We start from the raw sequence: 55129 nt of genomic DNA, 5'->3' as shown, positions 1-55129 counted from the left end.
GTTACGCCGTCTCGAGATCGAAATCGGCCCACACCGGCACGTGATCCGACGGCTTCTCCCAGGCCCTGACATAGCTGTCGATGCCGACCTCGACCAGCCGGTCGCTGGCCTGCGGCGACAACAGCAGGTGATCGATCCGGATCCCCGCGTTCTTCTGCCAGGCGCCGGCCTGATAGTCCCAGAACGTGTACTGCCCCGGCGCATCGGTGACGGCGCGCAGCGCGTCGGTGAGCCCGAGGCCGAGCAGCGACTGGAAGCTCTCGCGCGTCTCCGGGCGGAACAGCGCGTCCTCGACCCAGGCCTCGGGGTTGGAGACGTCGGCGGCCGCGGGGATCACGTTGAAGTCACCTGCGAGGATCAGCGGCTCCTCGGTCTTCAGCCGCTCACGCGCGTAGTCACGAAGCCGCGACATCCATTTGAGCTTGTAGGGATATTTTTCCGTGTTCGGCGGGTTGCCGTTGGGCAGGTAGAGGCAGGCGATGCGCACCACGCCGTGCTTGAGACTGACCACGCCCTCCAGGAAGCGCGCATGCACGTCCTCGGCATCGCCGTCGAGCCCGGACTTGGTTTCGTCGAACGGCAGCTTCGACAACAGCGCGACGCCGTTGAAGGTCTTCTGGCCGTGCGTCACCACGTTGTAGCCGAGCGCCTCGATCTCCAGCCTTGGGAATGCGTCGTCCGTGCACTTGATCTCCTGCAGGCAGACGATGTCCGGGGAGCATTCCTTGAGCCAGGTCAGGAGGTGATCGATCCGCTGCCGGACCGAATTGACGTTCCAAGTGGCGATACGCATTGGCTTGAGGTTCCCGGGGGGAAGGAGAAACGGCCCCGGTTAGATCAAGCCGCGACCACTCCGGTCAAGGCGGATGGCGTGGGAATCACAGGCGGGCGCAACATTCCACGGGTGGCGCTGAACTGGCTGCTGCAGCGCCCGACGGTCGCGACCATCATCGTCGGCGCCCGCGACGAGAGCCAGCTGATCGAGAATATCCGCGCGGTCGGCTGGAGCCTGACGGCGGAGCAGGTGGCCACGCTCGACGCCGCGAGCGACACGCCGGCGGCCTATCCGGTCCGGCATCAGCGCGGCTTCCCGATGCTGAACGAGCGTCGCGAGTCCAGCACGAGCGGAACTGCTGTGGATCATCAGCCTCAGGCCTCGTGCCTGCAGTGCCGATCCATTTGACGACGACGCCGGACGGGACGTAAAATCAGGTTCGATCGTCACGTGGCCGCGCTTCGGTCATTCTGGAGCCGCCACAACGGGGGGCATCGACCCCGGACTGATCGGCGGTTGAGCCTCACGACTGTGCCGGACCCGCAGTCTTCAATGTGACGATGTTTGGCTCACTAAGTCGTCCCGGCGGACCGCATCAGATTTTCCATGAAGAGAGAACCTCTCGCTCCTCACCCTGAGGAGCCCGCCGCGGGCGGGCGTCTCGAAGGGCGAGGCCAACGCTGCGGCCTCATGGTTCGAGACGGCGCTGCGCGCCTCCTCACCATGAGGGTAAGCAGCGGCGGCTTGAAGGACACTGGCCACCCGCGCGATCAGATCGTCCACCCCTCCGCCGGATACGCCAGCCCATCGCTTGGCAATATCTCTGCGCCCAGCCCATTGCGAAACCGGCTGGCGTAGAATGCCAGCGGCAGGCCGTCCTGGTGGCGGCACCAGCGGACCTCGCCGATGAACAGCGTGTGGTCGGCGATCTCGACCGTGTTCACGACCTCGCAGCCGAATTGCGCGATGGCCGCCGGCAGCAGGAAGAAGCCGTCACGCGCGTCCAAGGCAGGCGCGCCCTGTGCGAGGGCCGCGCCGGCGAAATGCCGGCCGATCGCGACATCATCGGCCGCGAGCACGTTCACCGTATAGCGGCCGGACGCGCTCACCGCCTGCCAGGTGCGGCCGCGCTTGAGCGAGACCAGCACCGTCGGCGGCTGCGTCGAGACCGTGGTGAAACTGTTGGCGGTCATGCCGACCGGCGCGCCGTCGCCATCGCTGCTGGTGACGACGGTCACGCCGGTGGAGAACCGCGACGCGGCTGCGCGAAAACCCGCGGCATCCGGATGATGGCTCATCGGCCGCTCTCCGTCATCACGCCTCACGCCGCGAGCCGCGTCCGCTCGTCGATCCAGGCATGAATGCGCCGCTCGCTCGCCAGCCGGTCCCACTGCCGCTCCGGATAGTTGAAATTGTCGGTGAACTCGTCGCAGAGCCCGCGATCCTGCGCCATGGTGAAGATCAGCCGGCCCATCGCCTCCGACGGCGGCTGCAGCATCAGGTTGGTCCAGCGCGCTGCGGCGAGCACGCGGTTCTCGCGCGCGCGATCGACCGTCTCGACGAAGCGGTCGTCGAACGCCACCGCCTCGGTGATCGCCTTGCCGAGTTCGAACGCGGCATAGGAGGCCATGTTGGCACCCTGGCCCATCATCGGATCGACCACGGAGTGCACGTCGCCGAGCGCAATCGCGATCTTGCCGTCGTCGAAGCTGACCGAGGAGCGCCGCACGGTCGGCACCACGGCGCCCTGCAAGAGGTCCAGCGGCTGCAGATCGAAGCGGTGCGTGTCGATCCGGTTGTAGGTGTGCGGATGGTGCTTCTCCAGCTTGTCGAGCAGCGTCTGCCGGAAGGCCGAGGGATCGGCGTCGTAGTTGAGCGATACCAGCTCGGCCATGTCACCGCCGGGAATGTTCTCCATCAGCAGCGCCGTCTTCATGCCGCCGAAGGTGAGCGTCGGAATCACGATCATCTCTCCATGGCCCGGAGAGACCGACAGCGTCACGCCGCGCGGATCGTCGCCCTCGGGGCTGCCGTGGTCGACGCCGTCATAGAGGCCGACGCAGAGCAGGCGCTGCGGCTGGTTGTAGGGCGACAGCTCCGGCCGGTGGCTGAACATCCGCCCCAGCGCGCCCTTGCCGGTCGATACCACCAGCAGGTCGAAGCGCGCCACCAGCGCCGGAATGTCGTCGTCCTGGATGCTGGCATATTCGATCGCGCCGCCGCGGTCCTCGAAATCCTTCATCAGCGCCGGCAGGTAGATCCGGTAGTCGACCGCGCGGCTCGGCTGCTTGAAGGCCCCGCGAAAGACCAGGGGGCTGCCGGGGAAATTGAAGAAGTGATCGTGGTGGTGATAGACGAATTCGGGACTGTCCCAGTGGTTCACGCCGAGCTCGTTCTCGCGCGCCACGGTGATGCCGTGATGGGCCACCGTGTTCATCAACCGCGTTGCAGCATACTGTTCCGGCTCGCGGTCGGTCAGAACCGTGGCCTGGATGCCTTGCTTCTGCAGATACAGCGCCAGGTGCAGCCCGCCGATGCCGGCCCCGACGATGCCAATCGACTTCTCCATGGTCTCCCTCCGTTTGATTTTTTGAGAGGCTAGACCGGCCTGCCTCCTGACGTATACGGAATGACGAGAATAAAACTCATTCCGGGGAGGAATGGATGGACCGGATCGACGCGCTGCAGACCTTCATCCGCGTCATGGAGGCCGGCAGCTTCACCCAGGCCGCGGCCGATCTGGGCCTGGGACAGCCGGCGATCACCAAGCGCATCGCGCTCTTGGAGGAGCAGTTCGGCTGTCGCCTGTTCGTCCGCACCACGCGCAAGCTGCGGCCGACCGCCGAGGCCGATCGCGTCCTCAAGCTCGCCAAGGACATCGTCACCTTGTTCGAGAGCGCGGGCATGCCGTCGCCGAAGCGCGTCGGCGCGCCCTCGGGCACCTTGCGGATGACGGTGCCGACCTCGTTCGGCCGCCATTTCTTCAGCGACGTCTTCGCCGAATATGGCCGCCGTTATCCCGAGGTGCGGCTCGACATCCGCTTCACCGAGCAGTTCGTCGACCTCGTGGAGACCGGGACGGAGCTCGCCATCCGCATCGGCGTGCTCAGCTCCAGCTCGCTGGTCGCGCGCCGCGTCGGCACGGTCAAGCGGCTGCTGGTTGCGGCGCCATCGCTGCTCGCAAGACACCGCCCGCCGCGGTTGCCCAATGATCTGCGCCAGCTCCCCTGCGTGACCTATTCGCGGCTGTCGCCGAAGAACGAATGGAGCCTCGAATCCGAAACCGGCCGCCACGTCGTCGGCATCACACCCTCGCTCACTTGCGACGACGCCGACATCATGACCCTGGCGGCGCTGGAAGGCCTCGGCGCCGCCGTGCTGCCGGACTGGTGCGCGGTTCAACACATTGCGTCAGGCAGGCTCATCCATTTGCTCCCCGACTACGACGTTCCGTCGCTGCCGCTTCACGTCGTCTATCCCGACCCGCAATGGATGTCGCACCGCGCCCGCCTGTTCCGCGACCTGATCATCGAGCGCGCGGATGTGTTCGCGATCGGGGCGCTGCAGTGAGGGAATTTTCGCAACCACCAAGGGAGCAGTGCTTCGCGACAAACGCGACTGTCATCGCCCGGCCTCGACCGGGCGATCCAGTACGCCGAGGCGGTTGTGGCGATACCGATGGACCGCGGCGTACTGGATGCCCGCCTGCGGGGGCATGACGGTGAGGATGTGGCTGCATGGGAGCTGAAGACGCGCAGCGAGGCCTCAGCGTCGTGAGCGCCGAGCCCGCGGCTTCCGCTGCAGTATAGACGAGCGAGGAGGCGCCGCACTTTAGTCCATCCGGCGTCTCCACCGTCGTTGCGAGCGAAGCGAAGCAATCCAGGGCCGCCAAGGACTCTGGGTTGCTTCGCTTCGCTCGCAATGACGAGGATGCTAGAGTTCTACCTCAAGCGACTGAAGAGAGACGGGACTGCGAGGGGGCGACAATGCGGCTGGCTGTGATTTCCGACGTGCATGGCAATCTGCCGGCGCTGGAGGCGGTGCTCGCGGACATCAAGATGCGCGGCGTCGACGCCACGGTCAATCTTGGCGACTGCGTGACCAGCCCGCTGTGGCCGCGGGAGACGTTCGATCTGCTGCAATCCCTGACGCTGCCCACCGTGCGCGGCAACCACGATCGTTGGATCGAGGAGTTGCCGGAAGAGAAGCTCTCTCCGGCCGGCCGCTTCGCGCAGGCCGCGCTGACCGCTGAACAGCGCCGTGTGTTGCATGACCTGCCGGCGCGGATCGCGCTGGAGCATGGCATCCTCGCTGTGCATGGCACGCCAGACGATGACTGCGCCCTCCTGCTCGAAGAGATGCTGGACGATGGCCGCTACGTCCCGGCGCGCCGCGACGTGCTCATCTCACGTCTCACCAACATCGGCGGCGCCACGCTGGTGCTGTGCGGCCACAGTCATCGGCAGGCGGTGGTGCAGGTGCCCCGTGGGCCGCTGGTGATCAACCCCGGCAGCGTCGGCTGCCCGGTGTTCGGCGACATCCCGATCGCAGCCCAGCTCGAACATCGCTCGCCGCACGCGCGCTACGCGGTTCTGACCGAGCGACGCGGACATTGGCAGGCCGAGCTGCTGGCGCTGACCTATGACTGGGATCACGCGGCGGCGCGTGCCGCCGAAAACGGTTTTCCGCATTGGGCCAGTGCCTACGCCTCCGGCGCGGTGCTGTGAGGGATCAGCGAACAACGACGTGGTGATTGTGATCCGGCGTGCACGTCGGGCAAATCGATCCACCGCATGACCCATGTTGGCGATGCCAATGGGCGCAGCCGGCGTCGAATAGGCGTGCGCCGAGAGATTAATTTCATGAGCGCCTTCAAGCTGATTTGCCCTGTCCAGTCCCGGTGCGAAAAATATCGTTGTTTCGCTTTTACAGAATTCATGCTCCTATGTCGCCGTCCCACCCCGGCACGAGGGGCGTATCGCGATCGTCACGACACGCGGGGTGGGATGCGATGGGCGTCGTGGGCCGCAGCATGGCGTGATGCCGTGCGGACGAACGGCACATGGCGCACGCCGAAATCGCATGGTCCTGGTCTCCCGACGCTGAGGCCACGCCGGTGGTGACGATGATCCGCCGGTCACGGGGGCAAGACAGCCCGGTCCCCGGGGAGAATGCGTATAAGGCGTAGAGCCGTCGTGCAGGGAATGCCGGTTGACCGGCTGGACCTGTGGTGACTGCCGCCTGCTTTCTTTCTGCAGGCGGGCCATGGGTTGCGGCCAGCACCCGGCATTCCCTGCGCCCTCGACCTGAACGAGGGGAAAACGGACGATCATGACTCGGGCACATCGTGCCGCGGGAACGATGAGTTGCATCCGGCGCTGCCAGCGCGCGCATTCGGAGGTTCCGTAATTCTACGGGCGGAACAATTAACGCGGCTGAAGCAGCCGATCAGGCATGGCAAGGGATCACAACGAAGGTTCTGCGCGCTCATGAATTGGCCTGGGGATCCCACGCGCTCGAAGCGAACGGCCGGCGGCAGCCCGCTGGGGGCCTTCTTCATTTGGATCGGCGGCTTCGGCGCCATCGAAGGTCTCGACGACGAAGCGCTGACCGAGCGCGATCGCCGGCGCATCCGGGCGCGGCAGGTCGATGCCGTCGCGCGCCTCGTCCCCGTGACCATCGGCATCAACTTCGCCAACGCGGCGATCATTCTTGGCGTGTTCTGGAACACCGTCTCCAATCTCTTTCTCTTCGCGTGGGGCGCCGCGATCGCGGTGGCCGGCGGCATGGCGCTGCGCGGCTGGTGGCGCGCGCGCAAGTCGCGGCCGCAGGAGGCGTCCGAGCGCGCCATCTCCCGGATGACGTTGCAGGCGTTCTTCTTGGCGACCATCTGGGGATCGCTGCCGCTGATCGTGATGCCGCAGGTCGATCCGCATCTGCAGATCATCGTGGGTTCGCTGATGACCGGGATGATCTCGGGTGGCGCCTTCGCGATGTCGAGCGTGCCGCGGGCTGGTCTCGCCTACACCTGGACCCTGATGCTCGCCTCGGTGGGCTCGCTGTTTCTTTGCGGCGGCACGACCTATCTCGTGCTCGTCGTGTTCCTGCTGCTCTACACCTCGTTCATGGTGCGGCACCTGGTGTCGCACGGCAACGTGTTCCTGGAGAACCTGAAGGCGCAGATCCGGCACGAGCGCCAGAACGAGACGATCTCGCTGCTCCTGAAGGAATTCCAGGAGAACGCCGCGAGCTGGCTGTGGCAGACCGATGCCGAGGGCCGTCTGATCGACGCGCCGCAGCGCTTCGCCGACGTGGCCCAGCTTCCGCTCGATCAGCTCAAGGGCGAGCGGCTGATCGATACGCTGAAATATCTCTGCCCGACCGATACGGCGACGCTCAAGACGTTGGCCGATCGCATGGCGCAGCGGCTGTCGATCCCGGAGATTCTGATCCATGTCGTGGTGGCTGGCGGCGAGCGCCGCCGTTGGGCGCTGACGGCGCGGCCGGCGCGGGATCACGAGGGCAAGTTCGCAGGCTATCGCGGCTTCGGCCGCGACGTCACCGAGCGCTGGCGGGCCGAACAGGCGGAAGCCGAAAGCCGTGCCAAATCCGACTTCCTGGCGATGATGAGCCACGAGATCCGCACCCCGATGAACGGCGTGCTCGGGCTCGCCTCGACCTTGCTGGAGACGAAGCTCGACGACGAGCAGCGTCACGCGGTCATGACGATCCGCGAGTCCGGCGACAACCTGCAGCGCATCCTCAACGACATCCTCGATCTGTCCAAGCTCAACGCCGGCAAGCTCGAATTCGAGACGGTGGATTTCTCGCCGGCGGCGCTGGTCGAGGCGGTCACCGCCATCATGGGCGTCAACGCGAAATCGAAGAGCCTGCTGGTCAATGCGGACATCGATCCGAAGCTGCCGCCGGCGCTCAAGGGCGACGTGGCGCGCATTCGTCAGGTGCTGATCAATCTCGCCTCCAACGCGGTGAAGTTCACCGAGCAGGGGGGCATCACCATCGCCGTGGCCTGCCGCACGCGCGACGACCACAGGGCGACGATCGAGTGGCGCGTCTCCGACACCGGCATCGGCATTCCCGCCGATCGGGTCGGCAAGCTGTTCACGGATTTCGCCCAGGCCGATGCCTCGATCAACCGCCGCTTCGGCGGCACCGGGCTCGGGCTGGCGATCTCCCGGCGGATCATCGAGCAGATGGGCGGGGTCATCGCGGTGTCGTCGGTGCAGGGCGAAGGCTCGACCTTCCGCTTCAGCCTGACCTTGCCGTGGAGCGACAAGCAGGTGTCCGATCAGCGCGGCGACCGGGTCGGCGCCGGCGACCTCAAGGCACGGATCGAGGCACTCGGCCGTCCCTTGCGCGTGCTGATCGCCGAGGACGACGCCACCAACCGCATGGTTGTGTCGAAGATGCTGCAGGAGTTCCCGGTCGATAAATGCATCGTTCCGGATGGCGTGCAGGCGGTGAAGGCGGCCGACGAACAGGAGTTCGACCTCGTGCTGATGGACGTTCGCATGCCGGAAATGGACGGCATCGCCGCGACCCGGGCTATCCGGGCCAAGGGTGGACGGCTCGCCGAGCTGCCGATCATCGCGCTGACCGCGAACGCCTTCCCGGACGACATCAAGCAATGCCGCGAGGCCGGCATGACCGACTTTCTGGCCAAGCCGTTGCGCAAGCCGGCCATGGTGGCGGCAATGCTGAAGGCGATCGGAACGCCCGCGCCAAACGTCGAGGCGCCGGCGCTTGCGCCGTCAGATGTCCCGGCTGCGACGGCGGAGGCCTGAGCCGACAACGAGGGGACGCTAGACCGAGAAGCTGGTGCCGCAGCCGCAGGAGGCGGTGGCGTTGGGATTATTGACCCGGAACGAGGCGCCCATCAGGTCGTCGACGAAATCCACCTCCGAGCCGGCGAGGAATGGCACCGAGGCCGGATCGACCAGCACGACCGCGCGATCGCGCTCGATAACGAGATCGTCGTCGGCCTTGGCGCGGTCGATGTCGAACTTGTACTGGAAGCCGGAGCAGCCGCCGCCTTCGACCGAGATGCGCAGCATCGCGCCGGCGCTCTCCTTGCCGAGGATCTCTCCGATGCGGCGGGCGGCGCGTTCGCTGATGGTGACGGGGCCGGTCGAGGCATCAGTCATGGCAGGAGGTCTCCGAGGTAGCGCGTCATGCCCTATTCATTTGGTGCCGGGCGCTCCCCATAGTTAAGTGGGCTCCGCCGAGGAATCAAACCGCAAAAGGAACAATCGCCCGTGTCGGTCGGAATGGCTGCCCCCCGCGCTCCCTATTCCTGCGATCCCGATCGCAGCCGGGGCCGCCTGTTCGCCGAGCCGCCGTCCCGGACCCGCAGCGCGTTCCGCAGGGATTGCGACCGCGTCATCCATTCGACCGCCTTCCGCCGGCTGAAGCACAAGACCCAGGTGTTCGTCTTCCACGAAGGCGACCACTACCGCACCCGCCTGACCCATTCTTTGGAAGTGGCCCAGATCGCCCGCGCGCTGGCCCGGCAGTTCGGCCTCGACGAGGACCTGACGGAGACGCTGGCCTTGGCGCATGATCTCGGCCATCCGCCGTTCGGCCATGCCGGCGAGCGCGCGCTGAACCGCTGCATGGCGGACCATGGCGGCTTCGACCACAATGCCCAGACATTGCGCATCGTCACGTCGTTCGAGCAGCGCTACCCGGATTTCGACGGACTCAACCTGACCTGGGAATCGCTCGAGGGCATCGTCAAGCACAACGGGCCGTTGCAGGAGCCGATCCCGCCGGGAATCGCCGAGTTCAATACCCGGTTCGACCTGGAGCTGTGGAGCTACGCCTCGCTCGAGGCCCAGGTCGCGGCGCTCGCGGACGACATCGCCTATGACGCCCACGACATCGACGACGGGCTGCGGGCCGGCCTGTTCACGGTCGACGACCTCAAGGAAATTCCCCTGCTGGCCGCGATGATCGCCGAGATCGATCGCCAATATCCGGCGCTCGATCCGATCCGGCGCGGCGCCGAGCTGGTGCGCGAGCTGATCTCCTACCTGATCGCCGCCGTGGCGGCCGAGGCCGAGCGCCGGATCGCGCGGGCGCAGCCGATGTCGCCTCACGACATCAGGCGGCACAGCGGGCCGCTGGTGGCATTTCCGGCCGATGTGGCCGAGCATGAGGCGACCATCAAGGGGTTTCTCTGGCAGCGGATGTACCGCCATGAGCGGGTGATGCGGGTGATGCGCGACGCCGAGCGCATCGTCGCCGACCTGTACGGCCGCTACCATGAGGACGGTTCGACGCTGCCCGCGGGCTGGCTGGACGGTTGCGACGGCGAGGGCGATCGGGCTCGCCGCATCGGCCATTTTATCGCCGGAATGACGGACCGTTTCGCCTTAACGGAGCACCACCGGCTTTTTGACTCGACTCCGGATTTGCGTTAGGCGGCGGCATGGTTGAACAAGCGTCCACCCCCTATCTTTTCGCCGACATGCTGGCCCGCGTGCACGCGATCTGCGCCGCGCTCGCCAAGGATGGCGGCTGGCCCGAGGGCATCGATTTTTCGCGCGTGGTCGTCGAGCCGCCGCGCGACCCGAGCCATGGCGACATGGCCACCAACGCGGCGATGGTGCTCGCCAAGGAGGCGAAGGCCAAGCCGCGTGATCTCGCCGAGCAGATCGCCCAGCGCCTGCGCGAAGATGCGCTGGTGGCGAAGGTCGACGTCGCCGGTCCGGGTTTCATCAATCTCACTTTGCAGCCGACGGTTTGGGCGAAGGCGCTGGCGACGATCCTGCGCGAAGGCGCCGCCTACGGCCGCGTTGCGCCGGTGCCCGGCGCGCCGAAGGTGAACGTCGAGTACGTGTCGGCCAATCCGACCGGGCCGATGCATGTCGGGCACTGCCGCGGCGCGGTGTTCGGCGATGCGCTATGCAGCCTGCTGCAGTTCGCCGGCCGCGATGTCACGCGCGAGTACTACATCAACGACGCCGGCGCGCAGGTCGACGTACTCGCGCGCTCCGCCTTCCTCAGATATCGCGAGGCGCTCGGCGAGGACATCGGCGCCATTCCGGAAGGGCTCTATCCCGGCGACTATCTCAAGCCGGTCGGGCAGGCGCTCGCGGCCGAGCACGGCGACAAGCTCAAGGCGCTCGCTGAGACCGAGTGGCTGCCGATCGTGCGCGACAAGGCGATCGCGATGATGATGGCCGAGATCAAGGATGATCTCGCCGCGCTCAACATCCGTCATGACGTGTTCTTTTCGGAACGCTCGCTGATTGCAGGCAGCACCAACAAGGTTGCCGACACGATCGAGTTCCTGCGCGAGCGGGGCGACGTGTATGAAGGCCGTCTGCCGCCGCCCAAGGGCGCGCCGGTGGAGGATTGGGAGGATCGCGAGCAGCTTCTGTTCCGCGCCACGGCCTATGGCGACGACGTTGATCGGCCGCTGATCAAGTCGGACGGCAGCTACACCTATTTCGCCTCCGACATTGCCAACCACCGGCACAAGTTCGAGCGCGGCTTCGCCGACCTGATCGACGTGTTCGGCGCCGATCACGGCGGCTACATCAAGCGCATGCAGGCGGCGGTGAAAGCGGTGACGGCCGGACAGGCCGTGCTCGACGTCAAGGTCGTGCAGCTCGTCAAGCTGTTGCGCAATGGCGAGCCGGTGAAGATGTCGAAGCGCTCCGGCGACTTCGTCACCTTGCGGGAAGTTGTTGATGAAGTGGGGCGCGATGCGGTCCGTTTCATGATGCTCTACCGCAAGAACGACGCCGTGCTCGATTTCGACCTCGCCAAGGTCATCGAGCAGTCGCGCGACAATCCCGTGTTCTATGTCCAGTATGGCCACGCGCGGGGGCATTCGATCTTTCGCAATGCGCGGGAGAGCCTCCAGGACCTGCCGGAGGACGAGGGGGCGCGGTTAGCGTTCCTCCGCGAGGCCAACCTCGAAAAACTCTCCGACTCGGCCGAACACGACCTCTTGAAACGCCTGGCACTGTACCCACGTACGGTGGAGAGCGCAGCGCTGGCGCATGAGCCGCACCGGATCGCCTTCTACCTGTATGAACTTGCAAGCGAATTTCACGCCCTCTGGACGCGGGGGCGGGATTTGCCCTATTTACGCTTCATTATCGATGATGATGCAGAATTGACCAAGGCACGTTTGGCCATGGTTCAGGGCGTCGTCTCGGTTCTGGCGTCGGGACTTGCGATCTTGGGCGTTAATGCTCCTGATGCAATGCGCTGATTGGGGGAAACACACGACTTCAGTTGGGGGCCTCAATCTGGCAGGGTCCGCCTTAGGACGCATATGCGGCTCACCCGCAGGGACGCTTCATCACGATGGCTGATCGTTACCAGGACAGACCCTTTCCCGCTGATGGTTTTGGCCGTGGTGGAAACCAGCAGGCCGATGCCGATCCGCTCGCCGAACTCGCTCGCCTGATCGGGCAGAACGATCCTTTTGCCGCCTCGGGCCGGGCAACTCCGCAATCTCAACCGCGTCCGATGGCGCGCCCCGCGGCGCCCGCGCCGGAACAGCCGGTTCCCGGCATGCCTCCGGCCGGCGCTCCGGCCTGGATGCAACGTGCCCAGCCTGCCGCCGCCAACCCCTTCGCCGACATCGGCCGCGAGCCGCCGCAGCCCGCGCCTGCACCGCCGGCCTTTCCGGCGGGCTATCAGGATCCGCGCGGCCAGCCGGGTTTCCCGGACCAGGATTTCGCGCCCGCGCCCGCCCCCCGGCAGCAGCCGGGTTATCCGAACGCGGAGTTCGCCGATCAGTTGTCCAAGCTCGACTACAGCGTCGGGGAGTCGCGCCACGGGTTTGCCGAGAATGACCGCGACTACAACCGCGACAACGGCTTCGATGACAACGAGCCGGACTCCTCGCGCTATGACGATGCGCTGTTTGGGCAGATGGGCTCGGGACAGCAGGGGTTTCAGGGCGACAACGATTTCCAGGACGGCCAATACGGCTATCAGGACGGTTACGACGAGGGCGAGGAAGAGGAGCGGCCGCGGCGGCGCAGCGGCATGAGCACCGTGCTCGCGGTGCTGACCCTTGCGGTGGTCGGCACCGGCGGCGCCTACGGCTACAAGACCTACATCTCGTCCGGCCGTACCGGCGAGCCGCCGATCATTCGCGCCGACAACAGTCCGACCAAGATCATGGCCCAGCAGGATCCGACGCCGAAGGTGCCGGATCGTCTGCTCGGCAATGACGGCGGCGAGAAGCTGGTGTCCCGCGAGGAGACGCCGATGGATCTGAACGCCCGCGGCGGCAATCCGCGCGTGGTGTTCCCGCAGATGAACCAGAATGCGGCTCCGCCGCCGGTCAGCGCCGGGGCGGCCCCGATGTCGCAGATGGCCAACGCCAACGGCATTTTGCCCAACAGTGATCCGCGTCCGATCAAGACGCTGTCCGTGACGGGGGGCAATCAGGCTGCTGCGGCCGATCCGCCGATGCCGGCGACGCCTGCAACCAAGCCGGCGGCGACGCCGAAGGGCCGCAAATCGCCGGCCAACGCCAATGCGTCGGCCGCCAACGACAGTCCGATGCCGCTGACACCGCAGCCGGCCGCACCGGCGCGCATCGCTGCGGCCGTGCCGGTCACCGAGCAGACCCAGACCGATCGTACTGGCGGCTACCTGGTCTCGATCTCGTCGCAGGCCAGCGAGGCGGAGGCGATGTCGTCCTACAAGGCGGTGCAGGACAAGTACGGCGCCGTGCTGGGCAAATATGAGCCGATCATCAAGCGGATGGATCTGGGTGAGAAGGGCGGCGTTAGGTACCGCGCAGCCGTCGGGCCCTTCGCGACGAAGGAAGAGGCCAACAAGATGTGCGGATCGTTGAAAACTGCCGGCGGACAGTGTTTCCCGTTTAGCAACAATTAAGGCCTGCTTGACCGCCCCCGAGGCGGGGTCTATGCGGCCCGCATGACCATGCGGGCTTTCATCACCGGCATCTCCGGGCCTGATCTCACCGACGCCGAGCGCGCGTTCATCGGCGAGTCCAGGCCCTGGGGCTTCATCCTGTTCAAGCGCAACGTCCAGTCACCCGCCCAAGTGACTGCGCTGGTTGAGGAATTAAGGGCCTGCGTCGGCCGCGCCGACGCTCCGGTCCTGATCGACCAAGAGGGTGGCCGGGTGCAGCGGCTGGGGCCGCCGCATTGGCCGGCCTATCCCGCCGGCGTGGTGTTCGACCGTCTCTACGATCTTGATTCGGCCGCAGGTCGCCGTGCCGCCTGGCTCAGCGCGCGCCTGATCGCCGCCGACCTAGTCGCGCTCGGCATCACCGTGGATTGCCTGCCGCTCGCCGACGTCCCTGTCGCCGGCGCCGATGCCGTGATCGGGGATCGAGCCTATGGCACGACGCCAGAAAAGGTGGCGGCGATCGCCCGGGCGGTGACGGAGGGGCTGGAGCAGGGCGGCGTGCTGCCGGTGCTGAAGCACATTCCGGGGCATGGTCGGGCCACCGCCGACACCCATTTCCGGCTGCCGACCGTGGACGCGCCAGAAGCGGAGCTCGACGCAACCGATTTCGCCGCGTTCAGGCTGCTGGCCGACCTCCCGATGGCGATGACTGCACATGTTGTGTTTAGCGCGATCGACGCCGCCCATCCGGCCACGACTTCTGCGACAATGATCGAACGGGTGATTCGCAAACGGATCGGGTTCCAGGGTTTGTTGATGAGTGATGACGTTTCCATGAACGCGTTGGCCGGATCGATCGCCGAGCGCACGCGTGCGATCGTGGCGGCTGGCTGCGACATGGTTCTGCATTGCAACGGCAAGCTCGACGAGATGCAGGCCGTGGCCGCCGAGACACCTGAGCTTGAAGGGCAGGCTCTGATCCGCGCCGATCGCGCGCTTGCGGCGCGCAAGGCACCCACAGGCTTCGATCGTGACGCCGCGCGCGGCGAGCTCGACGCCTTGATCAACCGGCTGGGATCCGCTAGCGCATGACCGCTGAAATTCTGTCGTTTGAAACCGGCCGTCCCACGACGGAGCTGGCCGAGGCCGAACCGGCGTTGGTCGTCGACGTCGAGGGCTACGAGGGTCCGCTCGACCTGCTGCTCGCGCTGGCGCGGCAGCAGAAGGTCGACCTTGCCAAGATCTCCATCCTGGCGCTCGCCGACCAATATCTCCAGTTCATCGAGGCTGCCCGCAAGATCCGGCTGGAGCTCGCCGCCGACTATCTCGTGATGGCGGCCTGGCTCGCTTTTCTGAAGTCGCGTCTCCTGTTGCCCGAGCCGCCAGCGCAAGAAGGTCCGAGCGCCGAGGAGATGGCCACGGCACTTGCCAACCGGCTGCGCCGGCTGGAGGCGATCCGCGAAGCCGCCAATCGCCTGATGAACCGGCCCCAGTTCCAGCGTGACGTGTTCCCGCGCGGCAACCCGGAGGCCATAGCGGAGGTTCGTCGTCCCAAGTTCACCGCGACCCTGTTCGACCTGCTGTCGGCCTATGCCATCCAGCGGCAGTCGCGCGTCGTCACGTCCGTTCATATGGCCAAGCGCACAGTCTGGTCGCTTGCCGAGGCCCGCGCCACGCTCGAGCGTCTGGTCGGTATGACCGAGGTCTCGGACGATTGGGGATGTCTCGACGACTACCTGCTGGACTACGTCGTCGAGCCTGCACAGAAGGCCACCGTCTTCGCATCGAGCTTTGCGGCCGTCCTCGAGCTGGTTCGCGAAGGCAAGCTCGAGCTGAACCAGAAGCAGGCGTTCGCGCCGCTGTACTTTCGTAAGCGTCCACCGATCCAGCCCGGCGCCATGGCTGCGCCGGACTTGACGGTTGAGTAACGAACAAGGAGACCCTGCCATGGCAAGCTTGGCGGAACTGCGCATGGAAGAGCCCGACGAGATCGCGATCGAGCCTGTAGCGCGCCCCGAAGAGTTGCGCATCCTCGAGGCTCTCCTGTTTGCCTCGGCCGAGCCGCTTGAGCAGGCTGCGCTCGCCAAGCGTATGCCTGAAGGTGTCGACATCAAGGCCGCACTGGCGCAGCTGCAGGCGGAGTACGCCAATCGCGGCGTCAATCTCGTGCGCGTCGCCAACAAGTGGACCTTCCGTACCGCCGGCGACCTCGCCTGGCTGATGACGCGCGAGAGCACCGAGACGCGCAAGCTGTCGCGCGCGGCGATCGAAGTTCTGGCCATCGTTGCCTATCACCAGCCGGTGACGCGTGCCGAGATCGAAGAGATCCGCGGCGTCGTCACCTCCAAGGGAACGCTGGACGTTCTGCTGGAGACCGGCTGGATCAAGCCGCGGGGGCGCCGCAAGACGCCGGGCCGTCCGTTGACCTTCGGAACCACCGATGCGTTCTTGGCTCAGTTCAGCCTGGAGACCCTGGGCGATCTGCCTGGCCTGGAAGAGCTGAAGGGAACCGGCCTGCTGGATTCCCGGCTGCCGACCGGCTTCACCGTCCCGACGCCATCGGACGATCCGACGCTGCGGGAGGACGAGGAGCCGCTGGATCCGGGCGATCTCGACCTGGCGCTTGCGCCGGCGGTGGAGGCCGAGCCTGGCGAGGCCGAAGCCGCGGAAGACGAAACGGCCGAGATGGAAACGGTCGCAGCCGGCACGGTTGCGGCCGAGGTCGCCGAAGGCCAGATGGCGACCGCTGAGGCCGCCGTTCGGGACGACACCTCGTCGCAGGTCGCCGTTGGCGATCTGGAACTGCCGGGCGCCGATGCGGAAACCGAGATCACCGAGGTGGACTTGGCCGTCGAGCAGATCGAGGTCGGGCCGGACGACGAGGCCGTTATCGAGCTCGTCGAGCTGTCTGCCGACGCTGACGCTGACGCTCAGGCAGACGACGAGTCAGAGGCAGAGGCCGAGGTCGACGCGGCGGATGAGGAGATCGACGCGGCCGATGACGCGCACGACCGCGATACCGACGACGACGGCTCGCCGCGCTAAAGCTAGCGGCCGGGGCAGTTGACACTCGCGTTATTACGTAGGTCCGGCCGCGAATTGTCGGACCTTAAGTGCTTGTTTTTGGGGGCGTTGGCGCCTACCTTCCGGCCAGATCGGGCTGTCCGCGGGCCGCTTTCGGCTGATGCGCCGCGTTCGTGTTGATGTTTCGCAATCGAATGCTAGAAGCGAAGTGTCGCGGTCAAGTCCATGGATATGACGCGGTTTCGGCGGTAGCGTCGACGGGCAGTCGGGTGAAGGCTGCGCCGGTGTTTGGAGGGTTGCAGGATGGGTTCGCTTAGCATTTGGCACTGGATCGTCGTGATCGCGGTCGTCCTGCTGTTGTTCGGGCGCGGCAAGATTTCCGATCTGATGGGCGACGTCGCGCAGGGCATCAAGGCGTTCAAGAAGGGCATGCAGGACGACGACAAGGCGCCGGAGAAGACCGAGCCCGTCAAGTCGATCGATCACGGCGCCACGCCTTCGGCCACCCGCACGGATGTCGGCAGCAAAGCCGTTTGATCTGCGCGTGAAAGGCGCCGGCGGCGCGCTCCCGCAGGGACGGCACCGGGACCTGTTCAGACAGGCCCGGATAGGCGGGATCAGAGGCGTCGTCGCGTAGGCGGATTGTTTCATGTTCGATATCGGCTGGAGTGAGCTGCTCGTCATTGGGGTCGTCGCGTTGATCGCGATCGGTCCCAAGGAGCTTCCGGGCGTCCTGCGCATGGTCGGGCAATGGATCGGCAAGGCGCGCCGGATGGCCTCGGAGTTCCAGGGCCAGTTCCAGGAGGCGATGCGCGAAGCGGAGATGGCCGACCTCAAGAAGAGCTTCGATGAGGTCCGCGAGGCGGCCAGCGGTTTCACCCCGACCGGCGTGATCTCCTCCTTGCAGCGCGACGTCGACAAGGCTCTCGATATCGAGGGGATCGACAAGCCCGCCGAGCCGGCGCCCGCATCGGATGTGGCTGCTGCTTCGCCCGAGCCTCCTGTGATGACCCCGACCACCCCCGAACCTCCAGTGGCCGAGACCTTCGCAGAGGCTGAAGTCCATCAATCCGTGGGCGAGCCGCTGGCGATCGTCCGTGAAATCAAACCCGAGCCACAGCCTGAAATGTCTGCGTCAGCAGAAGCTGACCGCCCGAAGGACGCCAAAGCGTCATGACCGTCGAAGATATCGAGGCCAGCAAGGCCCCGTTGATGGACCACTTGATCGAGCTGCGGTCGCGGCTGATCAAGGCGCTGATCGGCTTCGGCGTGGCCTTCATCTTCTGCTTCTTTTTCGCCAAGCAGATCTACAACATCCTGGTGCTGCCGTTCGTCTGGGTCGCAGGTGCCGAGAACAGCAAGTTCATCTACACCCAGCTGCTCGAATATTTCATCACGCAGTTGAAGCTCGCGATGTTCGGCGCTGGTTTCATCTCGTTCCCGATCATCGCGACCCAGATCTACAAGTTCGTGGCGCCGGGGCTGTATCGCCACGAACGCAATGCTTTCCTACCCTACTTGATAGCGACCCCCGTCTTCTTCGTCCTCGGCGCCATGCTGGTCTATTTTGCGGTGTGGCCGATGATCGTGCGCTTCTCACTGGGCATGCAGCAGCTCGGCGGCCCCGAGACGGCGCAAATCGCGCTGATGCCCAAGGTCGGTGAATATCTGTCGCTGATGATGTCGCTGATCTTCGCCTTCGGTATCGCGTTCCAGCTCCCGGTCATCCTGACCCTGCTCGGCCGCATCGGCATCGTCACCTCGCAGATGCTGAAGGAGAAGCGGCGCTATTTCATCGTGATCGCCTTCATCATCGCCGCCGTGCTGACCCCGCCGGACGTGCTCAGCCAGGCCTCGCTGGCGCTGCCGCTGCTGGCGCTCTACGAGGGCGCGATCATCGCGGTCGGCATCGTCGAGAAGCAGGCGGCTGCGGCCAAGTCCGGCTCGTCGTCCGGCTCGGGGAATCTCCCGGCCAACCCTTCCGAATAGAACGGTTGCGCTCGGGGACATCCCAGGGCGTTGCCTGTTCCCATCCGGCGCCATTCGCGGTAGTGCAGGCCGGCCCGCGAGCCCAGGCGACTCGCCGATACTCTTCGTTCCCAGGACCGAACGACCATGCACGACATCAGATCGATCCGTGACAATCCGCAAGGTTTCGATGTGGCGCTGACGCGCCGGGGTCTGGCACCGCTGTCGTCGCATCTGCTCGCCATCGACGAGCGGCGGCGTGCGGCGATCCTGGCCTCCGAGCAGGCCCAGGCCCGGCGCAACGCCGCCTCCAAGGAGATCGGCGAGGCCAAGAAGGCCAAGGATGACGCGCGCGCATCGGCGCTGATGGACGAGGTCGCCAAGCTCAAGACCACCATGCCGGAGCTGGAGGCAGCCGCGAAGCAGGCGGATGAGGAGCTGGCGCGCGAGCTCTCGGCGATTCCCAATTTGCCGCTCGACGAGGTGCCGGACGGCAAGGACGAGCACGACAATGTCGAGCGCCACATGTTCGGCGCCCGGCGCAACTACGCCTTCGCGCTGAAGCCGCATGATGATCTCGGTGCGGCTCTTGGCACCATGGACTTCGAATCGGCTGCGAAGCTGTCGGGCGCGCGCTTCGTCGTGCTGAAGAGGGGCCTGGCGCGGCTTGAGCGCGCGCTCGGGCAGTTCATGCTCGATCTTCATACCAATGAGCACGGCTACACCGAGATCAATCCGCCGCTGCTGGTACGCAACGATGTCATGTTCGGTACCGGCCAATTGCCGAAATTCGAGGACGACCAGTTCTGGGCCGTGAAGGGCGAGCTGATTGCAGAGCCGGATGATCGCCTCAAGACCGAGCGGCTCGGTCTCATTCCAACTGCCGAGGTGGCCCTGACCAATCTGGTGCGCGAGTCCATCGTCGACGAGAAGGAGTTGCCGATGCGGCTCACGGCGCTGACGCCGTGCTTTCGCGCCGAGGCGGGCGCGGCCGGCCGCGACACCCGCGGCATGATCCGTCAGCATCAGTTCACCAAGGTCGAGCTGGTCTCGATCACGACGCCGGAGACCAGCAAGGACGAGCACGAGCGCATGCTGGCCTGCGCCGAGGAAGTGCTGCGCCGGCTCGATCTGCACTATCGAGTCATCACGCTGTGCACCGGCGACATGGGCTTCTCCTCGCAGAAGACCTACGACATCGAGGTCTGGATGCCCGGGCAGGGCGATGGCGGCGCCTTCCGCGAGATCTCCAGCTGTTCGGTGTGCGGCGACTTCCAGGCGCGCCGCATGGATGCACGCTATCGCGGAAGCGATGGCAAGCCGCGCTTCGTGCACACGTTGAACGGTTCGGGCACGGCTGTCGGCCGTGCGCTGATCGCGGTGATGGAGACCTATCAGCAGGCCGACGGCTCGATCGCCGTCCCCGATGTGCTGCAGCCCTATATGGGCGGCCTCAAGGTGGTGGCCGCGGAGCCATAGCGCCGCGGCAAATTGCATCCGCTCAGGTCGCCGCCATTGCGTGCGCGCCGGCGGGTCGTATCCTCGGTTCTGTTCAGCAATTGCTTTTCAGATACCGGCATCATGGCTCTGCATCGGGATATTTTCTGGATCGGACGGCAATGGGCCGTCACCGGCTCCGGCATCCAGGCGGTCGATCAGCGCCTGAAGGGAGCATTCGATATCGAATCCTCAAGGGTCTGGGACGAGGGCCTGCACGACTCGCTGCGCGATCAGGCTTGGTTCAACCCCGTCGACTTCGAGAAGGCATTGAGTGTCGCGCGGGCCCGGTTTGCGGCAGTGCCGCGGACGGAGCCGTCAGCGGTGCCGGCGCCTCCTGTCCAGCAGGCGCCCGGCGCATCCAGCCTACCGTTGAGGCTGGGCACACGAGGGCAGCTCGCCAGGTTCCTGCCGCAGTGGCGGATCCGGCATTGACCGGGTGATGCCGCAGCGCGCTCAGGTTTGCCTCGATGCTGCACAGCAGATAAGACACCCCCCGAACGATGCTTTCGAAGGGACGGAAGGTTGGCCATGCGGATTCTCTGCACTAATGACGACGGAATCCATGCGCCGGGTCTCAAGGTGATCGAGGAGATCGGACGCGCCCTGTCCGACGACGTCTGGATCGTGGCTCCCGAACTGGACCAGAGCGGCGTGTCCCATTCACTCTCGCTCAATGACCCCCTGCGGCTGCGTGAGGTCGGCCCGCGGCATTTCGCGGTGCGCGGCACGCCGACCGACTGCGTCATCATGGGATCCCGTCATATCCTGGGGGCGAAGCTGCCCGACGTGGTGCTGTCCGGCGTCAACAAGGGCCGCAACGTTGCCGAGGACGTGGTCTATTCGGGCACCATCGCCGGCGCGCTCGAAGGCACCATTCTCGGTCTGCCGTCGTTTGCCCTGTCGCAGGAATTCAGCGTCGCAACGCGTGACAAGCCGTCTTGGGACACCGCGCTCAAATTCGGCCCGCAGATCGTGCGCAAGGTGCTCGAAGCCGGCGTGCCGAGGAATACAGTGATCAACGTCAACTTCCCCGCCTGTGCACCGGAAGAGGTCAGGGGCGTCGTGGTCACCCGCCAGGGCAAGCGCAATCTGGGCTTCTTGAAAGTCGATGAGCGGCGCGACGGCCGCGGCAACCCCTATTTCTGGATTGGCTTCGACCGGGCTGCCTCGCTCGATGTGCCCGACGAGGGGACGGACCTCGCAGCTCTCGCGGCGCGCTACGTATCAGTGACCCCGCTTCGCCTGGATCGCACGGACGAGGCGTTCTCCGGCAAGCTCAGCGACATTCTCGGCTGAAGCGCCTTCTACCCCTGTGGCCCAGCGCCACGCAGGGCATGGTCGATCGCCTTTCCGAGCGTCTCGAGCTGGAATGGCTTCTGCAGGGCCGGCCGGTCGCGATATTCTTCCGGCAACCCCGACGAGCCGTAGCCGGTTGCGAAGATGAAGGGACGGTTGCGCGCCTTGATGAGATCGGCCACCGGCGAGATGACCTTGCCGTTGACGTTGACGTCGAGAATGGCGACGTCGAAATAGGTGCTCTCGGCCAGCCGCATCGCTTCGCCGATTTCGCCGGCTTCGGCCGCGACGGTGTAGCCGAGCTCTTCCAGCATGTCGGCGACCATCATTCGGATCATGACTTCGTCTTCAACCAAAAACACAGAGCCGCGCGGCGGCCGCGGTGCAGTCATGATGTCAGTCCTTGCCCATACCCGATTTGACGCTCGCAAATAACGGCTTATGGCGCAACGTCAACAATGTCGTCTTTCACGGTCGTGCGGCGTGGGCACGATCGCCCATAAGGTGAACGAACCGGACCCGACTTGGTTCCTTGTGCGGAACGCGGTCCGTCGTCGGGACCATGACGGTGCATCCGGTTGCGACGGGTGTGCGGAAAATCGGTGCGCAACCCTCGCCCGGCAGGTAAATTGCGCACGAGCCCACCAACCGACATCCCGATGCCCCCAGCTGCTCCTCCCGAGAAAATGATGTTTCAGCTGACCCTGCGTCGGCGGGGGATCAGCGATCAGGCGGTGTTGCGCGCGATGGAAGAGGTGCCGCGGGAGGAGTTCGTTCTGCCGGCCGACCGCCCGGAGGCCTATCGCGACAGCGCGATGGCGATCGCCTGCGGGCAGACCATCAGCCAGCCCTTCGTCGTCGCCTACATGACCGAGCAGCTCAAGCTGCAGAAGTCCCATCGTGTACTCGAAATCGGGACGGGGTCAGGATACCAGGCCGCGATTCTGTCCAGGCTGGCCACCAACGTCCTGACGGTGGAGCGCTTCCGGACATTGGCCGACAAGGCCAGGGAGCGGTTGGAGAAGCTCGGCTGCTTCAATGTCGAGGTCATGCTCGGCGATGGCTACGCGCTGCCGCCGGGGGGCGGCCAATTCGACCGCATCATCGTAACGGCGGCGATGGACGAGATTCCCCAGAGCCTGCTCGACCGGCTGGAGCCGGACGGTATCCTGATCGCGCCGGTCGGGCCGCAACACGGGGTGCAGACGCTCGTCAGGAGCACGCGGACGGGTGATCGTTTCGACCGAAAGGAGCTCGTCGACGTGCGATTTGTGCCGGCAATTCCGGGGATTGCGCGCGAACTTTAAACGTGCGGATCAGCAGGCCGCACAACGCTTTATTCGCGGCTTAAGCGCTTATTTACCGCGGCTGTGTTTACTCGAATTCGTTGTTTGTTGCGTACGAGTGAGTAACCATGCCCGCCACTGTCGAGTTGCTTCGCTCGCGCCGCCTGCCGCAAGTTGCGGCGTTGGCGCTGATGTCGTTCGGCGTCGCCGGCTGCAGCGCCGACATGTCGACGCGGCTGTCGCAGACGCAAAATCCGTTTTCAAACCCCTTTGCATCCGATTCCACCGGGTCGGTGCAGGCGCAGCCGCCCCGGCAGCACCAGCAATACAGCCAGTCCTACACGCCGGCTCCCGCGCCGGCGCCTGCCTATTCGTCCTCGGCGCTGCCGCCCCCGGCGGTCGGGGCTCCGCAATCCTATCCGACCGGTGGCGGCGCCGGAGGCATGTCGTCGGGCGGGCGCGGCGTCGCGTCCTATGCGCCACCCGCTGCGGTCCCCGTCGCGGCGCCCGCCGTCGCCGCACCTCCGGCCTATGCACAGCCCGCGCATTCCTATGCTCCGCCGGCCCAGCCGCGCCTCGAGACCACCGGCACCGTGCCGCCGCGTTCGGTCGCGGCCGCGCGTCCTGCCAGTGGCACCAAGATCATCGTCGGTACCAGCGATACGCTCGACATCCTCGCCAAGCGCTACCGCGTGACGCCGGCTGAGATCCTGGCTGCCAACGGCTACAAGGGCCCGCGCGCGTTGTCGCCAGGCCAGCAGCTGATCATTCCGCATCCTGGCGCGGTGGCGGCTGCGCCCGCGGCCCAGCCCGTTGCCGCCGCGCCAATGGTCGCGCCGAAGCCGGTGGCGGCCGTCGCACCGTCCACCGTCCATTTCGTCAACCGCGGCGAGACACTCGCCAGCATCGCCCGCCAGAATCATCTGACGGCGGCTGAGCTCGCCCGCGCCAACAATCTCGATCAGGCTTCGCCGCTCAAGCTCGGGACCAGGCTGACCGTCCCTGGCAGGGCCGTGGCGGCAGCTGCGCCGGTGGCTCCGGTCGCAACCGTTCCCCAGGCGGTTGCGACCGTGCCGGCGCCAGCGCCGACAACGCGGGTCGCGACGGCCGCCGGTCCGGTCCAGACCGCCCGCCTGGCCCAGGCCAATCCGGCGCCCGAGAAGGAGGAAGAGCCGGCACGGCCGGCCGAGACCACGAGCTCGCTGCCGACCTTCCGCTGGCCGGCGCGCGGCAAGGTGATCACCAGCTACGGCGCCAAGACCAACGGCAAGTCCAACGATGGCATCAACATCGCCGTGCCCGAGGGCACCCCGGTGAAGGCGGCCGAAGATGGCGTCGTCGCTTACGCCGGCAATGAATTGAAGGGTTATGGCAATCTGGTCCTGGTGCGGCATTCCAACGGCTATGTCACCGCATATGCCCATGCGAGTGAGCTGATGGTGAAGCGCGGTGATCCGATCAAGCGCGGCCAGGTCATTGCCAAGTCGGGTCAATCGGGAGAAGTCGGATCGCCGCAGCTCCACTTCGAGATCCGCAAGGGATCGTCTCCGGTTGACCCGCTGCAATTCCTCAACGGGGCGTGAGGTCCGGTCGTTTGACCTCACGCAATCGTGGACGACACAGGGCCGCGCAGATTACTGCGCGGCTTTTTGCGTTGTCAGCCGCACGCCGAGGCGGCCCGCCAGATCTTGCGTGAACTGCCACGCGACGCGGCCCGAGCGCGAGCCGCGCGTCGTGGCCCATTCCAGCGCCTCGCGCTCCAACTGATCCTCGGCGACTGCAATGTCGAAATGGCTGCAATAGCCTTTGACCATCGCGAGATATTCGTCCTGGCTGCACCGGTGGAAGCCGAGCCATAGGCCGAAACGGTCGGACAGTGAGACCTTTTCCTCGACCGCTTCACCCGGATTGATCGCGGTGGAGCGCTCGTTCTCGATCATGTCGCGGGCCAACAGATGGCGCCGGTTCGAGGTGGCGTAGAGAATGACGTTCTCCGGGCGTCCCTCGATGCCGCCTTCGAGCACGGCTTTCAGCGATTTGTAGGACGCATCATTGCCGTCGAACGACAGGTCGTCGCAGAACACGATGAAGTGGAACGGCGCGGCACGCAGGATGTCCATCAGCGCCGGCAGGCTCTCGATGTCCTCGCGGTGAATCTCGATCAGTTTCAGCCGGTCGGCCGGCTTGCGCGTGACGTTGATGCTGGCATGGGCGGCCTTCACCAGCGATGATTTGCCCATGCCGCGCGCGCCCCACAACAAGGCGTTGTTGGCCGGCAGGCCGTTGGCAAAGCGCTCGGTGTTCTCGATCAGGATGTCGCGCATCCGGTCGATGCCCTTGAGCAGGTCGATCTCGACACGGCTGACGCGCGGCACCGTCGAGAGCCGGCCGTTCGGATGCCAGACGAAGGCGTCGGCCGCGTTGAGGTCCAGCGCGGGCGTGGCACCCGCATGGGTTGTTGCCAGATGCGCGGCAATTGCTTCCAGCGCACGGGCAATCCGGTCAGCCGTATCATCGGAGGGGGGGCCGGCGGGACGTTTTGCCGCGATCTTTGGTGGCTTTTGCGCTGCAGGCCGGGGGCCTTTGGCGAGCGGTCTGAGGGCGTTTTTGGCGGAGGCGCGGGACGAGGCTTTGGCTGGTTTTTTCGACATGCTGCAAGTTCCTGATGGGGCAGCCATATCGGGCCTCGCCGGCTGCCGCAAGCGGGGCGAAATGAAGGGGCGGGGCGCCTTGCTATTGGGACTGCTGCCGCTATATTCCGCGCGAAATTCGCAAGAGGCCGGCCCGCGCCGAGACAAGCGTGGTTCGCCGGCTATTCCCGTCTCACCGGGCGCTGCCCACGAGGATCGACCACATGCTGATCACCCCTGCCTATGCCCAGGCCGCCGGCGCTGGCGACACCAACAGCATGCTGATGTCGCTGCTGCCGTTCGCGCTGATCTTCGTGATCATGTATTTCCTGATCCTGCGGCCGCAGCAGAAGAAGGTCAAAGAGCACGCCGATCTCGTCAAGAACGTCCGCCGCGGCGACACCATCGTGACCCAGGGCGGCCTGGTCGGCAAGGTGACCAAGGTCGTCGACGACGACCAGGTCGAGTTCGAGATCGCCGACGGCGTGCGCGTGCGCCAGATGCGCCAGATGATCACGGGCGTCCGCACCAAGGGCGAGCCCGCGAAGGCAGACGCAAAGGACGACAAGAAGGACGAGAAAGCCGCGAGCTGATCGCCGGCCTGGCCGGTCGAACGCCGGTCTTCGCTCTTTGTGATGTTCTGATTTTCCGGGCCGGCTACGGCCCTTACGGACAACCTCCATGTTGTATTTCACGCGGTGGAAGGCGCTGGGCATCATTCTCACGGCGCTCGTCGTGTGCCTGTGCGCGGTGCCCAACTTCTTCTCCGAAGCGACGGTCAAGACCTGGCCGGCCTGGGCGCAGCGCCGGCTGGTGCTCGGCCTCGATCTGCAGGGCGGCTCCTATCTGCTGCTCGAGGTCGACTCCAACTACATCAAGAAGGAGCGGCTCGATGCCGTGCGCGACGACGTTCGGCGTACGCTGCGCGATGCCAAGATCGGCTACACCGGATTGGTGAGCCGGGGTGATGGGGTCGAGGTCCGGATCACCAAGGAAAGCGACACGGGAACTGCGATCTCCAAGCTGCGCGATCTCTCGCAGCCGCTCGGCGGGCTGCTCGGCTCCAGCGGCCAGCGCAGCCTCGAAGTCAGCGATGCCGGCGGCGGACTGGTCCGGCTGACGATCCCGCCGGCGGCCATCACCGAACGCATCCGCCAGACCATCGAGCAGTCGATGCAGATCGTCGAGCGCCGCGTCAACGAGCTCGGCACCGTCGAGCCCGTGATCCAGCGCCAGGGCAACGATCGCATCCTGGTGCAGGTGCCGGGCTTGCAGGATCCGACGCAGCTCAAGAACCTGCTCGGGCGCACGGCCAAGATGGAATTCCGGATGGTCGACACCTCGGTGCCGGCGGATCAGGCGGTGCAGGGGCGGGTGCCGCCGGATTCCGAGGTGCTCCAGAGCGCATCGCCACCCAACCAGCCCTATGTCGTGAAGAAGCAGGTGCTTGTCTCCGGCGGTGATCTCTCCGATGCGCAGACCGGCTTCGACCAGCGCACCAACGAGCCGATCGTCACCTTCCGCTTCAACTCGGCCGGCTCGCGCAAGTTTGCGCAAGCCACCACCGAGAATGTCGGGCAGCCGTTCGCCATCGTCCTCGACAACAAGGTGATCTCGGCGCCGGTCATCCGCGAGCCGATCACTGGCGGCTCGGGCCAGATCTCCGGCAATTTCACCGTGCAGTCCGCCAACGAGCTCGCGATCCTGCTGCGCGCCGGCGCGCTGCCCGCGCCGCTGACGGTCATCGAGGAGCGCACCGTCGGTCCGGGCCTCGGCGCGGACTCGATCGCCAAGGGCGAGCTCGCCTCCTATGTCGGCTCGATCCTCGTCATCGTGTTCATGCTGCTGACCTACCGGCTGTTCGGCGTGTTCGCCAACATCGCCGTGGTGGTGAACGTCGCGATGATCTTCGGCGTGCTGTCGCTGCTCAATGCCACGCTGACCTTGCCGGGCATCGCCGGCATCGTGCTGACGGTCGGCATCGCCGTGGACTCCAACGTGCTGATCTATGAGCGCATCCGCGAGGAGCTGCGCGGCGGCCGCAATGCGATCTCGGCGATCGACGCCGGCTTCAAGCGCGCATTGGCGACCATTCTCGACTCCAACATCACCACCTTCATCGCCGCCGCCGTGCTGTTCTATATCGGCACCGGCCCCGTGCGCGGCTTCGCCGTGACCTTGGGCATCGGCATCCTCACCACGGTCTTCACCGCCTTCACGCTCACCCGTCTGATCGTCGCGGGGTGGGTGCGGTGGAAGCGGCCGCAAAGCGTGCCAATCTAGGAGCTACTGTGACACACTGGGTTCTCATCGGGCTTGGCATCCTGATCGCGGTGCTGACGGTGGTCAGCGCGCTCGGCCTGCTGCCGTCGCTGCGCATCGTTCCCGACGACACGCATTTCGATTTCACACAGTTCCGCCGCATCAGCTTTCCGATTTCTGCGGCGCTGTCGATCCTCGCGATCGTGCTGTTCTTCACCCATGGCTTGAACCTCGGCATCGATTTCCGCGGCGGCACCTTGCTCGAGGTGCGGGCCAAGTCCGGCACCGCCGACATTGCGGGGATGCGCGCGACGCTGGCGACCCTCGGTCTGGGCGAGGTGCAGCTGCAGCAGTTCGGCACTGCGGCCGATGCATCGGTTCTGATCCGAATTGCCGAACAGCCGGGCGGCGACGCCGCGCAGCAGGAGGCCGCGAACAAGGTGAAGGCGGCGATCGGCGATTCCGTAGAGTATCGCCGGGTCGAGGTGGTGGGGCCGCGCGTTTCCGGCGAGTTCCTGGCCGTCGGCATGCTCGGCCTGATGCTCGCGATCATCTCGATCCTGATCTATCTCTGGTTCCGGTTCGAATGGCAGTTCGCGCTCGGTGCCATGATCGCCAACGTCCACGACATCGTGCTGACGATCGGCTTCATGTCGATCAGCCAGGTCGATTTCGACCTCACCAGCATCGCGGCGCTGCTGACCATTCTCGGCTATTCGCTCAACGACACCGTCGTCATCTACGACCGTATCCGCGAGATGCTGCGGCGCTACAAGAAGATGCCGATGCCGCAGCTGCTCAACGAATCGATCAACTCGACCTTGTCGCGCTCGATCATCACGCACGTCACGGTGACCCTGGCGCTGCTGGCATTGCTCTTGTTCGGCGGCCCGGCGATCCACAGCTTCACCGCGGTGATGATGTTCGGCGTGGTGCTGGTCGGCACCTACACCTCGATCTTCATCGCCGCGCCGATCCTGATCTATCTCGGCGTCGGAACCGTTCGGGGTGATCAGGTCGACGAGCCGAAGAAGAAGCCCTGATCAGCCGTTGGACCCGGATCGGGGTTGAGATGTTGGTCTCGCATGGCAACTGACGCCCCGCATTTCCCGCGGTCCGCGCCGATCGACGGTTATGGCAAAGGCGGCTTCGCCTTTGCCGGCATGTCGCATCGCGGCTCGCTGCTGTGCCTGCCCGACTCGATCTGGGCCTGGGACGTCATCCAGCCCGACCAGATCGACCGCTATTCGTTGCAGCGCGTTTTTGATGCGGCGAACAGGATCGACACGCTCATCATCGGCACCGGAAACGAAGTCTGGATCGCGCCGGCACCGCTGCGCGCGGCCCTGCGTGGCGTGAACGTCGTGCTCGATGCGATGCAGACCGGCCCCGCGATTCGCACCTACAACGTCATGATCGGCGAGCGGCGCCGGGTTGCGGCAGCGCTCATCGCCGTCCCATGAGCGAGACGACCGCCAACAGCGACGCCGCGTTCTGTGCAGGCCTTGTCCGCGAGCACGATTTCGACCGCTACGCCTCGACGCTGTTCATGTCGCCCGAGCCCCGGCGTGCGCTGTTGTCGCTGTACGCATTCAACGTCGAAGTCAGCCGCATTCGAGATCTCGTGTCGCAGCCGCTGCCGGGCGAAGTCCGCCTGCAGTGGTGGCACGACACGCTGACGGGTCACGAACATGGCGGCGCGGAGGGAAATCCCGTTGCGGCCGAATTGCTGCTCACCGTGCAGCGCTTCGCGCTTCCGGTCGAGCGGCTGACGCGCCTGGTCGATGAGCATCAATTCGATCTCTACAACGATCCGATGCCGACGATGGCGGCGCTGGACGGCTATCTCGGCGACACGCGTGGCGCGCTGTTCGCGCTGGCCGCGCAGATCATTGCGCCGCCGTTTGCGGACGCCGATCATCTCGCGCACCATGCCGGCATCGCGCAAGGGTTGCTCCAGGTGATCGCGGCGCTGCCGCGCGATGCGGCCCACCGGCAGCTCTATGTCCCGCTCGATCTTCTCGTGCAGCATGGCGTCGGCCAGGAGGAGATGTTCTCCGGCAAGGCGTCGCCGGCGATCCAGGAGGTGATCATGGATCTGCGCGGGCAGGCCCGGCAGCATCTCGATCACACCCTCGAGCTGGCGCGTCAGGCGCCACCGGCCGTGCGGCCGGTTCTGCTGCCGCTCGCGCTGGTCCGGCGCGACCTCGCGCGGGCCGGACCCCGCGACGATCCGTTTCAGCCGCGCTCCCGCTCGCGCCTCGCGACGCTGTGGACGCTGTGGCGGGCTGCGGGGACGACGAGTTTTCGCGCGCGCTGACCCGTCGCGGGCTCAGGCCGAGGGCATCGTGCTCCAGAGCGGCGGGCTGTGCAGGAGTCTCGGCATGTCCGGCGGCTCGTGCCGGTGGATCGTGCAGCGGGTGTCCCAGACGACGAGATCACCCGGCCGGCAGGTGTGGGTCCAACTGAACTCGGGCCGTTCGGCAAGCTGCCAGAGATCGTCGAGCAGCGCGTCTGATTCGTCCTGCTCGAGGCCGACGACGTAGGAATGGCGACGCTGCCCCAGCGCGAGCATCGAGCGGCCGGTATCGATATGATTGCCGACCAGCGGATGCACCGGGCCTGCGATGACGGTGCGACGGCCATCATCGGCGGTGTCGGTCGCGAGATGACGAACCTTCAGATGAGCGACGCGGCTGCGCAGCGCCGGTGAGAGTGCGTCATAAGCGGCGTAGAGGCTGCAGAATGACAGTCTGTCGCCCAGCAAGCCCCCGGGGGAGGTGTAAAATAGATCCGCGTGACCGAAGCGACGGCTGAAGGCCGCGATGTCACGTTCACCAAGCCGCTGGCCGCGCACCAGCAGGACCTGATGCTTGAGCAGCGCGCGCATGAACGAGGCGAACGCCCAATCGTCGAAGGATCCGAGATCGACATTGCAGACCTCGGCACCGAGCGTCTTTCCCGTCGGGATGACCTGGATGAGGCTGCTTTCGGCGCTTCGAGCAACGTTGCTTCTGAGACTCACTTGCGTCATCTCCCAAGTTTCACCAGCGCCTGCAAATCAACCATCGTAATTTGTCGGGGGTGTTTCGGCTCGGAGGCAATTCGCGGAAGGATCGCGGCACGATCTGCCGATTGTCGGCACACTCTGCCGCTCTGAGTCGGAAGTTGGACGCTTCAAGGCGATGCGCGAGGAAATATCCAGCAACCTGCAACTCATTCGCAGGCAATCTGGCGCTTGATCGTGCTGATACCGCGCGCAAGCGAATCAGTGTGGGCGATCTGTTCCCTTGATCTGGGTCCGATGCATGATTCGCCGCGCATGATCATCGAACGGATCGCGCCGATGCATGGTGCAGCGATTGTCCCAGATGACGAGATCTCCGACCTTCCAGACATGCTCCCAGGAGAATTCCGGACGGGCAACATAGGCCCACAACGCGTCGAGCAATGCTTCCGACTCGGCGAGCTCGAGGCCGACCAGATAGGCATTGCGCCGGCGGCCGAGATAAAGCATCCGCAGGCCGGAATCGGGATGCGTGCAGACCAGCGGATGGATCGCGCCCGGCGATCTGCGCGGATCATCGGTCGGCGTTACGCCCTGTCGGACGAAGCCGCCGCTGTTGTAGGTGCCGTCGTGCTTGATCTTCAGATCTGCGACGCGGCGCTTCAGTTCAGGAGGAAGCGCGTCGTACACGGCATACATGCTGCAGAACGACGTGTTGCCGCCGACGGGGGGAATTTCCAGCGCGTAGAGCGCGCTCGCGATCGGCGGCGTGTCGAGATACGACATGTCCGTATGCCACACCGCTTCGCCCGCGCCGAGGCTGCCGATCGCCTCGCCATTCACCTTCACGTTCGAGACGATATAGATTTCGGGTAGACCGTCGACGAAGCGGCGCCCGTTCTCCTGCACCGGCGCCCAGTCGAGATCACCGAAGCGGCGGCTGAAGGCGATCAAGTCCTGGTCCGTCAGACCCTGGCCGCGCACCAGCAAAACGGAGTGCGTGTGAAAGGCACGGAGCAGGGAGCTGAAGCCCGCATCGTCCAGATGCTTGAGATCGACATGTCGAATCTCGGCACCGAGTTGCCGGCCGGTCGGGATGATCTCGATGTTCGACGACAGAGACGTTGTGGCCGCGCGGGTTTCGACGTTCATTGCCAATCCTCACAAACGACATTGCAACCAAAGGATACAATGGTCGGTCCGCGAAGTCTCGTCCGCTCAGGCCGAAGGCAGGTTCAGGTCCGCCTCGAAATTGAACCGGTCGCGCAGGTTCTTGCGCGAGTCCAGGATGTCCTTGAGGAAAGCGCGATCGCTGTCGCTCGTGAGCATCGGTTCGATCAGGTCGATCTGGTTCATCGCGACCAGCTGCAACAGTTCAGTGCGTGGCCTGCCGCTGGCGTCGCGCGGCAGGGCATGCACGACCTGGATATGCTCCGGCGGCTTCGGGCCCTTGGCTGAAGCAAGCTCGTTTTGCAGCTGAGTTTCAAGCGTCGGCTGCTCTCCCTCGACGAACGCATAGAGCCCGACGCCGGTCCGGCGGTCTGCGAAGGCAACGATCGCCGCGTCGCGCACGGCCGGGTTCTTCCGGATCATGTCCATCAGCACCGGCGCATCGTTGACCAGGCGTCGTCCGCCACCCTCGCGGTCGGTGAAATTGAAGATGCCGCGCGTGACGGCGCGATACACCTTCTTGCCAGTCATCAGCCAGACGCGCGCGAACAGCGATTTGCGTGCCAGGATCTTGCGCTCCTTCGGCGTCAGCGCCTCGGGCGCGTAACTCCGCTTATGCTTGAGCAGATGACGCAGGTCCTCATAGGCCGCGATCCGGAACAGCCGGCTGCGGCTCTCGAAGCAGGCGGCCAACTGAAAATCGGTGACGTAGCAATGGCCGTCGTGACCGACGAGCCAATTCTGCTCCTTGGCGAGATCGTTGTGCGTGATTCCGGCGCGATGCAGCCGGCGCATCATCCGCTTGGCCGAGCGGAAATAGGCGACGTTGCCGTGCGGCTTGGCCAGATGCAGCGCCACGCCATTGATGAAGCCGCGGACCAGCGCGCGATCCCCAGCCCATAGCAGATCAGGGCCGGCGTTGAGCCCCTTGGCGCGCATCAGCGCCTTGCGCTCGCGCGCGAACAAATGCCGCGCCAGCACGAACGACCACCACGGCACCTCGTCGAGCCGGCGCAGCACGGCGTCGACGTCACCGGCCTCGCTCTTGAAGCGGCCGCGCTCGACGGTCGAGAACACGTCGCGCTTGAGCAGAACGCCTTCGCTCCAGCGCGCCGCCAGCACGGCGAAATCAGTCTTCGGCAAACTCATGGGGCTCTCACGCAGCGGCCGCGACGGGCAGGTGCTCGGCGATCCAGCGGTCGAGATCGGCCAGCGCGCGGGCGCTCATCGCCTGCTTCTTCGCCACTGTCTTCTCGTTGCCCTTCAGCCGCGTGCCGTCCGGCTTGCGGGTCGGGGTTGTCGCCAGCGGCGGGAACAGGCCGAAATTGATGTTCATGGGCTGGAACGAGCGCGTCGCACCGTCGATCGTCTCGATGTGGCCGCCGGTGATATGGCCGAGCAGGGCACCGAGCGCCGTGGTTGGTGGTGGCGGCAGCAGATTGGCGCCACGCACCTCGGCGGCGGCGTAGAGGCCGGCGATCAGGCCGATGCTCGCCGATTCCACATACCCCTCGCATCCCGTCATCTGGCCGGCAAAGCGCAGCCGTGGCTGGACGCGCAGGCGGAGCTGCGCATCGAGCAGCTTCGGCGAGTTGAGGAAGGTGTTGCGATGCAGGCCGCCGAGCCGCGCGAACTCCGCGTTCTCCAGCCCGGGAATGGTGCGGAAGATCTGCTGCTGCGGGCCGTATTTCAGCTTCGTCTGGAATCCGACCATGTTGTAGAGCGTGCCGAGCTTGTTGTCCTGGCGCAGCTGCACGATCGCGTAGGGCTTGACCGTCGGATTGTGCGGATTGGTCAGGCCGACCGGCTTCATCGGGCCGTGACGCAGCGTCTCGTGGCCGCGCTCGGCCATTACTTCGACCGGCAGGCAGCCGTCGAAATAGGGCGTGTTGGTCTCCCACTCCTTGAAGTCGGTCTTCTCGCCGGCGAGCAGCGCCGCGACGAAGGCGTCGTACTGCTCCTTCGTCATCGGACAGTTGATGTAGTCAGCACCCGTGCCGCCCGGACCGACCTTGTCGTAACGCGACTGGAACCACGCCTTGGTCATGTCGATCGTGTCCTTGTGCACGATCGGCGCAATGGCGTCGAAGAAAGCAAGTGCCGTCTCGTCGGTCAGGTCCCGGATGGCCTCGGCGAGCGGCTGCGAGGTGAGGGGACCGGTGGCGACAATGACGCGATCCCACTCCGCCGGCGGCAAGCCGGTAACTTCGCCGCGGCGCAGCGCGATGCGTGGATGCCCTTCGAGAGCCGCTGCGACGGCCGCCGAGAAGCCGTCGCGGTCGACGGCCAATGCGCCACCGGCCGGAACCTGATTGGCGTCGGCAGCGCGCATGATCAGCGAGCCCAGCCGGCGCATCTCGGCATGCAGCAGGCCGACGGCGTTGTTGGCCGCATCGTCGGAGCGGAAAGAGTTCGAGCACACCAGTTCGGCCGCGGTGGCGGTTCGGTGCGCCTCGGTCATGCGGTCCGGCCGCATCTCGTGCAGCACCACATCGACTCCAGCCTCGGCGAGCTGCCAAGCGGCTTCAGAGCCGGCGAGGCCGGCACCGACAACGTGGACGGTATTCGAAGGTGATTTGGAGCCTGTCATGCGCGGGACAGGTAGCGCTTTTCCCGAGCGCTGCAAATGCGCCAATGAGGCTCGGCGCGAGAAAGCGGGCGCATGAGTTTCGCTGCGCCAGGCCTAGATGCGGCAACGCCCGCAGCGAGGCGGGCGATGTCCGGTAGATATCGGAAGAAGGCCGATCAGCCGTTGTAGTGACCGGCGGCAACGCGCGGGATGTCCGAGCGATCGAGACCGATGTCGGCGAGTTCGCGATCGCTGAGCTGCGACAGCTCGGCAACGTTGCGCTGATACTCACGGAACGCCTGAACCATGCGGATGAGCGAGAGCAACATGAGAAATCTCCTTTAGTTCACGATTCAGTTCTTCATTGGAACCTCATCGTTGAAATGAACATAGAAGAGATTGTTGCGATGCGGAAGCGCTGATGTTGCGATGCAGCTAAACCTCCGGCGCATAGCTTGGGTAACGCTTGGGTAAGAATCGGGCAGGGGGATCAGAGGGGGCGGATCTGTCGGAAACCTCCGTAATCATGCTGTTTTTCAATCGTTCGTTTGAAAAGCCCGATCGATAGCCTGCCACCACGGCTGTGAAGCCGTTAGGCGTTGAGCATCTCGCGAGCCCCGACGAAGTGCATGGGTCGATCGGCGTGAATTTTTATTCACTCTTTGATGTCGCGACGGTGAACCGATGTCCACGATCACGCGCGGCTCGCAGTGATTTCATTTCGCGAGAATATCGCGGTGGTGCGACAAATTGTCGCGGCGTCCGGCAATGATGCCTGCGCCGTCGCACCAGCGAGGAAAAACAATGAACAGCAAACTGTTGGGGGCCGCGCTCGTCATCGCGGCGATGACCGCGTTCGGTCCGGCTCAGGCGGCGCGGATGCACGGCGCCGGCTGCAGCGGGGCCAACCTGGAGAAGACTGAGACGGCGATCGAGGCGATGGCTGATGGCGATGCCAGATACACGGCACAGCGAGAGATCGCGGCGGCCCAGGATGCGCTGCTGAGCGGCAAGATGGGCGCCTGCAGCGTTCATCTGACGAAGGCGATGCAGGCCGGGATGATCAAGTAGCGCGTCAGTCGTTCGCATCGTTGAACCAAGGGCCGATCGCGTCACCGCGATCGGCCTTTTTCCGGGCAGGCTATGGCGCCCGCGCCAGCTGCGTCGCGAAGGTCGCGATCGTCCGCGCATAGACCTCGCTCTTGTTCCACTGCTGGATGACCGCAAAATTCGGGCCGCCGGGCTCCCAGTCCTTGCCCTTCTGCCAGCCATAGCCCTTCAAATAGTTCGCCGTGGAGGCGAGAACGTCGGGCGCGCTGCGGATCAGGTCGCGCCGGCCATTGCCGTCGAAATCGACGGCATATTTGATCCAGGACGACGGCATGAACTGGGTCTGTCCGATCTCGCCGGCCCAGGCGCCGCGCATCTCGGCCGGCTGGAGATCGCCGCGGTCGACGATCCGCAGCGCATCCAGCAACTCGCCGCGAAACTGCTCGGCGCGGCGGCAGTCATAGGCCAAGGTCGCGAGCGCACGGATGGTCGGGAACTTGCCGACATTGACGCCGAAATCGGTCTCGAGGCCCCAGATCGCGACCAGCACCTCGCCGGGCACGCCGTAGCTCTGCTCGATCCGCGACAGCACCGAGCCGTATTGCTTCAGCATGTTGGAGCCGCGGGTCAGGCGCGGCGGCACCATGCGCCCGGAGAACTCCTCGAAGGTCTGGCTGAACACCTTCTGACCGCGGTCGCGGTTCAGCACGCTTTGGTCCGGCGTCACGCCCGTCAGCGCCGCATTGATCGTGTTTTGCGAGATGCCCTTGGCTGCAGCCTCGGTCTTGAACTCGGCGAGCCAGCCGTCGAAATTGCCGTTGCCGCAAGGTACCGCGGCGTGCGCTGGCGCTGACAGGGGGGTAAGGGCAGCGAGACAGGCAAGAGCGGACACGGCGAGAACGCGAGCAATCATCGAAACACCTGGACGGCAATGGATTCAAAAAGCGTTGCTGGGCGTGCTCCATGTCGGGCGTAACCGCGGCAGCAGCAAGGCATTTCGATCACATTGGCGTCGGATTTCGTGAGCGCCGCCACACTCCGCGGCCGCTCGACGCGACCGCCGGCCTGGAGGCCGGCGGCAGTGAAGACTCATCGCTGCGTCCTCACATCTGGTCACGCGAGCGCCATGGGAACAGGTTCGCCGGGAAATCGGCCGCGGGCTTGGAGCTGCGGGGGACCGGCGGCACGATCCGGGCGGCGTCGGGATGGATCGCGATGGCCTCACGGTAGAGATGCCAGGTGGCGTGGCCGAGCACCGGGATCACGACGGCGAGGCCGAGGAAGAACGGGATCGTGCCGGCCACCAGAAGCACTGCGACGATGAGGCCCCAGGCCGCAACCGGAACTGGGTTCTTGGCCGCCACGCGGAGCGAGGTGACGACCGCTTCGAGCGCGCCGGCGTGACGGTCGAGCATCAAGGGGAAGGACACGATGCTGAGGCACAGCGCCAGCAACGCGAACAGGAAGCCTGCGCCACAGCCGACCGCGATCAGCCACCAGCCTTGCGGCGTGGTGAAGACCCGCTGCAGGAAATCGCTGACACCGGTCGCGCCGCCATAGCCGAACACTGCGACGTAGATCGCCTGCGCGGTCGCGACCCAGGTGACGAACAGCGCGAACAGCAGCGTGCCCAGTCCGAGCATCGAGCCGAACGACGGCGACCGCAGCACCTCCAGGGCATCCCAGGCACTGGTGTCCTCGCCGCGGTCTCGGCGGCTGCTGAGCTCATAGAGACCGAGCGCGGCGAACGGGCCGAGCAGGGCGAAGCCGGCCGCCAGCGGAAACAACAGCGGCACCACCGCATAGCCGAACACTGCGCGCGCCAGCACCAGGCCGAGAACGGGATAGATCGCGCATAGCATCACGGCGTGACTCGGCACTGCCTTGAAGTCATCCCAGCCGAGCCGCAGCGCACGCATCAGGCTCGACATGTCGATCGTACGAATCGTCAGCTCAGCCGCGACCTCGTCTGCCGCCCGAACGTGGGAGGCAGCATTGCTGTGGTAGGTAGCCATCGTCGTGTGCTCCCTCAACTTGCGCAGGGCGCTTCCCAACCACGCAGGCGGGCTGCGCTTCTCGTTGGAACAAATTCGCGGATGGCCAGACGCGACGAACCTCGGGGCGGCCATTCGCGAACGGAAGTCATCAGGATAGTGGCAAAACAGGCTGCGCCTACTCACGCCTCGGTGAGGACTGTGAATGTCGCAGTGCATTGGCCTGGGACGCCCACGCAGAAGCTGGAGCATGGTCCAATAAAGTCGTTCCGCCGTCATTCCGCCTTGGGTAAGCTTCACATTCATCGCCGTGTTCGCGTTTGGCAGGCCACGGCGGTGGCGGAGCGGCTCCGACGGGCGTCTCCGCAACGGAACACCGCCGGCCGAGTTCTTCTTACGATCACCATCCATTGGGAGCCATTGATGAGCATTTTCGGAAAGATCATGGGCGCGATTTTCGGCCATCATGCCGAGGCGGCACCGGCCGGCGGCAGCACGCCCGCCGCGGGCGGTGCCGCGCCGGCAGGCGGCGCGGCTGCGTCCCCGACGGCGGCCCCGGCTGCTGCGCCGCAAAATGTCGATGTGGCTGCGATCGTCGACAAGGCGGCGGCTGCCAAGCACGAGAAGCTGGAGTGGCGAACCTCGATCGTCGACCTGATGAAGGCGCTCGATATCGATTCGAGCCTCGCTGCGCGCAAGGAGCTCGCCAAGGAGCTCGGCTATAGCGGCGACACCAACGACTCCGCCAGCATGAACGTGTGGCTGCACAAGCAGGTGATGAGCAAGCTCGCCGCCAATGGCGGCAAACTGCCGCCGGAGATCAAGCACTGAGCTTGCGCCGCTCACGGCAAGAACAAGAAGCGAAAGGCCCGCCATCGTGCGGGCCTTTGTCGTCTTGGATCGCGTCTGGCGTGAGGCTGTGCCAGCGCCTCAGACGTGCACGAAGCCGGCGCGTTCCCAGGCCTCCGCATGCAGCTGGTCGCGGTTGAATCCGATGTCGCGCAGCGTGCGCTCGTCGAGCTGGTCGAGATAGGCGAGCTGCGTGCGGTAGTGAACGTAGCGCTTGAGAACGTCGAGAATGGCTGTGATGAACATCTGCCTCTCCCCATGGGTCTGGTTGCTTGCTCGGCGGGGGATTGCTGATCCATCCAGGTAGCCATTGCGTCAAGGCGCTCCAATCGTCTCGCCCGGTAATTGCACGGCCCATCAGGCCATGATGTCCCGGTTCTCCGGATGGTCTCGGAGGTAGTCGGCGACGAAGCTGCAGCCCGCGATGACCTTGCGGCCGTCGGCGCGGATCAGCGCGAGGGCACCTTCCACGAGCTGCGAACCGATGCCGCGGCCTCGCAGCGGTAGCGGGGTCTCGGTGTGGGTGATGATCACCCCCTGCGGCGTGGCCCGGTAATTGGCAAACGCGACGTGGCCGTTGATGTCGAGCTCGAAGCGGCTCCCGGCCTTGTTGTCACGGACATCAGTCATGCGCCTCTACTTTCGTTTAGGTTTCTCGGTGATCTTGAGGAACTCCGCCAGCAGTGCACGGATCGACCATGGCTTGCCATCGACCGCCCCCCGGATGTCGTCGATCTTCCATTGGCCCGCTTCGCGCACGAGGTCGTAACGGATGATGTCGTCGGCCTGTTCCTTGCGCTCGGTCCGGTGGCCGCGGATACTGACCGCGACGGTTGCCTTGTCGCCGTCCTGCATTTCCGGCGTCACCTTGAACGAGGCGACATCGGGATCCTGCGAATTCGTGACGGGATCGAAATCGATCGCCCCGACCTCGCCCTTGGGCGTGCGGGCGTCCATCTTCGCCCATTGGGCGGCCAGCGACTTCGACAGATACTTCGCGCGCGCCGCCTTGTCCTCGATGACGAAGGTGCCGCCATCCTCCCCCTTGCCCTTGGCGACGCGGGTGTAGATCGCGGTCATGATGCCGACGGGCTCGCTGGAAGCAGGCGCCTGCGCGTGCAGCGGAGAAGCGGCGAGCACGCCAGCGAGGCCGAGAAGCAGGAAGCGACGATCGATCATGGTTGTCCTCAAATCAGATTCGGCGCGCGGTGATATGAAGAAATGCGCGGCCGGCCACGGTTTGTCGCGCGGCATCCGCATCCGTTCGAAACACGCCACCGCATGGGTGGGATGGGGAGGCCGGCCTTGCGAGGGCGAGCAGGACCGGGATAAACAGGCCCAAAGGTATCGGGCGGCTGAGATCGCCTGAAGGATCGATCGAGGGGACGCTTCCATGGGTCTGTTCGTCAGCAGCCGCGGCGCGAGAGATTGTCGATGACGCCGGCACCCCTGCGCATGTCCCGCCGGGTGATGAACCTCGCGCATATCGTCACGCAAAATGGCCGCCGGCTCGGCGACCGCGTCGGCTTCGTCTGGGGCGAGAGGTCGTGGACCTGGCGCGAAATCGACGCGATGGTCTCGGCACTCGCGGCGGCGCTGGCCGAGCAGGGGATCGCCAAGGGCGATCGCATTCTGGTGCACTCCAAGAACTGCGAGGAGATGTTCGTCTCGATGTTCGCCGCGTTCCGGCTCGGCGCGGTCTGGGTGCCCACCAATTTCCGACTGATGCCGGACGAGGTCGCCTATCTCGCGACCGCCTCGGGCGCGAAGGCGTTTCTCTGCCACGGCGACTTTCCGGATCATGCTGCCGCAGTGACGACTGCTGACTTTACCTGGCGCATCGGTGAAGGCGGCAGCTTCGGCACGGGGGCCGTGGCCGACGCAATGAAGGCGCATGTCGGCGCACACGTCGCGAACGCGGCCGTCGAGCATGACGATCCCTGCTGGTTCTTCTTCACCTCCGGCACGACCGGTCGCTCCAAGGCGGCGGTGCTGACGCATGGCCAGATGGCGTTCGTCATCACCAATCATCTCGCGGATCTGACGCCGGGCACGACCGAGTACGACGCGTCTCTCGTCGTGGCGCCGCTGTCGCACGGCGCCGGCGTGCACCAGCTGATGCAGAGCGCGCGCGGCGCCAAGACCGTGCTGCTGCCGAGCGAGAAGTTCGACATCACCGAAGCCTTCCGCCTGATCGAGATGCATCGCGTCAGCAACCTGTTCACGGTCCCGACCATCCTGAAGATGATGGTCGAGCATCCCGCGGTCGACCAGTTCGATCACTCCTCGCTGCGCCACGTGATCTATGCCGGCGCGCCGATGTATCGCGAGGACCAGAAGCGCGCGCTGGCGCGGCTCGGCAAGGTGATCGTGCAGTATTTCGGGCTCGGCGAGGTCACCGGCAACATCACGGTGCTGCCGGCCGCCGCGCACGAGGAAGAGGATGGGCCGGAGGCGCGGATCGGCACCTGCGGCTATGAGCGCACGGGCATGCAGGTCTCGATCCAGGACGATCAGGGACGCGAGCTGAAGCCGGGCGAGACCGGCGAGATCTGCGTCATCGGTCCGGCCGTGTTCGCGGGCTACTACGACAATCCCGACGCCAATGCGAAGGCGTTTCGCGACGGCTGGTTTCGCACCGGCGATCTCGGCCACATGGATGCGCAGGGCTTCGTCTATATCACCGGCCGCGCCTCGGACATGTACATCTCCGGTGGCTCCAACATCTATCCGCGCGAAGTCGAGGAAAAGATCCTGACGCATCCCGACATCGGCGAGGTCGCCGTGCTCGGCGTGCCCGATCCGGTGTGGGGCGAGGTCGGTGTTGCCGTCTGCGTGGCGCGCGAAGGTGCGGCCGCGCCGAGCGAGAGCGCGATTGCCGGCTATCTCGCCACCAAGCTGCCGCGCTACAAGATGCCGAAGCGCTTCTTCTTCTGGGACGCGTTGCCCAAATCGGGCTATGGCAAGATTCCGAAGCGTCTGGTGCGCGACGAGCTCGAGGCGCGCGGCCTGCTCGATCTCACCAGGCAGGGCTGACGCGTGATGCGATCCATCACCCAGCCCGGTGCGCCCGTCGCGGATCGCATCCAGTGGGTCGAGGCCCGCGGCCGTGTGTTCACCTTCACCATGGAGCAGGGGTTGCCGCTCTTGGACGCCGCGCGCCGCGGCTTTGCGGCCAATGGCTTTGCCGGCGGTGTGCTCGATATCAAAGGCGGTGCGCTCGGACCGTTCGCCTATGTGATGCCGGCGCTGTCGAAGACGGCGGATCATGCCGCGTTCTACAGCGACACCTATCGTCCCGCCGGTGTGACGCGCCTGTCGACGGCGACGATGACGCTCGGCGTGCGCGACGGCGCGCCATTCTTCCATTGCCACGCGCTGTGGATGGAGGAGGGGAGCCGCAACGGCGGCGGGCACATCCTGCCGGAGGAGACCATCGTCGCCGAGCCGTTCGAGGTCGACGCCTTCGGGCTCGACGGCGCGATCTTCACGGCAGAGCCGGACGTCGAGACCGGCTTCAAGCTGTTCGGGCCGGTAGCGGCCGCACCAAGCGGCGCCACGACGGACTGCCGCGCCTTCGCGCTCCGGCTGCGGCCGAACCAGGATTTCGCCGGTTGCCTGGAAGCGTTCTGCCGGGCGCAGGGGATCAGCAAAGCGCGCATTCGCGGCGGCGTCGGCTCGACCATCGGGGCGCGCTTCGAGGACGGCGTCGTCGTCGAGCCGTTCGCGACGGAGCTGACGATCACCGCCGGCGCGATCGCGCCGGGCGACGACGGCCTTGAAGCCACTGTTGACGCCGCGCTGGTCGACTACACCGGCGCGCTCGCGCGGGGGCGCCTCGTCCGCGGCGACAATCCGGTGCTGATGACGATGGAGCTGGTGCTGGAGGTCGTGGCGTAGCCCGCGTGGGCCGGTGGCCGATGCGGGCGCGATGTGCGAGATTGCCGGTGATGTTACCGAGGTTGTGAAGGCGTCATGGCGAGGAAGCAACGCGAGATCCGGCTGCCGGCCCCTTATCTGAAGCGGCTGTGGCTCGATCCGGCGAAGATCTCCGATCGCGCGGCCTATCCGTTTTGCCTGCCGTTCCTGCAGGACGCGTTCGAGCTCAGCTTCACCAACGCCATCACCATCATTGTCGGCGAGAACGGCACCGGCAAATCGACCCTGCTCGAAGGCATTGCCGCGCTCGCGGGCTACGACGAAGCTGGCGGCGGCAAGGGTTACGTGCCGGTCGACCATGGGCGTGCGATCGAGCGTATGGGCGGCGCAGTTGCCGCCGCGCTGCGCGCGAGTTGGTTGCCGAAGATCACGCAAGGCTGGTTCTTCCGCGCCGAGAGCTTCTTTTCGGTGGCGCGCTATCTCGATCAGGCCGCACTGGACGATCCGTTCGGCGGGCCGCCGCCCGACTTCCTGTCCCATTCGCATGGCGAGGGGTTCCTGCGCTTCTTCGAGGAGCGCTGCCAGCGCCAGGGCATCTACATCTTCGATGAGCCGGAATCGGCGCTGTCGCCGGCGCGCCAGATCGAGTTCCTGAAGCTGATGCGGCGCATGGATGATTCCAGCCATTGCCAGGTGCTGATGGCGACGCATTCGCCGGTCCTGATGGCCTATCCCGGCGCGACCCTGTTGCGGCTGACCAAATACGGCCTGGAGAAGGTCGCGGTGCAGGATACGGATCATTTCAAGGCGATGCGTGAGTTCTGCGCCGACCCCGACGGCTTCGCGCAGGCGGTGCTGGCGGAGTGAGGCCGGGATGACGGGCGAGCAGAGCGAAGCCTGCTCGGCCGTCATTGCGAGCCAACGGGTCCGCGCTAAGCGCGGCCCGATGACAGGCTCCGCGAAGCAATCCAGGATCCCACGAGGACTCTGGATCGCTTCGTCGCTTTGCTCCTCGCGATGACGGAGAGACATGACTGCGCGTTCTCGCCGTGCCAGGTGCACCCGAGCTTTGACGTTCATTCCGCCCTCCTCGGTGAGAGGGCGCAGGGAAGGCCGGGTGCAGGCCGCACCCATGGCCCGCCTGCGAAAAAAATGCAGGCGGCAGGAACCACAGGATTGGCCGAACAACCGGCCTTCCCTGCGCGACGGTTTCTACCGGCTTATACGCGCTCTCCTCGGTGCGCCGGGCCTTCTGGCCACCGTCATCGGCGCGACGCCTTGAAGGCATCGACACCCACTTGACCTCAGCGTCGGGAGGTCAGGACCACACGATTTCGCCGTCCGCCACAAAACCCGTCGTCTGCGCAAAAGCGCCGGGCCCGTGACGTCCATCGCATCCCGCCCTCCACGCCCGTGACGACCGCGAAGCGCCCCTCTCGTGAGGACAGGACGCATGCAGGAAAACAGAAATTCCGAAATGGCGAAACAGGAATATTTTTCACGGCAGGACTGGACAAGGGTGATGCCGCTGATCCCGTGCGCAAATTTAGGTTTTGCGCGCATGGCCGTTTTGGTGTCAAAACGGCCGCGTCGTGGCTCGGCCATGTGCGCGCCGTGCCCGTCGGGCGACTCGGAACGTGACAGGAGCGAAGGAAGAGGGGCTGCATGCCGGAGCAGATCGGTCGCCACGACAAGCTCGAACAGGCGCTCCTGGCCCTGGATGATCGCGCCATGGTGCTGGAGGAGCTCGACGGCTTCATCGCCGGCCTGCTCGTGCTCCCTGAGCCGATTCCGCCGGGCGAATGGTTCGCGGCGGCCTTCGGGCTCGGCAAGGGCCGTCGCTCCGTGTTCACCGGCATCGACCATGCCAACGAGGTGCTCGGGCTGGTCATGGACTATCACCGGGAGATCGCGCTGACGCTCGCGCATCATCCGGAGCAGTACCAGCCGCGCTTTCCTATCGACGGCTTCAACGGCGAGGTCGTCTGGGAGCTGTGGATCGACGGCTTCGCGGCGGCCACGAACCTGCGTCGTGACAGGTTCGATGCGTATGAGCGGGTGGGCGGCGAAGTCGCCATGGCTGCGGTCGGTCTGATGATGATGATCGGTGCAACTCTCGACGAGAACCCGGATCCCGTCGAATATCGAAATCTCAGTCGCAACGCGCCCCAGAATATCCGCGAGGCGGTGCTGACGCTGCATCAATACCGGCAGAGCGGGGCTCCGCTGCCCGCGTCCACCAGCTTCGCCCGGCAGCCCAATCCCTTCGCGTCGTTCGGCAGGGTCGGCCGCAACGACCCCTGTCCCTGCGGTTCCGGCAAGAAATACAAGCGCTGCTGCGGCGCGAATTGATCGGCCACGACACGGTCTTTTTTGTTGCAACAATCGGGAGCGGTGCAAAGATGCGCCGCCGCGCGCCGGATGCGCCGGCCAATGAGAGTGACTGAGGAAACGACATGAGGATGGTGTTCGGCAAGGCGCTGGCCGTGACGGCGGCGCTCGCGATCGCAACGACGGCCCTGACCACAGCGGATGCGCATGGTCCGACCCGGCGCAAGGTGCAGGAGCACGTCGAGATCAACGCCGCGCCCGCCAAGGTGTGGGCCGTGATCGGCAACTTCCAGGACATGAGCTGGCTCGGCGTCGTCGACAAGACCGCGGGCGACAAGGGCAACGAGATTGGCGCCACGCGCAAGCTGACCCTGAAGGGCGGCGCTACCGTCGACGAGGAGCTCTACAAATACGACGCCGAGAAGATGAGCTATTCGTACCGTATCACCGCCGTCGACGTGAAGGTGCTGCCGGTGACGAACTACTCGTCGACCATCGCGGTGACGCCGAGTGCGGACGGCAAGGGCAGCGTGGTCGAATGGACCGGCGCGTTCTACCGCGGCTTCCCCAACAACGATCCGCCACCGGAGCTGAACGACGAGGCCGCGGTCAATGCGGTGACCGGCCTGTACAAGGGCGGGCTCGAAGGACTGAAGAAGAAGGTGGAAAGCGGGAGCTGATTGGATACGACCATGTCGCCAAGTCAGCGCTGCGCTCCCTCTCTCCGTTCTTACGGGGAAAGGGTTGGGGTAAGGGGCTGCCGAACGGGTGGTGTGGGTGGTGGGACCTGTGCCCCCTCACCCGGATTGCATCTGGCGATGCAATCCGACCTCTCAGCGCGAGCGAAGCTCGTCGCGGCCCCGCATCCGCCTTCGCTCTGCGAGCTACGGCGGACAAGAGCGGGGCGAGGTGGGTACAAGGCAAGGCGCTGCACCACTCATCGTCTCCCAGATCCTATTCGAGCGTTTCTGCTCGCAGCCTTGCTCGTCTGCTGCGCCAGTGCCCATGCCGAGGAGGCCTTCGTCACCAACCAGCTCAGCGACGATCTGACGATCGTCGACCTCGCGACCTCGAAGCCGGTGGCGACGATCCCGATCGGCGGCAAGCCGGCCGGCGTCGCGGTGGCTGCCGACGGACGCTTCGCCTATGTGGCGAGCCCGGACGACAAGAGCGTGAGCGTCGTCGACGCTGTCGCGCGAAAGGTGGTTGGACGGGTCGAGGTCGGTGGCGGGCCGCTCGGCATTGCCGTGACGCCGGACGGTTCGACGGTCTACGTCGCAGACTGGTACAACGCCGCAATCCGCGTGATCGATGCGAAGACCCGGACCGTGACCGGCAGCATCGCGGTCGGCGCCTCGCCGTCGGGGCTTGCGGTGACACAAGACGGCAAGCTGCTGCTCTCCGCCGACCGCGATGACGACATGGTCTCGGTGATCGACACGGCGACGCGCCAGCGCCTTGCGACCATCAAGGTCGGCACGCGGCCGTTCGGTGTCACCATCGACGCCGAGGGCAAGCGCGCCTACACGGCAAATGTCGCCTCCAACGACGTCTCGGTGATCGACCTCGCCGAGCGCCGCGAGATCGGCCGGGTCAAGACCGGTTTGCGGCCCTATGCGGTGGCGCTGGCGCAGGGCAGGGGCTTCGCCACCGACCAGTATGACGGCACGGTCAGCGTGTTCGACCTGGCGAGCCTGCAGCCGCTCAAGCGCATTAGCGTCGGCGACTATCCGGAGGGCATCGAGGCGACCGCCGACGGCCAGCGCGTCATCGTCGCCAATTGGGAGAGCAACATTCTGAGCGTCATCGACGTGGCCGCGCTGAAGGTCACCGGAGAGATCAAGGTCGGCGACGGTCCGCGCGCATTCGGCGCGTTCCTGCGGCGGTGAGCAGGTCCGCCGGTGGCGGAAATGGAGTTGCATCTGCAGCCTCCGTCACTGCGAGCGCAGCGGCGCAGCGAAGCAATCGAGGCCGCGCGAAGACTCTGGACTGCTTCGCTGCGCTCGCAATGACGCGGTGAGGTTATCGAGGCTCGTCACTATCCCTGCATGTCGCCGGCGGCGCTGATGCAGGCTACGAATCTCGTCTGGCGGGCACCACCAACCGCTCCACGATCTCGTCCATCCGGGTGAACAGCATCTCCGGCTGGTGGTCGCGCAGCGCCTGCTCCGCGGCATAGCCCCATGTCACCGCGCCGAAGGCGATGCCGGCGGCACGCGCCGCCTCGATGTCGCGGGTCTCGTCGCCGATCGCGATGGCCTCTGCCGGGTCGACGCGCAGCCGCTTCAGCACCCGGCGAAACTTCCGTGCCTTGCCGAACACCGAGGCCGAGCAATCGAAATCGGCGAACAGCCCGGCGCGCGATCCGAGCTTCTGCCGCGCGTTGGCCTCGCTGTCCGACGAGACCAATGCGAGCATGGTGCCGTTCGCGGCAAGGGTGTCGAGCATGATGTCGACGCCTGCGAACAGCGGGATGCTCGCTGCATGCGCCGTCTTCAGTTGGCGCACGTGGCGCGCGATGAAGGGCAGCTTCCAGCGCGGCACCTGAAGGAAATCGAGGATCTCACGGGTCGAGGCATGGCGGAGCCCGTCGATGTCCTCGTCCTTCACCTGACGAAAGCCGAAGCGCTGCGCGACGACGTTCACGTGGGTGCGAAACCACGGGAAGCTGTCGGCGAGGGTGCCGTCGAGATCAAAGATGACGAGAGAGTAGGGCATCGCGCGAGGTGAGCGTGGCGAGGAGCTGATGATCGTCGAGGCGTGTCGTCCTGCGACAGCCTGCGCCATAGCAATGGGAGGGGCGGCGCGCAATGAGATGCGATCATTGCGTGTCGCAGCTCCACGGTGACGTTCGATGATCAGGGGTTGAACATGTTGTGATGTGCACCTGGAGATAACGCGGTCTATCATCCCGGTGGGCCGGCGGATCAGGGTCTGCCTGCCCGATTTGATCGAAATTGTTTTCATCATTCAAGCCAGAGAGATTTCACATGGCCCTCAACAAGGTTGCTGCAGCGTATCTGTCCTACTTCGCCTATATCGACGACGCGCTCGATGTGGTTCAGCCGAGCGATTTCGTGGCGATGCTGAAGTCCGTCCCGTCGGGGGCGGCGAACGGTCCGTGGTCGCTATGCTGGGGCCCGGCGGTCAACAACGGCGTGCTCGCCTACGTCGCGCAAGGCAGCGACGGCAGCTACGCGGTGGCGTTCCGCGGCACCGATGTTGATGGCTCGGTCGCCGGCGCGTTCGAGAACGTGCTCGCCGATGCCGATGCTGTCTTCCAGGTGCCGTGGCTCTATCCGCAGCAGGCCGGAGCGCCGCTGCAGATCAGCGCCGGAATCAACGACGCGCTGGCGCTGGTCATCGCGCTCACCGATCCCACGACGGACCTGTCGCTGCTGGACTATCTGCGCGGCCTTGCGGCCAAGCAGAACCTGCAACTGATGGTGACCGGGCACAGCCTCGGCGGCGCGCTCGCCGTGGTGGCGACGGCGTGGCTGCAGGACCAGTTGCCGAAGCTGAACTCGTCGCTGACGTTCACGCTGTGGCCGCACACCTTCGCGGCTCCGACGATGTGGAACGCGGGCTTCGCGACGACCTTCGCAAAGAGCTACACCTATTACGCGGCGGTCAACAGCAACGACATCGTGCCGATGGCCTGGGCCAACCTGAACGGAATTCTCGGTACCTATCCGCCGCCGGCGCCGGTCCTGAAGGATACCAACTACTACTCGATCTACAAACCGCTCGAGTGGCTCAGCGCAGCGATCCCGACCTATACGTCGATTGCGCCGAGCAATTCGGATCTGTTCACGATCACGCCGATCGTCGAGGCGAACGACTCCTGGACCGCGGAAGCCGGCTACATGCATTCCATGCAGCTGCAGTATTTCCCGCATGCGACCGGCACGAAGGCGCCGCCGCTGCCGGGAGTCACCAAGACCGGCGTGGCGCGGCCACGGGCGGTCGCCGTCGCGGCCTGAGCGCCGCAGGGCAGCTTTTGCGGGGCTGGGTTCGCTCAGTCCTGCAAGGGGGCTCGGTGCGGCGGCCGATCAACCTTTCATCACGATTATTGTGAGTGTGCGCTGCGGGAACGCCTGGCGCCGTGCGGTGGTTGACCCCGCACAGAAGCGAGGAGAGAGACATGCAACGTACGATCAAGATGGCCGCGCTGGCCGGAGCCACGCTGGTGATCGGCACCGCCGCCGCGTCCGCGCAGGGCTATGCTCGATTCGGCGACTCCATGGCCTGGGTGCCGCCGGCGCAGACCTCCGATTCCGAGCCGGTGTATGGCGCAGCGCCGGCGCCGGCCTACGCGCCGGGTCCGGTGGCTGGCCCAGTGGCCTGGGGCGGCGGCTACAACGGCACCAACCATCCGACCCCGGGCTCGACCCAGGGCGATGTCGGCCCGTCCGGCAACAACAACGGCACGCTGACCGGCGCCTACCGGCAGTGGTAGTTGCCGTCTGGCGCTGAAGTGAGCCGATCAAGCCCGCCGCTCGGACAAGAGCGGCGGGTTTGTCGTCTGAGAGGGCGCCCAGGCGCTTGCGAGATGATGCGACCAGCATTCTGGATCATCTGATCGCGGCAACGTGAGCGCCACGTTGTGTCGCACACATGTTGTGGCGGGTGGCGGAACTGCCGGGGCATGACGATGGTTTGTTCCTCGATGAATTAGGAACAACGGAGCAAGTTCATGACACGCACGTTTGGATTGGCAGCGCTCACCGCCGTCACGCTGGTCGCCGGCACGATCGGCGCCTCGGCCGGCGAATACGGGCCGGGCGGCTACGGCTATGGCGGCCAGGTCACCAGCACCTATGCCTACCGCGACTCCTTCGCCTGGGCGCCAGGGCCGGTCTATGAGGAAGGCTACGTCGCCGTCGCGCCGGGCCCGTATGACGGCCCGGGCTGGGGCGCCGGCTACAACGGCACCAACCACCCGACCCCAAGCTCGACCCAGGGCGACGTCGGCCCGCGCGGCAACAACAACGGCACGTGGAGCGGGTATTATCGCCAGTGGTAATCTGAGTTCGTTGCAGAAACATCGAGCCCGCCGCTCTGCAGGGAGCGGCGGGCTTTGCTGTGATGAACCGGTATCGACCACATGCGTCATTGCGAGGAGCGCAGCGACGAAGCAATCCAGAGTCGCGTACGCGGCCCTGGATTGCTTCGCTTCGCTCGCAATGACGATCGATACAAGGGAGTTGAGGGCAACTACTCCGCCGCCTCGCTGGCGGCGCCGCGGCCGCGCTTCTTCGGCTTGGCCGACTTCTCCAGCACCGGCTTGAGGAACTGCCCGGTGTAGCTGCGCGGCGCCTTGACGATATCTTCCGGCGGGCCCCAGGCGACGATCTCGCCGCCGCCGTCGCCGCCTTCGGGGCCGAGGTCGATGACCCAGTCGGCGGTCTTGATGACCTCGAGATTGTGCTCGATCACGACCACCGTGTTGCCCTGCGCGACCAGCTCGTGCAGCACCTCCAAGAGCTTCTTGACGTCGTGGAAGTGCAGGCCCGTCGTCGGCTCGTCGAGGATGTAGAGCGTGCGGCCGGTGGCGCGCTTGGACAGCTCCTTGGCGAGCTTGACGCGCTGGGCCTCGCCGCCGGACAGCGTGGTGGCCTGCTGGCCGACATGGATGTAGTCGAGGCCGACGCGGCGCAGGGTCTCGAAGGTGTCGCGCACGCGCGGCACCGCCTTGAAGAACTCCGCGGCCTCCTCGACGGTCATGTCGAGCACGTCGGCGATCGACTTGCCCTTGAACAGCACGTCGAGCGTCTCGCGGTTGTAGCGCTTGCCCTTGCAGACGTCGCAGGTGACGTAGACGTCGGGCAAAAAGTGCATCTCGATCTTGATGACGCCGTCGCCCTGGCACGCCTCGCAGCGGCCGCCCTTGACGTTGAAGGAGAACCGGCCGGGCTCGTAGCCGCGCGCCTTGGATTCGGGAAGGCCGGCGAACCATTCGCGGATCGGCGTGAACGCGCCGGTATAGGTCGCGGGGTTGGAGCGCGGCGTGCGGCCGATCGGCGACTGGTCGATGTCGATGATCTTGTCGATATGCTCCAGCCCCTCGATGCGGTCGTGCGGCGCGGCTGCCTCGTTGGCGCCGTTGAGCTTGCGTGCGATCGCCTTGTAGAGCGTGTCGATCAGAAGCGTCGACTTGCCGCCGCCGGACACGCCTGTGATCGCGGTGAACAGGCCGAGCGGAATCTCGGCCGAGACGTTCTTCAGATTGTTGCCGCGGGCGTTGACGACCTTGATGGTGCGGCGATGGTTCGGCGGCCGCCGCTCGGGCACCTCGACCTCGAGCTCGCCGGTGAGATATTTGCCGGTCAGCGACGCCGGATTGCGCATGATCTCGGCCGGCGTGCCCTCGGCGACGATGTGGCCGCCATGAGTGCCGGCGCCGGGACCGATGTCGAGCACATAGTCGGCGAGCCGAATCGCGTCCTCGTCATGTTCGACGACGATGACGGTGTTGCCGAGGTCGCGCAGCCGCTTCAGCGTGTCGAGCAGGCGGGCATTGTCGCGCTGGTGCAGGCCGATCGACGGCTCGTCGAGCACGTAGAGCACGCCGGTCAGCCCCGAGCCGATCTGCGACGCCAGGCGGATGCGCTGGCTCTCGCCGCCGGACAGCGTGCCGGAGGAGCGCGCCAGGGTCAGGTAGTTGAGGCCGACGTCGAGCAGGAAGGTGAGGCGGTCGCGGATCTCCTTCAGGATTCGCGTGGCGATCTCGGTCTGCTGCGCGTTCAGGGCCTTCGGCACCTCGGCAAACCATTCTCCGGCGGCCTTGACGGAGAGGTCGCTGATCTCGCCGATGTGCTTGCCGCCGACCTTGACGCACAGCGCCTCGGGCTTCAGGCGGTAGCCGTTACAGCCGGCGCAGGGCACGTCATTGAAGTATTTGCCGAGCTCCTCGCGCGCCCACTCGCTCTCGGTCTCGCGGAAGCGGCGCTCGATGTTGGTGATGACGCCCTCGAACGGCTTCTTGGTGTCGTAGGCGCGGACGCCGTCCTCATAGGTGAACTTGATCTCGTCGTCGCCGGAGCCGTGCAGCAGGGCGGTCTGCGTCTTCTTCGGCAGGTCCTTCCACTTGGTGTCCAGCGTGAACTTGTAGAACTTGCCGAGCGCGGTCAGCGTCTGCAGGTAGTAGGGCGACGACGACTTGGCCCAGGGGGCGATCGCACCCTTGCGCAGGGTGACGTCCTTGTCGGGAATGACGAGGTCGGCATCGACGTGCTGCTCGACCCCCAGGCCGCCGCATTCCGGGCAGGCGCCATAGGGGTTGTTGAATGAAAACAGCCGCGGCTCGATCTCGGGGATGGTGAAGCCGGAGACCGGGCAGGCGAACTTCTCCGAGAACAGGATGCGCTCGGGCCCGCTCTTGTCGTGGATCTTTGCGACCTTCTTCTTGTCGTCTTGCTTCTTCTCGTCATGGCCGGGCTTGACCCGGCCATCCATCTCCTTGGAGGAGGATGGATCACCGGGTCTCGCGCCTTCGGCGCGGCCCGGTGATGACGATGCAGGCGCGTCGGCGAACTCGATCACGGCGAGTCCCTCCGCGAGCTTCAGCGCGGTCTCGAAGCTTTCTGCGAGACGCTGGCCGATGTCGGGGCGCACGACGATGCGGTCGACAACGACGTCGATATCGTGCGGGAACTTCTTGTCGAGCGTGGGCGCCTCGGCGAGCTCATGGAAGGTGCCGTCGATCTTGACGCGCTGAAAGCCCTTCTTGAGATATTCGGCGAGCTCCTTCTTGTACTCGCCCTTGCGTCCCCGCACGACCGGCGCCAGCAGATAGAGGCGGGTGCCCTCGGGCATCGCCAGCACGCGGTCGACCATCTGCGAGACGGTCTGGCTTTCGATCGGCAGGCCGGTCGCCGGGGAGTAGGGAACGCCAACGCGCGCCCACAAGAGGCGCATGTAGTCGTAGATCTCGGTGACGGTGCCCACCGTCGAGCGCGGGTTCTTCGAGGTCGTCTTCTGCTCGATCGAGATCGCCGGCGACAGGCCGTCGATCTGGTCGACGTCCGGCTTCTGCATCATCTCGAGGAACTGACGGGCATAGGCCGACAGCGATTCGACGTAGCGGCGCTGACCCTCGGCATAGATCGTATCGAAGGCGAGCGAGGATTTGCCGGAACCGGACAGGCCGGTGAAGACGACGAGCCTGTCGCGCGGGATCTCGACGTCGATGTTTTTCAGATTGTGCTCGCGGGCGCCGCGGATGGTGATGGCCCGCAGGCTCGACTGGTTGGCTTGCGCGCGCTGCTTGGCCTTGAGCACTTCATCCATGACGATCGTCCCACGGCGCAGAGTTGCGCCATCGTTGCAGGCGCGTTCGCCGGAAGCCGGCCATCGGACGCCAGGGGGAAAAGGTATGGTCGGAACGTAGGAAGAACGGAGCTGGATTTCCAGTGCCGTCAGCGAATCATCAACAATGCGCTCAGGGAATGGCAGCGACTGGCAGGAGACTGCCGGTTCCGTACTGTTTTGTGCACGATCCCACAAAGAAAAAGCCTCCGCTCTGACAGAGCGAAGGCTGTGTGCGTTGGCCCGTAGGCAAAGACTTAGAAGTGGTAGTTGATGCCGACCTGACCGGAATGCACGTTGAGGGTGCCGGTTGCGAGCGTGCCGAGGCCGGTGAAGGTGTAGCTCTCGCCACCGAAGCTCTTGTAGAGGTACTCGCCCTTCAGCGACCAGTTCGGGGCGAACATGTACTCGACGCCAGCGCCGACGGTCCAGCCGGAGTGGATCTTGCTGTCGGCAGCGGCGAAGCCGGGGGCCGTCAGCGAGATGCGGTTGTCGGCCCAGGCGTAACCACCGGTCGCGTACAGCAGGGTCGGGCCGAAGGCGTAGCCGATGCGGCCGCGGACAGTGCCCCAGTCGCGGATCTTGGACTCGGCGTTGACACCGAGCGCGCCAACGTTTGCGTTGATGTCGGCCCAAGCGGCGTCGGCCTCGAGGCCGAACACGACAGCACCCTGCTGCCAGTTGTAGCCGACGGTGCCGCCGGCGAAGCCGCCCTTCATGGCCGCGAAGTCAGCATCCTCGTTGGCATAGCCGCCCATGGCACCGATGTAGAAACCGGTCCAGGTCAGCACCGGCGCGAGAACCGGGGCCTTGGTGTAGGTCGGGCGCGCGGCAAGATCAGCGGCGGCAGCGGGAGCGGCCAGGGCGGCCAAGGCCACGGTCGCGAGCAGGATCTTCTTCATTCCAGTCTCCAGTTTTTTATTCCTCGAAGTCCGCATCGCACCGATAAGCTTACGCACGAAACAGACTCACCCGTTCAAGTTGACGAGGTTCCTATAGCCCGGTTCCGTACGGATTACCGTCACCCTGAAGACACACTCGCGGCCAAACCGCGTTTCTACGGGGGAGTTCCAGATTGTTCATGTAACTCAAATGCTTGGTTCCAAGTGTTGCAGGGCGGCAAAGGCGGCTTCTGAGCAACAAAAAGGCCGGCTTGCGCCGGCCTTTGGAACTTTCGGTTGTCGAACGATCAATCAGTATTTGGCGACGACCGGACCGCCGAAGCGGTAGTTCAGGCGCGCCGTGAACAGGTCGACGTCCTGCTTGATGGTGTCGGTCTGGGTGAACACCGCACCGCGGAACGGGACGTTCGTGTTGCCCATGAACAGGTGGTCGTACTCGAAGCCCACCGACCAGCCCGGCGAGAAGGCGTATTCGACGCCAGCGCCGACGGACGCGCCCCACTTGTGCACGGTCGTGGTAGCCAGCACGGTGTTGATCACGCCGGAAAAGATCTCGTACTTGGTGTCGGTGACGGCCGCGCCGCCCTTGGCGTAGAGCAGGACATTGTCGAAGGAATAGCCGATCTGGCCGGTGAACAGGCCGAAGGCGCTGAGCTTGGTGCGGTTGCGATCGGGCGCGAACACCGGGCTGACGTTGTTGCCGGTGAGGTCGGCCCAGTTGCCCTGCGCCTCGAGGCCGAACACGACCGAGCCCATCTGCCAGCGATAGCCGAACTGACCGCCGATCGTGCCGCCGGTGGCGTTATGGCAGCCCTCGGCTGGGCCATTCACGAGCGTCCAGCAATTGCGGCTCGTTCCGTAGCCGCCGTTGATGCCAAGGTAGAAGCCGCTCCAGTCGTTGATGGCAACCATCATCGGCGGCGCCTTGGTGTACGGGCGGGCCGCCATGTCGGCCGCCGACGCGGATGTGGCGGATGCGATGCCGACGAGCGCCGTCGTGATCACAAGCAACTTCTTCATCAAATTCTCCCCCGGGAGGTTGGAATGACAAGCGATGGGCAAGTCATACACAGGGCATCCCGGAGAGGCTGTAACGCGCCCGCCACAGAAATGAAAAAGCGTTATAAATCATATATTTAGCACGAAAAAGCCGCGACGCTGCCGGGCTGTTGACACGAAAAAGGCCGGCGCGACGGCCGGCCTTTCCGAATGCGTGCGAGCGGTGACTTTCTTCAGTAGCGGGTGCCCATCGGCGCTCCGAAACGATAGTTCACCCGGACGGTCGCCATGTCGATGTCCTGCTTGATGGTGTCGACGCGCGACAGCACGGTTGCGGTGGCCGGGAAGGTGATGTCGCGCGAGCCCATGAACAGGTGATCGTACTCGACGGCGACCGACCAGTTCGGTGCGAAGCCGAACTCGACGCCGGTGCCGACGGTGCTGCCCCAGCGGGT

At 65.5% G+C, this 55129-nt stretch carries 54 protein-coding genes and 1 pseudogene (1 of these 55 cut by a window edge); 34 read left to right on the top strand and 21 right to left on the bottom strand.

Features of this window, described 5'->3' with window-relative positions; genetic code table 11:
* Window position 1 precedes the first annotated feature (1 nt).
* Window positions 2–793: an exodeoxyribonuclease III gene (xth, locus tag QW863_RS03695; RefSeq protein ID WP_315711692.1), complete on the bottom strand. Its 792-nt coding sequence runs from the start codon at window positions 791–793 to the stop codon at window positions 2–4.
* Window positions 794–865: 72 nt separating this feature from the next.
* Here xth and QW863_RS03690 point away from each other — a divergent pair.
* A pseudogene (locus QW863_RS03690) lies at window positions 866–1183 on the top strand (aldo/keto reductase); the annotation flags it as partial.
* A 362-nt stretch (window positions 1184–1545) separates the two neighbouring features.
* Here the strand turns inward: QW863_RS03690 and QW863_RS03685 are convergent.
* Together QW863_RS03685 and styA are read right to left on the bottom strand one after the other, a co-directional pair.
* A complete protein-coding gene (locus QW863_RS03685) occupies window positions 1546–2073 on the bottom strand; it encodes a flavin reductase family protein (protein ID WP_315711693.1) in 528 nt (175 codons plus the stop codon).
* Window positions 2074–2096: 23 nt separating this feature from the next.
* Window positions 2097–3344: a styrene monooxygenase subunit StyA gene (styA, locus tag QW863_RS03680; protein ID WP_315711694.1), complete on the bottom strand. Its 1248-nt coding sequence runs from the start codon at window positions 3342–3344 to the stop codon at window positions 2097–2099.
* A 95-nt stretch (window positions 3345–3439) separates the two neighbouring features.
* Between styA and QW863_RS03675 the strand changes: the two genes are divergently transcribed.
* The 3 genes from QW863_RS03675 (at window position 3440) to QW863_RS03665 (ending at window position 8580) form a co-directional block, all read left to right on the top strand.
* The gene (locus tag QW863_RS03675; protein ID WP_315711695.1) at window positions 3440–4345 is read left to right on the top strand and encodes a LysR family transcriptional regulator; all 906 of its coding nucleotides are present in this window, start codon (window positions 3440–3442) and stop codon (window positions 4343–4345) included.
* A gap of 416 nt (window positions 4346–4761) precedes the next feature.
* Window positions 4762–5502, top strand: coding sequence for a metallophosphoesterase family protein (locus QW863_RS03670; RefSeq protein ID WP_315711697.1), 741 nt, complete (start codon window positions 4762–4764; stop codon window positions 5500–5502).
* 762 nt (window positions 5503–6264) lie between these two features.
* Entirely contained in the window at window positions 6265–8580 is a 2316-nt protein-coding gene (locus QW863_RS03665; protein ID WP_315711698.1) for an ATP-binding protein, read from the top strand.
* Window positions 8581–8598: 18 nt separating this feature from the next.
* On the opposite strand, the gene erpA is transcribed toward QW863_RS03665, so the two are convergent.
* On the bottom strand, window positions 8599–8940 hold the full coding sequence (gene erpA / locus QW863_RS03660) for an iron-sulfur cluster insertion protein ErpA (protein WP_315711699.1): 342 nt from the start codon (window positions 8938–8940) through the stop codon (window positions 8599–8601).
* 111 nt (window positions 8941–9051) lie between these two features.
* Here erpA and QW863_RS03655 point away from each other — a divergent pair, with 111 nt between their 5' ends.
* The 12 genes from QW863_RS03655 (at window position 9052) to surE (ending at window position 21436) form a co-directional block, all read left to right on the top strand.
* On the top strand, window positions 9052–10218 hold the full coding sequence (locus QW863_RS03655; RefSeq protein WP_315711700.1) for a deoxyguanosinetriphosphate triphosphohydrolase: 1167 nt from the start codon (window positions 9052–9054) through the stop codon (window positions 10216–10218).
* Between the two features lie 8 nt (window positions 10219–10226).
* Complete coding sequence (gene argS, locus QW863_RS03650) at window positions 10227–12023, top strand: arginine--tRNA ligase (protein ID WP_315711702.1); 1797 nt, start codon at window positions 10227–10229, stop codon at window positions 12021–12023.
* A gap of 95 nt (window positions 12024–12118) precedes the next feature.
* Complete coding sequence (locus QW863_RS03645) at window positions 12119–13669, top strand: SPOR domain-containing protein (RefSeq protein WP_315711703.1); 1551 nt, start codon at window positions 12119–12121, stop codon at window positions 13667–13669.
* A gap of 42 nt (window positions 13670–13711) precedes the next feature.
* Entirely contained in the window at window positions 13712–14740 is a 1029-nt protein-coding gene (gene nagZ, locus QW863_RS03640) for a beta-N-acetylhexosaminidase (RefSeq protein WP_315711704.1), read from the top strand.
* Window positions 14737–15576: a ScpA family protein gene (locus QW863_RS03635; protein WP_315711705.1), complete on the top strand. Its 840-nt coding sequence runs from the start codon at window positions 14737–14739 to the stop codon at window positions 15574–15576. Before nagZ ends, QW863_RS03635 begins: the two co-directional genes overlap by 4 nt.
* Before the next feature lie 19 nt (window positions 15577–15595).
* Window positions 15596–16693, top strand: a complete 1098-nt coding sequence (gene scpB / locus QW863_RS03630; RefSeq protein WP_315711706.1) for an SMC-Scp complex subunit ScpB — start codon at window positions 15596–15598, stop codon at window positions 16691–16693.
* A 282-nt stretch (window positions 16694–16975) separates the two neighbouring features.
* Complete coding sequence (locus tag QW863_RS03625; protein ID WP_006614346.1) at window positions 16976–17209, top strand: twin-arginine translocase TatA/TatE family subunit; 234 nt, start codon at window positions 16976–16978, stop codon at window positions 17207–17209.
* A gap of 112 nt (window positions 17210–17321) precedes the next feature.
* Window positions 17322–17849 (top strand): Sec-independent protein translocase protein TatB, encoded by a 528-nt coding sequence (tatB, locus tag QW863_RS03620; protein ID WP_315711712.1) that lies wholly within the window; start codon window positions 17322–17324, stop codon window positions 17847–17849.
* Window positions 17846–18661, top strand: coding sequence for a twin-arginine translocase subunit TatC (tatC, locus tag QW863_RS03615; RefSeq protein WP_315711714.1), 816 nt, complete (start codon window positions 17846–17848; stop codon window positions 18659–18661). The genes tatB and tatC overlap by 4 nt, the downstream gene beginning before the upstream one ends.
* 126 nt (window positions 18662–18787) lie before the next feature.
* Window positions 18788–20119, top strand: coding sequence for a serine--tRNA ligase (serS, locus tag QW863_RS03610; RefSeq protein ID WP_315711715.1), 1332 nt, complete (start codon window positions 18788–18790; stop codon window positions 20117–20119).
* Window positions 20120–20221: 102 nt separating this feature from the next.
* Window positions 20222–20572 (top strand): hypothetical protein, encoded by a 351-nt coding sequence (locus QW863_RS03605; protein ID WP_315711716.1) that lies wholly within the window; start codon window positions 20222–20224, stop codon window positions 20570–20572.
* Between the two features lie 96 nt (window positions 20573–20668).
* Entirely contained in the window at window positions 20669–21436 is a 768-nt protein-coding gene (gene surE, locus QW863_RS03600) for a 5'/3'-nucleotidase SurE (RefSeq protein ID WP_315711718.1), read from the top strand.
* 8 nt (window positions 21437–21444) lie between these two features.
* On the opposite strand, the gene QW863_RS03595 is transcribed toward surE, so the two are convergent.
* Window positions 21445–21828: a response regulator gene (locus QW863_RS03595; protein ID WP_315711720.1), complete on the bottom strand. Its 384-nt coding sequence runs from the start codon at window positions 21826–21828 to the stop codon at window positions 21445–21447.
* A 267-nt stretch (window positions 21829–22095) separates the two neighbouring features.
* Here QW863_RS03595 and QW863_RS03590 point away from each other — a divergent pair, with 267 nt between their 5' ends.
* Together QW863_RS03590 and QW863_RS03585 are read left to right on the top strand one after the other, a co-directional pair.
* On the top strand, window positions 22096–22743 hold the full coding sequence (locus QW863_RS03590; RefSeq protein WP_315712607.1) for a protein-L-isoaspartate(D-aspartate) O-methyltransferase: 648 nt from the start codon (window positions 22096–22098) through the stop codon (window positions 22741–22743).
* Between the two features lie 107 nt (window positions 22744–22850).
* Window positions 22851–24305: a LysM peptidoglycan-binding domain-containing M23 family metallopeptidase gene (locus QW863_RS03585; RefSeq protein WP_315711721.1), complete on the top strand. Its 1455-nt coding sequence runs from the start codon at window positions 22851–22853 to the stop codon at window positions 24303–24305.
* 51 nt (window positions 24306–24356) lie between these two features.
* Here the strand turns inward: QW863_RS03585 and QW863_RS03580 are convergent, their stop codons facing one another.
* Window positions 24357–25373, bottom strand: coding sequence for an ATP-binding protein (locus tag QW863_RS03580; protein WP_315711723.1), 1017 nt, complete (start codon window positions 25371–25373; stop codon window positions 24357–24359).
* Between the two features lie 203 nt (window positions 25374–25576).
* Between QW863_RS03580 and yajC the strand changes: the two genes are divergently transcribed.
* From yajC to QW863_RS03555, 5 genes are all read left to right on the top strand, one after another.
* Window positions 25577–25945, top strand: coding sequence for a preprotein translocase subunit YajC (yajC, locus tag QW863_RS03575; protein WP_006614336.1), 369 nt, complete (start codon window positions 25577–25579; stop codon window positions 25943–25945).
* 88 nt (window positions 25946–26033) lie between these two features.
* The gene (gene secD, locus QW863_RS03570; protein WP_315711724.1) at window positions 26034–27635 is read left to right on the top strand and encodes a protein translocase subunit SecD; all 1602 of its coding nucleotides are present in this window, start codon (window positions 26034–26036) and stop codon (window positions 27633–27635) included.
* A gap of 8 nt (window positions 27636–27643) precedes the next feature.
* The gene (secF, locus tag QW863_RS03565) at window positions 27644–28657 is read left to right on the top strand and encodes a protein translocase subunit SecF (protein ID WP_315711726.1); all 1014 of its coding nucleotides are present in this window, start codon (window positions 27644–27646) and stop codon (window positions 28655–28657) included.
* A 42-nt stretch (window positions 28658–28699) separates the two neighbouring features.
* Complete coding sequence (locus QW863_RS03560) at window positions 28700–29077, top strand: Mth938-like domain-containing protein (RefSeq protein ID WP_315711727.1); 378 nt, start codon at window positions 28700–28702, stop codon at window positions 29075–29077.
* On the top strand, window positions 29074–29934 hold the full coding sequence (locus tag QW863_RS03555; RefSeq protein ID WP_315711729.1) for a phytoene/squalene synthase family protein: 861 nt from the start codon (window positions 29074–29076) through the stop codon (window positions 29932–29934). The genes QW863_RS03560 and QW863_RS03555 overlap by 4 nt, the downstream gene beginning before the upstream one ends.
* Before the next feature lie 12 nt (window positions 29935–29946).
* On the opposite strand, the gene QW863_RS03550 is transcribed toward QW863_RS03555, so the two are convergent.
* From QW863_RS03550 to QW863_RS03530, 5 genes are all read right to left on the bottom strand, one after another.
* Window positions 29947–30639, bottom strand: a complete 693-nt coding sequence (locus QW863_RS03550; RefSeq protein WP_315711730.1) for a TauD/TfdA family dioxygenase — start codon at window positions 30637–30639, stop codon at window positions 29947–29949.
* A 243-nt stretch (window positions 30640–30882) separates the two neighbouring features.
* Window positions 30883–31773 (bottom strand): TauD/TfdA family dioxygenase, encoded by an 891-nt coding sequence (locus QW863_RS03545; protein ID WP_315711731.1) that lies wholly within the window; start codon window positions 31771–31773, stop codon window positions 30883–30885.
* Between the two features lie 66 nt (window positions 31774–31839).
* Entirely contained in the window at window positions 31840–32940 is a 1101-nt protein-coding gene (locus tag QW863_RS03540) for a serine/threonine protein kinase (protein ID WP_315711732.1), read from the bottom strand.
* A gap of 7 nt (window positions 32941–32947) precedes the next feature.
* Window positions 32948–34381 (bottom strand): methylenetetrahydrofolate--tRNA-(uracil(54)-C(5))-methyltransferase (FADH(2)-oxidizing) TrmFO, encoded by a 1434-nt coding sequence (trmFO, locus tag QW863_RS03535; RefSeq protein ID WP_315711734.1) that lies wholly within the window; start codon window positions 34379–34381, stop codon window positions 32948–32950.
* A gap of 155 nt (window positions 34382–34536) precedes the next feature.
* A complete protein-coding gene (locus QW863_RS03530; protein ID WP_006614327.1) occupies window positions 34537–34689 on the bottom strand; it encodes a DUF1127 domain-containing protein in 153 nt (50 codons plus the stop codon).
* A gap of 475 nt (window positions 34690–35164) precedes the next feature.
* On the opposite strand from QW863_RS03530, the gene QW863_RS03525 reads away from it, so the two are divergent.
* Window positions 35165–35431, top strand: a complete 267-nt coding sequence (locus tag QW863_RS03525) for a hypothetical protein (RefSeq protein WP_315712608.1) — start codon at window positions 35165–35167, stop codon at window positions 35429–35431.
* 70 nt (window positions 35432–35501) lie between these two features.
* On the opposite strand, the gene QW863_RS03520 is transcribed toward QW863_RS03525, so the two are convergent.
* On the bottom strand, window positions 35502–36323 hold the full coding sequence (locus QW863_RS03520) for a lytic murein transglycosylase (protein ID WP_315711736.1): 822 nt from the start codon (window positions 36321–36323) through the stop codon (window positions 35502–35504).
* 190 nt (window positions 36324–36513) lie between these two features.
* Complete coding sequence (locus QW863_RS03515) at window positions 36514–37425, bottom strand: DUF2189 domain-containing protein (protein ID WP_315711738.1); 912 nt, start codon at window positions 37423–37425, stop codon at window positions 36514–36516.
* A gap of 402 nt (window positions 37426–37827) precedes the next feature.
* Here QW863_RS03515 and QW863_RS03510 point away from each other — a divergent pair, with 402 nt between their 5' ends.
* Entirely contained in the window at window positions 37828–38235 is a 408-nt protein-coding gene (locus QW863_RS03510) for a DUF3597 domain-containing protein (RefSeq protein ID WP_315711740.1), read from the top strand.
* 99 nt (window positions 38236–38334) lie between these two features.
* Here the strand turns inward: QW863_RS03510 and QW863_RS03505 are convergent, their stop codons facing one another.
* The 3 genes from QW863_RS03505 to QW863_RS03495 form a co-directional block, all read right to left on the bottom strand.
* Window positions 38335–38499 (bottom strand): DUF1127 domain-containing protein, encoded by a 165-nt coding sequence (locus tag QW863_RS03505; protein ID WP_315711741.1) that lies wholly within the window; start codon window positions 38497–38499, stop codon window positions 38335–38337.
* Window positions 38500–38610: 111 nt separating this feature from the next.
* Window positions 38611–38883, bottom strand: coding sequence for a GNAT family N-acetyltransferase (locus QW863_RS03500; protein WP_315711742.1), 273 nt, complete (start codon window positions 38881–38883; stop codon window positions 38611–38613).
* A gap of 6 nt (window positions 38884–38889) precedes the next feature.
* Entirely contained in the window at window positions 38890–39432 is a 543-nt protein-coding gene (locus QW863_RS03495) for a DUF3828 domain-containing protein (RefSeq protein WP_315712609.1), read from the bottom strand.
* Between the two features lie 255 nt (window positions 39433–39687).
* On the opposite strand from QW863_RS03495, the gene QW863_RS03490 reads away from it, so the two are divergent.
* The 6 genes from QW863_RS03490 to QW863_RS03465 all read left to right on the top strand — a co-directional run bounded on the left by QW863_RS03490 (window position 39688) and on the right by QW863_RS03465 (window position 46352).
* On the top strand, window positions 39688–41289 hold the full coding sequence (locus tag QW863_RS03490) for an acyl-CoA synthetase (RefSeq protein WP_315711744.1): 1602 nt from the start codon (window positions 39688–39690) through the stop codon (window positions 41287–41289).
* Between the two features lie 6 nt (window positions 41290–41295).
* Window positions 41296–42153 (top strand): PCC domain-containing protein, encoded by an 858-nt coding sequence (locus QW863_RS03485; RefSeq protein WP_315711745.1) that lies wholly within the window; start codon window positions 41296–41298, stop codon window positions 42151–42153.
* Window positions 42154–42228: 75 nt separating this feature from the next.
* Entirely contained in the window at window positions 42229–42999 is a 771-nt protein-coding gene (locus QW863_RS03480) for an AAA family ATPase (RefSeq protein ID WP_315711746.1), read from the top strand.
* Window positions 43000–43797: 798 nt separating this feature from the next.
* Window positions 43798–44484 (top strand): UPF0149 family protein, encoded by a 687-nt coding sequence (locus tag QW863_RS03475; protein ID WP_315711747.1) that lies wholly within the window; start codon window positions 43798–43800, stop codon window positions 44482–44484.
* A 104-nt stretch (window positions 44485–44588) separates the two neighbouring features.
* Complete coding sequence (locus tag QW863_RS03470) at window positions 44589–45143, top strand: SRPBCC family protein (protein ID WP_315711749.1); 555 nt, start codon at window positions 44589–44591, stop codon at window positions 45141–45143.
* Window positions 45144–45419: 276 nt separating this feature from the next.
* Window positions 45420–46352, top strand: a complete 933-nt coding sequence (locus QW863_RS03465; RefSeq protein WP_315712611.1) for a cytochrome D1 domain-containing protein — start codon at window positions 45420–45422, stop codon at window positions 46350–46352.
* Window positions 46353–46536: 184 nt separating this feature from the next.
* Here the strand turns inward: QW863_RS03465 and QW863_RS03460 are convergent, their stop codons facing one another.
* Window positions 46537–47181, bottom strand: a complete 645-nt coding sequence (locus tag QW863_RS03460) for an HAD hydrolase-like protein (protein ID WP_315711750.1) — start codon at window positions 47179–47181, stop codon at window positions 46537–46539.
* Window positions 47182–47453: 272 nt separating this feature from the next.
* On the opposite strand from QW863_RS03460, the gene QW863_RS03455 reads away from it, so the two are divergent.
* From QW863_RS03455 to QW863_RS03445, 3 genes are all read left to right on the top strand, one after another.
* Window positions 47454–48446: a lipase family protein gene (locus tag QW863_RS03455; RefSeq protein WP_315711752.1), complete on the top strand. Its 993-nt coding sequence runs from the start codon at window positions 47454–47456 to the stop codon at window positions 48444–48446.
* 161 nt (window positions 48447–48607) lie between these two features.
* Complete coding sequence (locus QW863_RS03450; RefSeq protein ID WP_315711753.1) at window positions 48608–48922, top strand: hypothetical protein; 315 nt, start codon at window positions 48608–48610, stop codon at window positions 48920–48922.
* A 237-nt stretch (window positions 48923–49159) separates the two neighbouring features.
* Window positions 49160–49489 (top strand): hypothetical protein, encoded by a 330-nt coding sequence (locus QW863_RS03445; protein ID WP_315711755.1) that lies wholly within the window; start codon window positions 49160–49162, stop codon window positions 49487–49489.
* 191 nt (window positions 49490–49680) lie between these two features.
* Here QW863_RS03445 and uvrA read toward each other — a convergent pair whose 3' ends face one another.
* The 4 genes from uvrA to QW863_RS03425 all read right to left on the bottom strand — a co-directional run.
* Entirely contained in the window at window positions 49681–52755 is a 3075-nt protein-coding gene (uvrA, locus tag QW863_RS03440; RefSeq protein WP_315711756.1) for an excinuclease ABC subunit UvrA, read from the bottom strand.
* Window positions 52756–53030: 275 nt separating this feature from the next.
* Complete coding sequence (locus tag QW863_RS03435) at window positions 53031–53675, bottom strand: porin family protein (RefSeq protein WP_315711758.1); 645 nt, start codon at window positions 53673–53675, stop codon at window positions 53031–53033.
* A 291-nt stretch (window positions 53676–53966) separates the two neighbouring features.
* Window positions 53967–54695 carry an outer membrane protein gene (locus QW863_RS03430; protein WP_315711759.1) on the bottom strand — a complete coding sequence of 243 codons (729 nt, stop codon included), beginning with the start codon at window positions 54693–54695 and terminating at the stop codon, window positions 53967–53969.
* A 212-nt stretch (window positions 54696–54907) separates the two neighbouring features.
* A protein-coding gene (locus QW863_RS03425; protein WP_315711761.1) for an outer membrane protein crosses the window boundary here: on the bottom strand, window positions 54908–55129 show its 3' end. Its footprint extends 564 nt past the window's final position; 222 of the gene's 786 nt are visible here — the last part of the coding sequence; the start codon falls outside the window, past its right edge; its stop codon occupies window positions 54908–54910.

It is taken from the genome of Bradyrhizobium sp. SZCCHNR1017 (assembly GCF_032381375.1).
Classification (GTDB): Bacteria; Pseudomonadota; Alphaproteobacteria; order Rhizobiales; family Xanthobacteraceae; genus Bradyrhizobium.
The sequence above is the reverse complement of the archived record's forward strand: the minus strand, read 5'-3'. Positions and strand labels throughout refer to the sequence as shown.

What these genes read in the sequence shown, in the direction of transcription:
- QW863_RS03530 (WP_006614327.1), bottom strand. Translation starts at nt 34,689, where the DNA reads ATGTTGCTCTCGCTCATCCGCATGGTTCAGGCGTTCCGTGAGTATCAG.
- QW863_RS03675 (WP_315711695.1), top strand. Translation starts at nt 3,440, where the DNA reads ATGGACCGGATCGACGCGCTGCAGACCTTCATCCGCGTCATGGAGGCC.
- QW863_RS03475 (WP_315711747.1), top strand. Translation starts at nt 43,798, where the DNA reads ATGCCGGAGCAGATCGGTCGCCACGACAAGCTCGAACAGGCGCTCCTG.
- QW863_RS03605 (WP_315711716.1), top strand. Translation starts at nt 20,222, where the DNA reads ATGGCTCTGCATCGGGATATTTTCTGGATCGGACGGCAATGGGCCGTC.
- QW863_RS03625 (WP_006614346.1), top strand. Translation starts at nt 16,976, where the DNA reads ATGGGTTCGCTTAGCATTTGGCACTGGATCGTCGTGATCGCGGTCGTC.
- QW863_RS03495 (WP_315712609.1), bottom strand. Translation starts at nt 39,432, where the DNA reads ATGATCGATCGTCGCTTCCTGCTTCTCGGCCTCGCTGGCGTGCTCGCC.
- QW863_RS03485 (WP_315711745.1), top strand. Translation starts at nt 41,296, where the DNA reads ATGCGATCCATCACCCAGCCCGGTGCGCCCGTCGCGGATCGCATCCAG.
- serS (WP_315711715.1), top strand. Translation starts at nt 18,788, where the DNA reads ATGCACGACATCAGATCGATCCGTGACAATCCGCAAGGTTTCGATGTG.
- QW863_RS03645 (WP_315711703.1), top strand. Translation starts at nt 12,119, where the DNA reads ATGGCTGATCGTTACCAGGACAGACCCTTTCCCGCTGATGGTTTTGGC.
- QW863_RS03665 (WP_315711698.1), top strand. Translation starts at nt 6,265, where the DNA reads ATGAATTGGCCTGGGGATCCCACGCGCTCGAAGCGAACGGCCGGCGGC.
- QW863_RS03525 (WP_315712608.1), top strand. Translation starts at nt 35,165, where the DNA reads ATGAACAGCAAACTGTTGGGGGCCGCGCTCGTCATCGCGGCGATGACC.
- QW863_RS03460 (WP_315711750.1), bottom strand. Translation starts at nt 47,181, where the DNA reads ATGCCCTACTCTCTCGTCATCTTTGATCTCGACGGCACCCTCGCCGAC.
- QW863_RS03520 (WP_315711736.1), bottom strand. Translation starts at nt 36,323, where the DNA reads ATGATTGCTCGCGTTCTCGCCGTGTCCGCTCTTGCCTGTCTCGCTGCC.
- QW863_RS03545 (WP_315711731.1), bottom strand. Translation starts at nt 31,773, where the DNA reads ATGAACGTCGAAACCCGCGCGGCCACAACGTCTCTGTCGTCGAACATC.
- QW863_RS03490 (WP_315711744.1), top strand. Translation starts at nt 39,688, where the DNA reads ATGACGCCGGCACCCCTGCGCATGTCCCGCCGGGTGATGAACCTCGCG.
- QW863_RS03635 (WP_315711705.1), top strand. Translation starts at nt 14,737, where the DNA reads ATGACCGCTGAAATTCTGTCGTTTGAAACCGGCCGTCCCACGACGGAG.
- tatB (WP_315711712.1), top strand. Translation starts at nt 17,322, where the DNA reads ATGTTCGATATCGGCTGGAGTGAGCTGCTCGTCATTGGGGTCGTCGCG.
- trmFO (WP_315711734.1), bottom strand. Translation starts at nt 34,381, where the DNA reads ATGACAGGCTCCAAATCACCTTCGAATACCGTCCACGTTGTCGGTGCC.
- QW863_RS03595 (WP_315711720.1), bottom strand. Translation starts at nt 21,828, where the DNA reads ATGACTGCACCGCGGCCGCCGCGCGGCTCTGTGTTTTTGGTTGAAGAC.
- QW863_RS03450 (WP_315711753.1), top strand. Translation starts at nt 48,608, where the DNA reads ATGCAACGTACGATCAAGATGGCCGCGCTGGCCGGAGCCACGCTGGTG.
- styA (WP_315711694.1), bottom strand. Translation starts at nt 3,344, where the DNA reads ATGGAGAAGTCGATTGGCATCGTCGGGGCCGGCATCGGCGGGCTGCAC.
- secD (WP_315711724.1), top strand. Translation starts at nt 26,034, where the DNA reads ATGTTGTATTTCACGCGGTGGAAGGCGCTGGGCATCATTCTCACGGCG.
- QW863_RS03470 (WP_315711749.1), top strand. Translation starts at nt 44,589, where the DNA reads ATGAGGATGGTGTTCGGCAAGGCGCTGGCCGTGACGGCGGCGCTCGCG.
- QW863_RS03435 (WP_315711758.1), bottom strand. Translation starts at nt 53,675, where the DNA reads ATGAAGAAGATCCTGCTCGCGACCGTGGCCTTGGCCGCCCTGGCCGCT.
- tatC (WP_315711714.1), top strand. Translation starts at nt 17,846, where the DNA reads ATGACCGTCGAAGATATCGAGGCCAGCAAGGCCCCGTTGATGGACCAC.
- xth (WP_315711692.1), bottom strand. Translation starts at nt 793, where the DNA reads ATGCGTATCGCCACTTGGAACGTCAATTCGGTCCGGCAGCGGATCGAT.
- QW863_RS03590 (WP_315712607.1), top strand. Translation starts at nt 22,096, where the DNA reads ATGCCCCCAGCTGCTCCTCCCGAGAAAATGATGTTTCAGCTGACCCTG.
- QW863_RS03455 (WP_315711752.1), top strand. Translation starts at nt 47,454, where the DNA reads ATGGCCCTCAACAAGGTTGCTGCAGCGTATCTGTCCTACTTCGCCTAT.
- QW863_RS03445 (WP_315711755.1), top strand. Translation starts at nt 49,160, where the DNA reads ATGACACGCACGTTTGGATTGGCAGCGCTCACCGCCGTCACGCTGGTC.
- uvrA (WP_315711756.1), bottom strand. Translation starts at nt 52,755, where the DNA reads ATGGATGAAGTGCTCAAGGCCAAGCAGCGCGCGCAAGCCAACCAGTCG.
- QW863_RS03430 (WP_315711759.1), bottom strand. Translation starts at nt 54,695, where the DNA reads ATGAAGAAGTTGCTTGTGATCACGACGGCGCTCGTCGGCATCGCATCC.
- QW863_RS03585 (WP_315711721.1), top strand. Translation starts at nt 22,851, where the DNA reads ATGCCCGCCACTGTCGAGTTGCTTCGCTCGCGCCGCCTGCCGCAAGTT.
- QW863_RS03555 (WP_315711729.1), top strand. Translation starts at nt 29,074, where the DNA reads ATGAGCGAGACGACCGCCAACAGCGACGCCGCGTTCTGTGCAGGCCTT.
- QW863_RS03560 (WP_315711727.1), top strand. Translation starts at nt 28,700, where the DNA reads ATGGCAACTGACGCCCCGCATTTCCCGCGGTCCGCGCCGATCGACGGT.
- surE (WP_315711718.1), top strand. Translation starts at nt 20,669, where the DNA reads ATGCGGATTCTCTGCACTAATGACGACGGAATCCATGCGCCGGGTCTC.
- QW863_RS03505 (WP_315711741.1), bottom strand. Translation starts at nt 38,499, where the DNA reads ATGTTCATCACAGCCATTCTCGACGTTCTCAAGCGCTACGTTCACTAC.
- scpB (WP_315711706.1), top strand. Translation starts at nt 15,596, where the DNA reads ATGGCAAGCTTGGCGGAACTGCGCATGGAAGAGCCCGACGAGATCGCG.
- QW863_RS03685 (WP_315711693.1), bottom strand. Translation starts at nt 2,073, where the DNA reads ATGAGCCATCATCCGGATGCCGCGGGTTTTCGCGCAGCCGCGTCGCGG.
- argS (WP_315711702.1), top strand. Translation starts at nt 10,227, where the DNA reads ATGGTTGAACAAGCGTCCACCCCCTATCTTTTCGCCGACATGCTGGCC.
- yajC (WP_006614336.1), top strand. Translation starts at nt 25,577, where the DNA reads ATGCTGATCACCCCTGCCTATGCCCAGGCCGCCGGCGCTGGCGACACC.
- nagZ (WP_315711704.1), top strand. Translation starts at nt 13,712, where the DNA reads ATGACCATGCGGGCTTTCATCACCGGCATCTCCGGGCCTGATCTCACC.
- QW863_RS03540 (WP_315711732.1), bottom strand. Translation starts at nt 32,940, where the DNA reads ATGAGTTTGCCGAAGACTGATTTCGCCGTGCTGGCGGCGCGCTGGAGC.
- QW863_RS03670 (WP_315711697.1), top strand. Translation starts at nt 4,762, where the DNA reads ATGCGGCTGGCTGTGATTTCCGACGTGCATGGCAATCTGCCGGCGCTG.
- erpA (WP_315711699.1), bottom strand. Translation starts at nt 8,940, where the DNA reads ATGACTGATGCCTCGACCGGCCCCGTCACCATCAGCGAACGCGCCGCC.
- QW863_RS03500 (WP_315711742.1), bottom strand. Translation starts at nt 38,883, where the DNA reads ATGACTGATGTCCGTGACAACAAGGCCGGGAGCCGCTTCGAGCTCGAC.
- QW863_RS03580 (WP_315711723.1), bottom strand. Translation starts at nt 25,373, where the DNA reads ATGTCGAAAAAACCAGCCAAAGCCTCGTCCCGCGCCTCCGCCAAAAAC.
- QW863_RS03510 (WP_315711740.1), top strand. Translation starts at nt 37,828, where the DNA reads ATGAGCATTTTCGGAAAGATCATGGGCGCGATTTTCGGCCATCATGCC.
- QW863_RS03480 (WP_315711746.1), top strand. Translation starts at nt 42,229, where the DNA reads ATGGCGAGGAAGCAACGCGAGATCCGGCTGCCGGCCCCTTATCTGAAG.
- QW863_RS03515 (WP_315711738.1), bottom strand. Translation starts at nt 37,425, where the DNA reads ATGGCTACCTACCACAGCAATGCTGCCTCCCACGTTCGGGCGGCAGAC.